The 57671-nt window shown below is 61.0% G+C and carries 54 protein-coding genes and 1 pseudogene (2 of these 55 cut by a window edge); 25 read left to right on the plus strand and 30 right to left on the minus strand.

All coding sequences use genetic code 11. The annotated features are described in order from the left end of the window. From AC1DOG_RS12840 to hemE, 8 genes are all read right to left on the minus strand, one after another. Positions 1-720, minus strand: the 5' portion of a protein-coding gene (locus AC1DOG_RS12840; protein ID WP_018901110.1) for a ParB/RepB/Spo0J family partition protein. It extends 165 nt beyond the left edge of the window; only the first 720 of its 885 coding nucleotides appear in the window; the start codon lies at positions 718-720; its stop codon lies beyond the left edge, outside the window. Positions 721-751: 31 nt separating this feature from the next. Then, entirely contained in the window at positions 752-1546 is a 795-nt protein-coding gene (locus AC1DOG_RS12845) for a ParA family protein (RefSeq protein ID WP_018901111.1), read from the minus strand. A 19-nt stretch (positions 1547-1565) separates the two neighbouring features. Then, positions 1566-2183 carry a 16S rRNA (guanine(527)-N(7))-methyltransferase RsmG gene (gene rsmG, locus AC1DOG_RS12850; protein WP_477928459.1) on the minus strand — a complete coding sequence of 206 codons (618 nt, stop codon included), beginning with the start codon at positions 2181-2183 and terminating at the stop codon, positions 1566-1568. A gap of 31 nt (positions 2184-2214) precedes the next feature. Beyond that, complete coding sequence (gene mnmG / locus AC1DOG_RS12855; protein WP_477928461.1) at positions 2215-4077, minus strand: tRNA uridine-5-carboxymethylaminomethyl(34) synthesis enzyme MnmG; 1863 nt, start codon at positions 4075-4077, stop codon at positions 2215-2217. 105 nt (positions 4078-4182) lie between these two features. After that, positions 4183-5496 (minus strand): tRNA uridine-5-carboxymethylaminomethyl(34) synthesis GTPase MnmE, encoded by a 1314-nt coding sequence (mnmE, locus tag AC1DOG_RS12860; RefSeq protein ID WP_477928463.1) that lies wholly within the window; start codon positions 5494-5496, stop codon positions 4183-4185. Positions 5497-5643: 147 nt separating this feature from the next. Beyond that, a complete protein-coding gene (gene rho / locus AC1DOG_RS12865) occupies positions 5644-6909 on the minus strand; it encodes a transcription termination factor Rho (protein ID WP_018901115.1) in 1266 nt (421 codons plus the stop codon). 194 nt (positions 6910-7103) lie between these two features. Then, positions 7104-7640 carry a protoporphyrinogen oxidase HemJ gene (gene hemJ, locus AC1DOG_RS12870; protein ID WP_018901116.1) on the minus strand — a complete coding sequence of 179 codons (537 nt, stop codon included), beginning with the start codon at positions 7638-7640 and terminating at the stop codon, positions 7104-7106. Between the two features lie 2 nt (positions 7641-7642). Next, complete coding sequence (gene hemE / locus AC1DOG_RS12875) at positions 7643-8677, minus strand: uroporphyrinogen decarboxylase (RefSeq protein ID WP_477928465.1); 1035 nt, start codon at positions 8675-8677, stop codon at positions 7643-7645. Positions 8678-9079: 402 nt separating this feature from the next. Here hemE and AC1DOG_RS12880 point away from each other — a divergent pair, with 402 nt between their 5' ends. The 5 genes from AC1DOG_RS12880 to dnaQ are packed head-to-tail and all read left to right on the plus strand — an operon-like array spanning position 9080 to position 12702. Further along, entirely contained in the window at positions 9080-9901 is an 822-nt protein-coding gene (locus tag AC1DOG_RS12880) for a pyruvate, water dikinase regulatory protein (protein ID WP_477928467.1), read from the plus strand. Between the two features lie 34 nt (positions 9902-9935). After that, positions 9936-10535 carry a Maf-like protein gene (locus AC1DOG_RS12885; protein ID WP_477928469.1) on the plus strand — a complete coding sequence of 200 codons (600 nt, stop codon included), beginning with the start codon at positions 9936-9938 and terminating at the stop codon, positions 10533-10535. Further along, positions 10528-11385 (plus strand): shikimate dehydrogenase, encoded by an 858-nt coding sequence (locus tag AC1DOG_RS12890; RefSeq protein WP_477928470.1) that lies wholly within the window; start codon positions 10528-10530, stop codon positions 11383-11385. Before AC1DOG_RS12885 ends, AC1DOG_RS12890 begins: the two co-directional genes overlap by 8 nt. After that, positions 11385-11996, plus strand: coding sequence for a dephospho-CoA kinase (gene coaE, locus AC1DOG_RS12895; protein WP_477928540.1), 612 nt, complete (start codon positions 11385-11387; stop codon positions 11994-11996). Before AC1DOG_RS12890 ends, coaE begins: the two co-directional genes overlap by 1 nt. Beyond that, entirely contained in the window at positions 11989-12702 is a 714-nt protein-coding gene (dnaQ, locus tag AC1DOG_RS12900; protein WP_477928472.1) for a DNA polymerase III subunit epsilon, read from the plus strand. Before coaE ends, dnaQ begins: the two co-directional genes overlap by 8 nt. Before the next feature lie 47 nt (positions 12703-12749). On the opposite strand, the gene secB is transcribed toward dnaQ, so the two are convergent. Further along, positions 12750-13226 (minus strand): protein-export chaperone SecB, encoded by a 477-nt coding sequence (gene secB, locus AC1DOG_RS12905; RefSeq protein ID WP_018901123.1) that lies wholly within the window; start codon positions 13224-13226, stop codon positions 12750-12752. A gap of 95 nt (positions 13227-13321) precedes the next feature. After that, on the minus strand, positions 13322-13822 hold the full coding sequence (locus AC1DOG_RS12910) for an FxsA family protein (protein WP_112973941.1): 501 nt from the start codon (positions 13820-13822) through the stop codon (positions 13322-13324). Positions 13823-13948: 126 nt separating this feature from the next. Between AC1DOG_RS12910 and AC1DOG_RS12915 the strand changes: the two genes are divergently transcribed. From AC1DOG_RS12915 to gyrB, 5 genes are all read left to right on the plus strand, one after another. After that, positions 13949-14653, plus strand: coding sequence for a Tim44/TimA family putative adaptor protein (locus AC1DOG_RS12915; protein ID WP_018901125.1), 705 nt, complete (start codon positions 13949-13951; stop codon positions 14651-14653). Continuing rightward, positions 14646-15764 carry a murein transglycosylase A gene (mltA, locus tag AC1DOG_RS12920; protein WP_477928475.1) on the plus strand — a complete coding sequence of 373 codons (1119 nt, stop codon included), beginning with the start codon at positions 14646-14648 and terminating at the stop codon, positions 15762-15764. Before AC1DOG_RS12915 ends, mltA begins: the two co-directional genes overlap by 8 nt. Then, complete coding sequence (locus AC1DOG_RS12925; protein WP_477928477.1) at positions 15764-16342, plus strand: Smr/MutS family protein; 579 nt, start codon at positions 15764-15766, stop codon at positions 16340-16342. The genes mltA and AC1DOG_RS12925 overlap by 1 nt, the downstream gene beginning before the upstream one ends. After that, entirely contained in the window at positions 16339-16716 is a 378-nt protein-coding gene (locus AC1DOG_RS12930; protein ID WP_018901128.1) for a helix-turn-helix domain-containing protein, read from the plus strand. The genes AC1DOG_RS12925 and AC1DOG_RS12930 overlap by 4 nt, the downstream gene beginning before the upstream one ends. A gap of 133 nt (positions 16717-16849) precedes the next feature. Continuing rightward, a complete protein-coding gene (gene gyrB / locus AC1DOG_RS12935) occupies positions 16850-19285 on the plus strand; it encodes a DNA topoisomerase (ATP-hydrolyzing) subunit B (protein WP_477928479.1) in 2436 nt (811 codons plus the stop codon). A 66-nt stretch (positions 19286-19351) separates the two neighbouring features. Here the strand turns inward: gyrB and AC1DOG_RS12940 are convergent. Then, positions 19352-19943, minus strand: a pseudogene (locus AC1DOG_RS12940) (nitroreductase family protein). Between the two features lie 243 nt (positions 19944-20186). On the opposite strand from AC1DOG_RS12940, the gene AC1DOG_RS12945 reads away from it, so the two are divergent. From AC1DOG_RS12945 to AC1DOG_RS12985, 9 genes are all read left to right on the plus strand, one after another. Further along, a complete protein-coding gene (locus AC1DOG_RS12945) occupies positions 20187-21029 on the plus strand; it encodes a fumarylacetoacetate hydrolase family protein (RefSeq protein ID WP_477928481.1) in 843 nt (280 codons plus the stop codon). Between the two features lie 204 nt (positions 21030-21233). Then, the gene (locus AC1DOG_RS12950; RefSeq protein ID WP_477928542.1) at positions 21234-22511 is read left to right on the plus strand and encodes a polyhydroxyalkanoate depolymerase; all 1278 of its coding nucleotides are present in this window, start codon (positions 21234-21236) and stop codon (positions 22509-22511) included. Between the two features lie 145 nt (positions 22512-22656). After that, complete coding sequence (locus AC1DOG_RS12955) at positions 22657-23091, plus strand: DUF2852 domain-containing protein (protein ID WP_113011904.1); 435 nt, start codon at positions 22657-22659, stop codon at positions 23089-23091. Between the two features lie 88 nt (positions 23092-23179). Further along, on the plus strand, positions 23180-23941 hold the full coding sequence (locus AC1DOG_RS12960; protein ID WP_112942653.1) for a M48 family metallopeptidase: 762 nt from the start codon (positions 23180-23182) through the stop codon (positions 23939-23941). 88 nt (positions 23942-24029) lie between these two features. After that, positions 24030-24698 (plus strand): phosphoribosylanthranilate isomerase, encoded by a 669-nt coding sequence (locus AC1DOG_RS12965; protein ID WP_018901135.1) that lies wholly within the window; start codon positions 24030-24032, stop codon positions 24696-24698. 2 nt (positions 24699-24700) lie between these two features. Continuing rightward, complete coding sequence (gene trpB, locus AC1DOG_RS12970; RefSeq protein ID WP_477928484.1) at positions 24701-25921, plus strand: tryptophan synthase subunit beta; 1221 nt, start codon at positions 24701-24703, stop codon at positions 25919-25921. 3 nt (positions 25922-25924) lie between these two features. Further along, complete coding sequence (trpA, locus tag AC1DOG_RS12975; protein ID WP_477928486.1) at positions 25925-26764, plus strand: tryptophan synthase subunit alpha; 840 nt, start codon at positions 25925-25927, stop codon at positions 26762-26764. A 39-nt stretch (positions 26765-26803) separates the two neighbouring features. After that, positions 26804-27706, plus strand: coding sequence for an acetyl-CoA carboxylase, carboxyltransferase subunit beta (accD, locus tag AC1DOG_RS12980; RefSeq protein ID WP_112436382.1), 903 nt, complete (start codon positions 26804-26806; stop codon positions 27704-27706). A 27-nt stretch (positions 27707-27733) separates the two neighbouring features. After that, on the plus strand, positions 27734-29086 hold the full coding sequence (locus AC1DOG_RS12985; RefSeq protein WP_477928489.1) for a bifunctional folylpolyglutamate synthase/dihydrofolate synthase: 1353 nt from the start codon (positions 27734-27736) through the stop codon (positions 29084-29086). A 49-nt stretch (positions 29087-29135) separates the two neighbouring features. Here AC1DOG_RS12985 and trxA read toward each other — a convergent pair whose 3' ends face one another. The 12 genes from trxA to AC1DOG_RS13045 form a co-directional block, all read right to left on the minus strand. Next, positions 29136-29456, minus strand: coding sequence for a thioredoxin (gene trxA, locus AC1DOG_RS12990; RefSeq protein ID WP_018901140.1), 321 nt, complete (start codon positions 29454-29456; stop codon positions 29136-29138). Between the two features lie 74 nt (positions 29457-29530). After that, complete coding sequence (gene addA, locus AC1DOG_RS12995; RefSeq protein WP_477928491.1) at positions 29531-33082, minus strand: double-strand break repair helicase AddA; 3552 nt, start codon at positions 33080-33082, stop codon at positions 29531-29533. Continuing rightward, positions 33075-36254, minus strand: a complete 3180-nt coding sequence (gene addB / locus AC1DOG_RS13000) for a double-strand break repair protein AddB (RefSeq protein ID WP_477928493.1) — start codon at positions 36252-36254, stop codon at positions 33075-33077. The genes addA and addB overlap by 8 nt, the downstream gene beginning before the upstream one ends. 3 nt (positions 36255-36257) lie before the next feature. Then, positions 36258-36989 (minus strand): nucleotidyltransferase family protein, encoded by a 732-nt coding sequence (locus AC1DOG_RS13005; RefSeq protein ID WP_477928495.1) that lies wholly within the window; start codon positions 36987-36989, stop codon positions 36258-36260. A gap of 12 nt (positions 36990-37001) precedes the next feature. Beyond that, positions 37002-38519, minus strand: coding sequence for a tRNA (adenosine(37)-N6)-threonylcarbamoyltransferase complex ATPase subunit type 1 TsaE (gene tsaE, locus AC1DOG_RS13010; RefSeq protein WP_477928497.1), 1518 nt, complete (start codon positions 38517-38519; stop codon positions 37002-37004). Beyond that, the gene (locus AC1DOG_RS13015; protein ID WP_477928499.1) at positions 38516-40930 is read right to left on the minus strand and encodes a PAS domain-containing sensor histidine kinase; all 2415 of its coding nucleotides are present in this window, start codon (positions 40928-40930) and stop codon (positions 38516-38518) included. The genes tsaE and AC1DOG_RS13015 overlap by 4 nt, the downstream gene beginning before the upstream one ends. A 369-nt stretch (positions 40931-41299) precedes the next feature. Next, positions 41300-42700 (minus strand): adenosylhomocysteinase, encoded by a 1401-nt coding sequence (gene ahcY / locus AC1DOG_RS13020; protein WP_018901146.1) that lies wholly within the window; start codon positions 42698-42700, stop codon positions 41300-41302. Between the two features lie 166 nt (positions 42701-42866). After that, complete coding sequence (locus AC1DOG_RS13025) at positions 42867-43145, minus strand: HPr family phosphocarrier protein (RefSeq protein ID WP_018901147.1); 279 nt, start codon at positions 43143-43145, stop codon at positions 42867-42869. Positions 43146-43155: 10 nt separating this feature from the next. Beyond that, positions 43156-43557: a PTS sugar transporter subunit IIA gene (locus AC1DOG_RS13030; RefSeq protein WP_018901148.1), complete on the minus strand. Its 402-nt coding sequence runs from the start codon at positions 43555-43557 to the stop codon at positions 43156-43158. Positions 43558-43710: 153 nt separating this feature from the next. Continuing rightward, a complete protein-coding gene (locus tag AC1DOG_RS13035; RefSeq protein ID WP_477928502.1) occupies positions 43711-44163 on the minus strand; it encodes an HPr kinase/phosphorylase in 453 nt (150 codons plus the stop codon). Further along, on the minus strand, positions 44160-45947 hold the full coding sequence (locus AC1DOG_RS13040) for a sensor histidine kinase (RefSeq protein ID WP_111562782.1): 1788 nt from the start codon (positions 45945-45947) through the stop codon (positions 44160-44162). The genes AC1DOG_RS13035 and AC1DOG_RS13040 overlap by 4 nt, the downstream gene beginning before the upstream one ends. A gap of 76 nt (positions 45948-46023) precedes the next feature. Further along, complete coding sequence (locus AC1DOG_RS13045; RefSeq protein WP_196809369.1) at positions 46024-46755, minus strand: response regulator transcription factor; 732 nt, start codon at positions 46753-46755, stop codon at positions 46024-46026. 342 nt (positions 46756-47097) lie between these two features. Between AC1DOG_RS13045 and AC1DOG_RS13050 the strand changes: the two genes are divergently transcribed. The 3 genes from AC1DOG_RS13050 to AC1DOG_RS13060 all read left to right on the plus strand — a co-directional run bounded on the left by AC1DOG_RS13050 (position 47098) and on the right by AC1DOG_RS13060 (position 49880). Next, entirely contained in the window at positions 47098-48708 is a 1611-nt protein-coding gene (locus AC1DOG_RS13050) for a phosphoenolpyruvate carboxykinase (RefSeq protein WP_477928505.1), read from the plus strand. Between the two features lie 109 nt (positions 48709-48817). Next, a complete protein-coding gene (gene arfB / locus AC1DOG_RS13055; protein ID WP_018901153.1) occupies positions 48818-49252 on the plus strand; it encodes an alternative ribosome rescue aminoacyl-tRNA hydrolase ArfB in 435 nt (144 codons plus the stop codon). 16 nt (positions 49253-49268) lie between these two features. Beyond that, positions 49269-49880: an alpha-ketoglutarate-dependent dioxygenase AlkB family protein gene (locus AC1DOG_RS13060; protein ID WP_477928507.1), complete on the plus strand. Its 612-nt coding sequence runs from the start codon at positions 49269-49271 to the stop codon at positions 49878-49880. Here AC1DOG_RS13060 and coaA read toward each other — a convergent pair. From coaA to hisB, 7 genes are read right to left on the minus strand one after another with little or no spacing between them, the layout of a single operon-like run. After that, the gene (coaA, locus tag AC1DOG_RS13065; RefSeq protein WP_112533133.1) at positions 49877-50872 is read right to left on the minus strand and encodes a type I pantothenate kinase; all 996 of its coding nucleotides are present in this window, start codon (positions 50870-50872) and stop codon (positions 49877-49879) included. The two genes, AC1DOG_RS13060 and coaA, sit on opposite strands and share 4 nt — an antisense overlap. Beyond that, positions 50872-51192, minus strand: a complete 321-nt coding sequence (locus AC1DOG_RS13070) for a phosphoribosyl-ATP diphosphatase (protein ID WP_477928509.1) — start codon at positions 51190-51192, stop codon at positions 50872-50874. Before AC1DOG_RS13070 ends, coaA begins: the two co-directional genes overlap by 1 nt. A 16-nt stretch (positions 51193-51208) precedes the next feature. Further along, positions 51209-51991, minus strand: a complete 783-nt coding sequence (gene hisF, locus AC1DOG_RS13075) for an imidazole glycerol phosphate synthase subunit HisF (protein WP_477928511.1) — start codon at positions 51989-51991, stop codon at positions 51209-51211. Then, a complete protein-coding gene (gene hisA / locus AC1DOG_RS13080; protein ID WP_477928513.1) occupies positions 51988-52737 on the minus strand; it encodes a 1-(5-phosphoribosyl)-5-[(5-phosphoribosylamino)methylideneamino]imidazole-4-carboxamide isomerase in 750 nt (249 codons plus the stop codon). The genes hisF and hisA overlap by 4 nt, the downstream gene beginning before the upstream one ends. Before the next feature lie 26 nt (positions 52738-52763). Further along, positions 52764-53414, minus strand: a complete 651-nt coding sequence (gene hisH / locus AC1DOG_RS13085; protein ID WP_113199376.1) for an imidazole glycerol phosphate synthase subunit HisH — start codon at positions 53412-53414, stop codon at positions 52764-52766. After that, the gene (locus tag AC1DOG_RS13090) at positions 53414-53896 is read right to left on the minus strand and encodes a DUF2628 domain-containing protein (RefSeq protein ID WP_477928516.1); all 483 of its coding nucleotides are present in this window, start codon (positions 53894-53896) and stop codon (positions 53414-53416) included. Before AC1DOG_RS13090 ends, hisH begins: the two co-directional genes overlap by 1 nt. A gap of 23 nt (positions 53897-53919) precedes the next feature. Next, positions 53920-54528 (minus strand): imidazoleglycerol-phosphate dehydratase HisB, encoded by a 609-nt coding sequence (gene hisB, locus AC1DOG_RS13095; protein WP_018901161.1) that lies wholly within the window; start codon positions 54526-54528, stop codon positions 53920-53922. 177 nt (positions 54529-54705) lie between these two features. On the opposite strand from hisB, the gene hslV reads away from it, so the two are divergent. From hslV to AC1DOG_RS13110, 3 genes are all read left to right on the plus strand, one after another. Further along, positions 54706-55230: an ATP-dependent protease subunit HslV gene (gene hslV, locus AC1DOG_RS13100; protein WP_018901162.1), complete on the plus strand. Its 525-nt coding sequence runs from the start codon at positions 54706-54708 to the stop codon at positions 55228-55230. 75 nt (positions 55231-55305) lie between these two features. After that, positions 55306-56616, plus strand: a complete 1311-nt coding sequence (gene hslU / locus AC1DOG_RS13105) for an ATP-dependent protease ATPase subunit HslU (RefSeq protein ID WP_047509255.1) — start codon at positions 55306-55308, stop codon at positions 56614-56616. A 218-nt stretch (positions 56617-56834) separates the two neighbouring features. Beyond that, positions 56835-57671, plus strand: the 5' portion of a protein-coding gene (locus AC1DOG_RS13110) for a DUF1402 family protein (protein ID WP_113199385.1). 111 nt of this gene lie beyond the right edge of the window; 837 of the gene's 948 nt are visible here — the first part of the coding sequence; the start codon lies at positions 56835-56837; the stop codon falls past the right edge of the window.

The following is a 57671-nucleotide window of genomic DNA, read 5'->3' on the forward strand; positions in this document are numbered from 1 at the left end:
CGGATTAACCGCTGGCTTCGGCTCCGACTGCGCCTTGATATCATTCTGCGCAAGCCGCTCGGCGTCGCGCACAGACATACCCTTGGAAACGATCGTGCGCGCTAGGACGGTCGGGTCAGACGTAGACACGAGCGCACGCGCGTGGCCTGCCGATAGGCTACCGGCGGCAAGCAAGTCACGAACAGGCTCCGGCAACTTCAGGAGCCGCAGCGAGTTAGCGACATGGCTACGGCTCTTGCCGATGATCTCGCCGAGATCGTTCTGTGTGTAGCCGTAATCCGCGATCAGCTGCTCGTAGCCGAGCGCTTCTTCCAATGCGTTCAGATCGGATCGCTGAACGTTCTCTACGATCGCAATCTCGAGCGCGGTCTTGTCATCGACATCGCGAACAATGACAGGAATCTCAACTAGGCCCGCCAACTGCGCTGCGCGCCAACGTCTTTCGCCGGCTATGATTTCGTACTGGCTGGTCGAAAGTGTGCGCACGACAACTGGCTGAACGATACCATGCTGGCGGATCGAGCTTGCGAGATCATGAAGCTCGCCATCATCGAAGAAGCGGCGAGGGTTGCGAGGGTTGCGCGTGATGAACTCGATTGGCACCAAACGATCGGCGCTGACCGCGCGCTGACTTGCGTCAACAGGCGCCGGCTGATCCATTTCGCCAATCAGCGCCGCGAGGCCGCGGCCCAGTCTTCTCTTCGAGACATCATCGTTCATGTCGGTACTCACCACTTATTCAAGAGCTTATTCAGGCAGCCAGACGCTGGCGTTCGCGCTGAATGACTTCGGAAGCCAACTGCAGATAAGCCTGGCTTCCAGCACATTTGAGATCGTAGAGAATGGCAGGCTTGCCGTACGAAGGCGCTTCAGACACACGCACATTGCGCGGGATTAACGTATGGTAAACCTTTTCCCCGAGATGTGTGCGTACGTCGTTCACGACCTGCTGTGCCAGATTGTTTCGAGAATCGAACATTGTGAGCACGATACCCTGGATGTCGAGCTGCGGGTTTACGCTCCTGCGAACCTGATCGACGGTCTCCAGCAACTGGCTCAAACCCTCAAGGGCGAAGAATTCGCACTGAAGAGGAACCAGCACCGAGTGCGCGGCCGCCATTGCATTCATGGTCAAGAGATTGAATGACGGGGGGCAATCGACAAGAATATAGGAAAATTGGAATGCGTCGCGCTCGGCAAGCGCTTTCTTGAGCTTGAAGACGCGATCGCTCTGCTGCGCAATCTCCATCTCAATGCCCAGGAGGTCCATGGTGGAGGGGACGATGAAGAGGTTCGGTACAGCGGTTTCTTGAACAACTTCAAGAATACCATGGTCACCGATCAAGAGGTCGTAGGATGACCGGCTGCGGTTCTTGCGATCGATACCCAAGCCGGTGCTTGCGTTACCCTGAGGATCAAGATCTACGATAAGAACGCGCTCGCCGATCGCCGCTAGCGCAGTTGCCAGATTGATGGCCGTCGTCGTCTTGCCGACGCCACCTTTCTGATTTGCGATCGTGATAATCCGATTCCGTCCAGCAACCATTGTCGCAACGCCCGATTTGTTAGACCAAATGCCGTAAATTGGAAATTTCGAGAACAACTGAATCCATCTCGACGGCACTTTTGTGTTCTACCAGATCAAATGCCCAGCGACCATGCGCATTTGCCACTTCTGATCGGTAATCCCGGCCTTTATGGAAATACGCGCGGATTTTCTCGCTACGGTTCGCGAATGGATCGACGAATTCCAGAAGTTTATCCAGATCCGCAAGCGCCCTAGCCGACACGAAATCGCAGGCTGGGAGGTCTGCGACCGCATCCTCGATCCGAACCGGATGCACGGAGCCACGGGCGCCCGTTTCCCTCAACGCCGTGCGCAAGAAGGCGGCCTTCTTGTTGTTGCTCTCAACCAGGTGCACCCAGCCGTCATTGAGTTCAGCGAGAAAGATCGCTGTCACCACGCCGGGAAAGCCGCCGCCGCTACCGAGATCGACCCAGTTGCCCACATTTGGCTGAAGCTGGAAGATCTGAGCGCTATCAGCGATATGTCGATCCCAAGCGTCCTTGAGAGTGGAGGGCGCGGAGAGATTGATAGCCTTGCTCCACTTCTGAAAAAGACCAACGAAATGCTCAAGTCGTTCCTGTGTTTCACGTGAAACACGCCGGCCGTTCAATTCCATGCGAGGACTCTCAAATAGTGTAGGTTGCAATCTATGCGGCGACGTCGCCGCGACGCAAGTGCACGAGCAGGAGCGAAATAGCTGCCGGCGTCATTCCGTCAATTCGCGAAGCCTGCGCAATGTCGTAGGGACGGACTTTCGCCAACTTCTGCTTGAGCTCGTTCGACAGGCCGGACAAGCGATCAAAGTCAAAATCCGTAGGGATAAGGCGTTCTTCATCCCGCTTGATATGAGCGACGTCAGCCTGCTGCCGGTCCATATAGACCGCATAGTTTGCCTCGATCTCCAGCGCAGCACCCGCCTTCGAATCGACTGCGCTCAACTCTGGCCACACCGGCCGAAGTGTTTCAAGATTGAAGTCAGGGAACGCCAGCAACTCATAAGCGGTACGGCGCTGACCATCGAGGTTGAGCTTAAGTCCGAACCGCCGTGCCTCGGTTGGTGTTACCGAGAGGGACGTCAAGAGCACGCGGCCAGCCTCAATCGCCGATGCATATTGCTCATAGCGATCGGTACGGGCGCGAGAAGCGATTCCCAATGAGACCGCAAGTGGTGTAAGACGAACATCCGCATTGTCAGCCCGCAGCGAGAGGCGGTATTCCGCGCGCGACGTGAACATCCGGTAGGGTTCGGCAACCCCACGCGACGTCAGATCATCGATCATCACGCCAATGTAGGAATCCGTGCGGCTGAATCGCACGGCGTCTTGCTGCCCGGCCAGACGCGCGGCATTGAGCCCAGCAACCAAACCCTGTGCTGCCGCCTCTTCATATCCCGTCGTGCCATTGATTTGCCCAGCCAGGAACAAGCCGGGCTGTTTCTTCACCTCGAGCGAAGGTTTGAGCTCCCGCGGATCGACGTGGTCATATTCAATCGCATAGCCTGGCTGCAGAATGGAGACGTTCTCAAGGCCCGGTATCGTACGAATAAACGCGTCTTGAACCTCGGCTGGAAGTGATGTCGATATGCCGTTGGGATAGACGGTGTCATCATCGAGACCTTCAGGCTCCAGAAACACCTGGTGGCCATCTCTCTCGCCGAACTTGACCAGCTTATCCTCGATCGAGGGGCAATAGCGCGGGCCGACGCCTTCAATCTGGCCGGAATACATTGCCGACCGCTTCAGATTATCGACGATGATGCGGTGTGTCGCTTCCGTCGTGCGCGTAACGCCGCAGTCGATCTGCGAGTTCACGATACGATCGGTCATGAAAGAGAAAGGGACGGCATCGTCATCCGCACCCTGCCGACCTACGCCTTCCCAGTCGATGGTCTTTCCGTTCAGTCGGGCAGGGGTGCCGGTCTTCAAGCGACCGAGCTGTAAGCCCATACCCAACAAGGTCTTCGACAGACCCATCGACGGCTCTTCACCAACGCGGCCGGCCGGAATCTTCTTGTCGCCGATATGGATGAGGCCGCGCAGGAAGGTCCCCGTCGTCAACACCACCGCACCGGCATCGAGAATCCGGCTATCTTTCATAACAACGCCAGAGACGCGGCCATCCTTAATCGACAGATCGAAGGCATCGCCCTCGATAATCGTCAGGTTAGGGATAGCGGAAATCTCGGCATGCATCGCCTGGCGGTAGAGCTTTCGATCTGCCTGCGTGCGCGGGCCGCGTACTGCCGGGCCCTTTTTCCGATTGAGCATACGGAACTGGATACCGCCGGCATCAGCCACGCGACCCATAAGGCCATCCAGCGCGTCGATCTCGCGAACCAGATGACCCTTGCCAAGGCCGCCGATTGCGGGATTGCACGACATGACGCCGATCGTCTCGCGCTTATGCGTCACGAGCGCGGTCTTCGCGCCAGCACGCGCCGCCGCGGAAGCGGCTTCGCATCCAGCGTGCCCGCCACCAATGACGATGACATCGAACCGTGAGGTATTCATAACAATGCTCCTGAGATCGCACGGTGATGCGGCAAGCCGCCCCGGGAGTCAAGGCGTTTCACGTGAAACCACGCTTTTCAGGAACGTGGCAGTGTTTCACGTGAATCATTTGCCGATGCAAAACTCTCCAAAGATGACGTCGAGCAAATTCTCGACATCGACCCTGCCAGTGATGCGGCCAAGCGCCGAGCCGGCCATCCGTAAATCTTCCGCTCTGAGATCCAGATCGGCGCGATCGTTAGCGATCGCTCGCTCCATTGCCTCAATACATTCCGCTAACGAATCGTTGTGTCGCGTCCGAGTGGGAATGGCCAGTGAATGTGGCGGGACCATCTCGCGCAACCGGTCTCCGATGGCTTGTCGTAGCTGATCCAAGCCAGCACCCGTCTCTACCGAGATCTTCACATCGTATTTACTCGGAGAGATGGCCGGCAAATCCGCCTTCGTTCCGACGCGAAGGGCGGATGATGGAACGTCGCTGTCCTCCGTCGGAACCGACATGTCCTCTATATAAATGACCAGGTCGGCGGCTTCCATCGCGGTGCGCGCGCGACGAATACCTTCACGCTCGACAACCTCCTCGGTCTCTCGCAGGCCGGCGGTATCGTAGAGCTTGACAAGAAACCCATCAATGTCGAGATCCGTCGAAAGCACATCGCGCGTCGTTCCGGCGATATCCGTTACGATCGCAATATCGCGCCTCACAAGCGCGTTCATCAGGCTTGATTTGCCAGCGTTGGGCAAACCGGCAATAACGACCTTGAACCCGTCTCTGATAATCTCGCCCGTCTTAGCCATTCCAAGATGCCGCCGGATCTCGGTGACGAGCTCGCTCATATCCGACCAGACCTGCTCCGACACCGATCCCGGGACATCGTCCTCATCAGGGAAATCCAGTTCCGCCTCGATCAACGCGCGGCCGCGCGTCAGTCGCTGCGCCCAGGCTTCGTAGATCGCCGAAAGCCCGCCGGAGCTTTGCTCGAGAGCAAGACGGCGCTGCATCTCCGTCTCTGCGGAAATCAGATCCGCAAGACCTTCGATCTCCAGCAGGTCAAGCTTCCCGTTTTCGAACGCGCGTCGGGAAAACTCGCCGGCCAGGGCCTGTCGCAACCCATCGAACGAACTCAGCTCTCTATAAACAGCACTTACGACAGCGCGGCCGCCATGCAGGTGAAATTCGACGACGTCTTCACCGGTGAAGGAGTTCGGTCCCTGGAAGAACAGCACGAGGCCATTGTCCAGCACCTCACCGTTACGGGTTCGAATCGTTCGGAACGCGGTGGTGCGGGCAGGGACAGAGCCTGAGACCATGCTGTCCATTACATTGCGAGCACTTGTCCCGCTTATGCGGATCACGGCCAAGCCAGCGGGAACCGCGCCGCTGGAGAGCGCGTAGATCGTCTCAGTGAATTCCACCACGGGCACACTCCAATTGATACGATACCGAATCGATCGGTCCGTCCGCCTAATGAAGGGTTATAGGTCTACTTCAACCAGACGTTAGAAACAGAAAAGCCGGCCATGATAACGGCCGGCTTTAGTTGATAGAATCCGGCTAAGGATAAATCAGGTGTTCATCGATTCGAAGAAATCGGAGTTGCTCTTCGTCTGCTTCAGCTTGTCGATGAGGAACTCGATCGCATCGGTTGTGCCCATCGGGGCGAGGATACGGCGGAGAACAAAAATCTTCTGCAGATCCTGGCGTGGAACAAGCAGGTCTTCCTTACGCGTACCGGACTTGAGAATGTCCATAGACGGGAAGATGCGCTTGTCGGCTACCTTGCGGTCGAGGACGATTTCCGAGTTACCGGTACCCTTGAATTCTTCGAAGATGACTTCGTCCATACGGCTGCCCGTATCGATCAGCGCGGTCGCGATAATGGTCAGCGAACCGCCTTCTTCGATGTTACGCGCCGCACCGAAGAAGCGCTTCGGGCGCTGCAGCGCGTTGGCGTCGACACCACCGGTCAGAACCTTACCGGAAGAGGGAACGACCGTGTTGTAGGCGCGGCCGAGACGGGTGATCGAATCGAGAAGGATCACGACGTCTCGACCATGTTCCACGAGGCGCTTTGCCTTCTCGATCACCATCTCGGCGACCTGCACGTGGCGGGTTGCCGGCTCGTCGAAGGTCGAGGAAACGACTTCACCCTTCACCGAACGCTGCATGTCCGTCACTTCTTCCGGACGCTCGTCGATCAGGAGAACGATAAGATAGCATTCCGGGTGATTAGCAGTGATCGAATGCGCGATATTCTGCAGGAGAACCGTCTTACCCGTGCGCGGCGGCGCGACGATGAGACCACGCTGGCCCTTGCCGAGCGGCGCGACCAGATCGATGACGCGCGACGAAAGATCCTTGTTCGTCGGGATCTCAAGTTCCATCTTGAAGCGCTCGTTCGGATAAAGCGGCGTCAGGTTGTCGAAGTGAACCTTGTGACGGATCTTTTCCGGATCGTCGAAGTTGATCGTGTTGACCTTCAGCAGCGCGAAATAGCGCTCGCCTTCCTTCGGTCCGCGGATGGGACCTTCAACCGTATCACCAGTCTTCAGCGAGAAGCGGCGGATCTGCGAGGGGGAGATGTAGATATCGTCAGGACCGGGGAGGTAGTTGGCGTTGGCGGACCGCAGGAAGCCGAAGCCGTCCTGCAGAACTTCGACCACGCCTTCGCCGATAATTTCGACGTCCTGGCTGGCAAGAACCTTGAGTATTGCGAACATCAGCTCCTGCTTTCGCATCGTGCTGGCATTCTCGACCTCGAGCGATTCGGCGAATGCCAGAAGATCGGTCGGGGATTTACTCTTAAGTTCCTGAAGCTTCATTTCAGACATGAAGTGTCCATTACTCTATAATTTTGAGGGGAAAGGCGATGTCGAGACAGTAACCGGTCCTGCGAGGAGCCCGCAGACGATCGAACTTTACATACATGCCACAAGGATGAGGTGGACGGAAAATAGCGAGTCAGCTTCGCCGCCGCAAGGGGGCTGCTTAAAATGAAGCAAATTTAACCCGTCAGCCGGCTGCGTCAAAATGGCTTGACGACGACAAGGATGACGATCGCGATCATCAAAACGGTCGGCGCCTCGTTCATGAAGCGCCAGTAGCGCGCCGAACGCCGGTTCTCGTCACGCTCGAATGCCTTCGCCGCGCGGCTGAAAAACACGTGCACGCCAGTCAAGAGAACGACGAGCCCGATCTTTGCGTGCAGCCATCCGCCCTGGAAGCCATAGACCGACCACGAGAGATACAACCCGAAGATCCAGGTCAGCATCATCGCCGGGTTCATGATCACCTTCAGCAGACGGCGTTCCATCACCTTGAAGGTTTCCGACTGCACCGAGCCGGGCTCGGCGTCTGTGTGGTAGATGAACAATCGCGGCATGTAGAACAGCCCGGCCATCCACGAGATCACGGCGATGATGTGAAGCGCCTTGATCCAGAGGTAGAGCGTATCGGGATTCCAGACGAAGAGACCCACCGCCAACGCCACAAAGAACGCGATAGCGATAAAAGCGCGCCGGCGCGCATAGGAACCGGGTCTCTCGTCGATCTGGCGTTCCATGGTCAAACCCTTCCGCCGCGAACACGCTCGACAAGCAGACGAACATTTTCGGGATCGGCCTGGGGCGTAATTCCATGCCCGAGGTTGAAGATCAGGGGACCATTCCCCAATCGCTGCAGGATATCGTCGATACCCTCTTTAAGTGCCACCCCGCCGGCAACCATTCGCATCGGATCGAGGTTGCCCTGCACCGGCCCATCCTTCTGCAGCTCGGCCGCGAAGTCGAGCGGGACGGACCAATCAAGGCCGATCGCATCAGCCTTCGTCTTCTGGCGATAGGTCTTCAGCAGATAGCCAGCGCCTTTGGCAAAGGCGATGATCTTCGCATTCGGGCGGCGCGCCTTGATCGAGGCAATCATTCGCGCCACCGGCTTCACGGCAAACGCCTCGAATTCACGCTCGCCGAGCACGCCTGCCCAGGAATCGAAAATCTGCACGGCATCAGCGCCGGCATCGATCTGCGCGACGAGATAATCTGCCGAAACATCCGCCAGCAACATCAGCAGCTTTTCGAAAGCCTTCGGATGCCGATAGGCAAACAGACGGGCAGGGGCCTGATCGGGTGTGCCATGGCCGGCGATCATATAGGTCGCAACGGTCCAGGGAGCGCCACAGAAGCCAAGCAGGGTGGTTTCCGTTGGCAGATCACGCCGAAGACGTCGAACGGTCTCCAGCACCGGTTCCAGATGCTGCATTACGCTGCTGCCATCCAGACCATCGATACCATCAACGTCGATCGGATCCATCTCCGGTCCGTGCCCCTCGGTGAAACGAACATTGCGCTTCATCGCATCGGGAATGACGAGGATGTCGGAGAAGAGAATGGCAGCATCAAAGCCATAGCGCCGTATCGGCTGCAGCGTGACCTCGACTGCGTGATCCGGGCTGTAACAGAGATCGAGGAAGCTTCCAGCCTTGGCTCGTACCTCTCGATACTCCGGCAGGTATCGGCCAGCCTGCCTCATCAGCCAGATGGGGGGAGGGCTCAATGCTTCCCCGTCCAGAACCCGCATGATCTTCCGGCGCATTTCACTCAAGCGCTTCTTCCCTATAAAAAATCAAAGATATTTATAAGGTTTCTATTTCTTAGAGTCGGTGACTATCAAGGATTAAAATCCATCCACGTCCGATACCAATTGTCACTGTTTCGCTGGCCGCTCGGGAAGAAAATCGCGTAATTCGATGTCAGAAACAGGACAGGCGAGAAATTCGATACAATTTCAATGAGATATAGCCTCCACGGAAATTCCCCAAGCTGTGGACAAGCTGTGGCTATCTTACGAAGAGCCGCAAACTTTCCACAAAACTAACAGGCCATCTTGTCCGGCCTCCAAAGAATCCGAAATGTGGAAAACTAGGCATGTTTTCCCTTGCCTAACCCCCGGCGCGTCTCGTAGCTCTCCGTCATCCAGTGTTTTCAACAGGCAGCGGAAAATAGCGTGGAGAACCGTACGAACTTCTTCCATCTGCATCTCATTTCTGACTCGACGGGCGAAACGCTGATTTCGGCCGGTCGGGCGGCATCGGCGCAATTCAAGTCGGCGCAGCCGATCGAGCATGTCTATCCGCTGATCCGCAATCGCAAGCAGCTGCTGACGGTCCTGCAGGCGATCGACGGCGAACCGGGCATCGTGCTCTACACGATTGTGGATCGCGAGCTCGCCACGCTGATCGACGAGCGTTGCCTCGAAATGGGCGTCGCCTCGGTCAATGTGCTCGAGCCTGTTCTCAATGCGTTTCAGATCTACCTCGGCGCACCGTCGCGCCGCCGGGTCGGCGCCCAGCATGTCATGAACGCCGGATACTTCGCGCGCATCGAAGCGCTGAACTTCACGATGGATCATGACGACGGCCAGATGCCGGATGATTATAATGACGCCGACGTCGTCATCATCGGTATCAGCCGCACATCGAAGACACCGACCAGCATCTATCTCGCCAACCGCGGCATCAAGACCGCCAATTTCCCGATTGTCTATGGCGTGCCCCTGCCGGAAAGCCTCTTCGAAGCGACCAAGCCGCTCATCGTCTGCCTCATCGCCACTACCGATCGCATCTCCCAGGTCCGCGAAAATCGCGACCTTGGCGCGACACCCGGCTTTGATCGCGGCGACTACACGGATCGCGCCGCCATATCGGAAGAGCTCAAATATGCCCGCTCGCTTTGCGCCCGCCACAACTGGCCGCTCATCGACGTGACGCGCCGTTCCATCGAGGAGACGGCGGCAGCAATCGTTGCTCTGCGTCCCAAGCTGCGCTAATCGCTGCCCCTAGCCAACCGCGCCGAGAGCACAGATGATACCGAAACTCATACTCGCTTCCTCCAGCCCCTTCCGTCGCATGCTGATGGAAAATGCCGGCCTGTCCTTTGAGGCTCATCCCGCGAAGGTCGATGAGCGCGCCATCGAAGCGCCGCTCGAACGAGATGGCGCAACGCCTGACGCGATCGCGCTGGTTCTCGCCAAGGCCAAAGCCAGGGAGGTGAGTGATCGCTCGCCGGGCGCAATCGTGATCGGTTCAGATCAAACCATGTCGCTGGGGCAGCGCACATTTCACAAGCCGAAGAGCATGGAAGATGCGGTCGATCATCTCACTGCGCTGTCCGCACAGACCCATCGGCTGAACAGCGCGGTCGCGCTCGCCTATAACGGCGACATCATCTGGGAGCATGTCTCGCGTGCCGAACTGACGATGCGTCCGCTCACCGATGATTTCATCAAACGGCACCTGAAGCGGGTCGGCGAGCGCGCCTTGAGCAGCGTCGGCGCCTATCAGCTTGAAGGGGAGGGACTGCAGCTTTTCTCGAAAATCGATGGCGACTACTTCACTATATTGGGGCTGCCGATGCTGCCGCTCCTGGAAAAACTGAGAGAATTGGGTGCCATCGATGGATGATTCACGTGAAACAATCGGCCCGCGCGCCTTCGTCACCGGCTTTCCCGTCAAGCATTCGCGCTCGCCGATCATCCATGGATATTGGCTGAAGTCGCTGTCGCTCGACGGAAGCTACCGTACCCATGAAGTCGCGCCGGACGATTTTCCGGCTTTCATCGAATCCCTGAAGTCGGGCGCCTCAGGTTTTGTCGGCGGCAACGTGACAATCCCACACAAGGAGATGGCGTTCAAGCTGGCTGACGAGCCGGATGATCTCTCGCGCGAGCTTGGTGCGTCCAACACGCTCTGGCTTGAGGACGGCAAGCTGAAGGCCACGAACACCGATGGCCGTGGCTTCACCGCAAATCTGGATGAGCGCCATCCCGGCTGGGACAAAGTGCGGTCGGCGGTCATTCTCGGCGCCGGCGGCGCCAGCCGTGCCGTCATCCAGGCCGTTCGCGATCGCGGCATCAAGGAGATCCACCTCGTCAACCGTACCGTTGCCCGCGCGGTCGAGCTCGCGGATCGTTTTGGAGAAGCAGTGCATCCGCATCCGATGACGGCTCTTTCCGAAGTGATGAAAGGCGCAGGCCTCTTCATCAATACCACGTCGCTGGGGATGGAAGGGGAGATCGCGCCCGATATCGATTTCTCTCCGTTGCAGTCAGACGCCGTTGTCACCGACATCGTCTACGTACCGCTGAAGACGCCCATTCTCGCGCAGGCTGAGGAACAGGGTTTCGCGACCGTCGATGGTCTGGGTATGCTGCTGCACCAGGCGGTACCCGGTTTCGAGAAATGGTTCGGCAAGCGGCCGGTCGTCGATGAGACACTTCGCGCCTTGATCATCGCGGATATGGAAAAGCATTGATGCTGAAAATCGGACTGACCGGCTCGATCGGGATGGGCAAATCGACCACGGCAAAGCTGTTTGCCGATGCCGGCCTGCCAGTCAATGATGCCGACGCCGTCGTCCATGATCTTTATGCCGGTGCAGCGGCACCGCTCATCGAGGCGGCTTTTCCAGGCTCGGTGAAAAACGGCAAGGTCGATCGCCAGGAGTTGGGCCGGCAGCTTGCGTTGCGTCCTGAAGGTTTCAAGCAGCTGGAGCAGATCGTTCATCCTCTTGTCCGCGATCGCGAGGCGATGTTTCTCGACGAGCAGCGGGGGCAGGGCACACCGATGGTGATTCTCGACATACCGCTGCTTTTCGAGAGCGGCGGCGCCGATCGCGTCGATGTCATCGTCGTCGTCAGCTGTGATCCACAGATTCAGCGTGAGCGGGTACTTGCGCGTCCGAACATGACGGAAGAGAAATTCAATATGATTCTCTCGCGCCAGACCCCGGACGCCGAAAAACGCCAGCGCGCTGATTATGTAATCGATACCGGCCATGGCATCGATGAGGCGAGGGCGCGGGTCGGCGCCATTATCGCGGACCTGAAACAGCGGATAGCGAACGGAGATTTCCCGAATGCGTGAAATCATTTTCGATACGGAAACCACCGGGCTTGATAACCGCACCGATCGCATCATCGAAATCGGCGGCATCGAACTCTTCAATCACTTTCCGACGGGAAAGACGCTGCACATCTATATCAATCCGGGTGACCAGAAGGTCCATCCGGACGCGCTCGCCGTCCATGGGATCACCGATGAGTTCCTGAAGGACAAGCAGCCTTTCGCGGCCGTGGTGCAGGAAATTCTCGATTTCTTCGGCGAAGGCAAGTGGATCGCCCACAATGCCACCTTCGACATGGGCTTCATCAATGCCGAGTTGGCGCGGCTATCGCTGCCGCCGATCTCTCCCGAAAATGTGATCGACACGCTGTCGATGGCCCGGCGCAAGAATCCGATGGGCCCGAACTCGCTCGATGCGCTCTGCCGTCGCTACGGGATCGATAACTCTCATCGCGCCAAGCACGGGGCCTTGCTCGACTCCGAACTGCTCGCCGAAGTCTATATCGAGATGATCGGCGGTCGTCAGACGGCGCTTGGTCTCGGCGTCGCGCAGAACAACGGCGGATCAGAACGCAATGACAGCGATAACGATATTGTCCTGGTCGCGCTGGAGCGGCCGCGGCCGCTTGCACCGCGCCTCAGCGAAACCGAAGCCGAGCAGCATGATGCGCTGATTGCCAAGCTCGGCCAGAAGAGCATCTGGGCTAAATACGATCGCCCAAACTAAATGCCCGGGCGCTGGCCCGGGCATCTCGGTCGTCATGTGATCAGGAATTAGTTCGCCTGCACCTTTGCGCGGGCCTGCTCTTCGGCAACGCGCTGGGCAAACATCTGCGAGAAATCGATCGGGTCGATCATCAGCGGCGGGAAGCCACCGTTGCGGGTCACGTCAGCGATGATCTGGCGCGCGAACGGGAAGAGCATGCGCGGGCACTCGATGAAGAGAACCGGCAGCATGTGTTCCTGCGGGAAGCCGGCGATCCGGAAAACGCCGCCGTAGACCAGCTCCGTGTGGAATACCGTCTTGTCGCCTTCCTTGGCTTCGGCGTTCAACGAGAGAACGACGTCGAAGTCCGTGTCGGAAAGCGGGTTGGCGTTGACGTTGACATTGATGTTGATGGCAGGTGCCTTGTCGCGGGCCTGCAGCGAACGCGGTGCACCAGGATTCTCGAAGGAAAGGTCCTTGGTGTACTGTGCTAGAATGGTAAGGCTCGGGCTCGTTGCGCCGTTATTGCTGTTTTCGCTGTCCATTGGCTTTTCCTCGAGGGCATTGGATTTCGCCGCATCTATCATTTCGACGATGTGGTTACAACCCTAGGCCAGCCGGCGCCAATCTAGCAAGAGCCTCATTCGCCTAGGCTTTTGCCGGACCATGGCGACTTGCCGTTCGGGTCGCGCTGATAATCGTCTGCATCCAGATCGACAACCGTTGCGTTGTTATCCCGATAAGGGGAGTGCGCCGATGTGCGGGACGGTCCGGATGCACCCACCACCACGAAACGACGGCTTACATAATTCCACGCAAGATCGCGGACCGCCGGGATGAAAATGAGCAGCGCTACGATATCGCTGATGAAGCCGGGAATGATCAGGAGCAGTGCGGCGATCACGAACATTGCCGGCCGCAGCAGCTCGCGGCCGGGCACAGCGCCGGCGCGTCCTTCCATCGACATGCGCTGCAGGATGCCGATACCCTGCCGGCGCAACAGCATCATGCCGGCCACGAAACTCAGCATGACCAGTCCGAGCGTTGCCCAAAGACCGATCGCCTTGCCGACAATCACGAAGCCCGCAATCTCGGCCAAAGGCATGAGCAGCAGAAAACCAGGCAGCATTGTAAGGCGCATTATTTCTCTCCGGCTCGCACCGGTCTCCATTGAAATCGGCCCAACGTACCGGACCCATTTGAATCATCTGTATATGCAGACTATATGGGTATACAAACTCTAGATGTTAACAGATTGCGGCGGGATATGGGTTCAAACGACTTCATCACTTTGTTTTTTCTCGTGGCGGCGGTGCTGATATTTTTGCAGCTACGCAATGTCCTTGGTCGACGCACGGGAAATGAGAAGCCGCCACGCGATCTCTACACGCCGCGCGATGCCGCCGGTCCCGAGACGCCGGATGCCGGAAAGGTCGTAACCCTGCCGCGCCGCGATGCGGCAGGCGAGGAAGAGGACCGCTTCGCGGCAATCGACGCCTTCGCGCCAGCCGGCACGCCCCTCAATGAATCGCTGCGGGAGATGAACAAGGCCGATCCTTCCTTCAACCCGAAGGAATTCGTGAACGGCGCCCGCATGGCTTATGAAATGATCGTGATGGCCTTTGCCGATGGCGATCGCAAGACGCTCAAGAATTTGCTGTCCAAGGAGGTCTACGAAGGCTTCGATGCGGCGATCGCTGATCGTGAGAGCAAGGGCGAGAAGGTCAAATCCACCTTCGTCGGCATCGACAAGGCCGAAATCAAGAATGTCGAGGTCAATGGTAGCGAAGCGCAGATCACCTTGCGCATCATCAGCCAGATGATTTCCGCCACCTACGACAAGGCCGATGTCCTCGTTGACGGTGACGCGGAAACCGTTGCCGAGATCAACGACCTCTGGACATTCGCACGCGACACCCGCTCGCGCGATCCGAACTGGAAACTCGTGGCCACCGAATCGGAACATGAGTGATGATGAACGAGGCTTTGCCCTCGAGGCGATAGGCTTTGACGATCTGGAAGGCTGGCGGGATGATGATCCCTCCAGCCTTTTCGAGGCTATGGAAGCCTGTCGTCAGCATATCGAGCAGACCAAGCCCTACCGCACAGGATCGTTGGGCCTGACAAGCGCCGATCTCCTGGACCTGTTGCAGGCCGCGCGCGATGCACGACCAACATCGGCGAGCGAGGCGCGAGCCTTCTTCGAAGCGCACTGTCGGCCCTACAGGATCAGGCGGACCGACGGCCAGCCCGGCTTCGTCACTGCCTTCTACGAGCCCGAGATAACCGTCTCAGCCAGTCCCGACGACGAATACCGCTTCCCATTCTACCGCCGCCCCGACGACCTGATCGACCTCGACGATCGGAACCGTCCCGCCTCGATGGATCCGTACTACATGTTCGGCCGCCTGCGTGAGGGAACGATCGAGCCCTATCTCGACCGCGCCGCCATCGACAAAGGGGCGCTGGAAGGGCAGGGGCTGGAAATTTGCTGGGCAAGATCCAAGGTCGACGTCTTCTTCGTGCATGTCCAGGGTGCCGCACGCCTGCGTTACCCCGATGGGCGCACGGGGCGCATTACCTATGCGGCCAAGGCCGGTCATCCGTTTTCGGCGATCGGCAAACTGCTGATCGACCTCGGCGAGATCGATCGGGCGAACATCTCCATTCAATCGATCCGGCATTGGCTGGCGATCAACCCCGACCGTGTCGATGATATTCTTGCCCACAACCGCTCCTACATTTTCTTCCGTGAGGTCGAGATCGACAACGAGGCCGCCGGCCCGATCGCGGCCGCCAAGGTGCCGCTCATCGCAGGACGGTCGCTTGCCGTCGATCGCCTGATCCACACCTTCGGCTTTCCATTTTATATTCATTCGCAAGGCCTGCTGCACCTGCAGGATGGAAAGCCCTTCCAACGCCTGATGCTGGCGCTCGACACCGGCTCGGCCATCGTTGGTCCGGCGCGGGGTGATATCTTCACCGGCTCCGGCGACGCGGCCGGCGAGCTTGCCGGCACCGTGCGCCACGATGCCGATTTCGCCATCCTGATCCCGAACAAAGTCGCCGCGAGGTTCGCGTGATGGCGAAGGATCGCAAGCTCAGTTCCGATGAACGCATCCTTTGGGGCAAGGTCGCGCGCAGCACGCGCCCCATGCCCGGCAACGCCGGCGCAATGAACGAGCTCGACGCCTTCCTGGTGGAGGCCGAAAAGGAAGCGGACGCCGCCAACCTGAAAGCCGCCGTCGCACCAAAATCGGTCGCAGGCGCTAGCGGGCATCCTGAACCGTCAGCGGCGCCGAAGCCCACGGGTGGCATCCATCATCCGCTGGAGCGCCCGGTCAAGCGCAAGATCGCCAAGGGCCGCCTCGCGCTCGAGGCCCGCATCGATCTTCATGGCCTCGTTCAAAGCGAAGCGCACATCATGCTGCTCGAGTTCCTGATGCGTGCGCACGATCGCGGCATGCGCCATGTCCTCGTGATCACCGGCAAGGGTAGCTCGCTCGGCAGCGATGGCGCGTTGAAGCGCGCCGTGCCGATGTGGTTCTCCAAGCCCGAATTTCGCTATCTCATCTCGTCTTATGAGGCGGCGGCGCAGCATCACGGCGGCGAGGGCGCGCTCTACATCCGCTTGTCTCGTCGCGTGGGCGATCGGCTATGACGCCGTTCGGGGAGGCGATCCGCAAGCTCAGAGAGCGCAAGGGCGTGTCGCAGAAGCAGATGGCAGAGGCTTTGAACGTCTCTCCCGCCTATCTCTCGGCACTCGAGCATGGAAAGCGCGGCGTCCCGACGTTCGATCTTCTGCAGCGCATCGCCGGCTATTTCAACATCATCTGGGATGAGGCCGACGATCTGTTCCTGATCGCGCGCTTTTCCGATCCGCGAATTGTCATCGATACCTCGGGTTTGGCGGCCGAATACACGACCTTCGCCAACCGTTTGGCGGGGTCTATTCGACATCTGGATGAGGCGACCCTGGCAAAACTGTCGGAGGTTCTCGAAAATGCGGAAAACGCCGACGGAAAACGGTCATAATCCCCTGTTTTATGCGCTCTTGGGGGCCGCTGGCATTGGGAACTTCATGCAAAAACCCTATATTCAACGTGATTAAGGCCGGTGATTCGCCCGCGTGTCACCCCGGCATCGACAACAGGGAATTCTCGACAATATGACCGATACACCCGCGACGGAAAACGGCGTTAGCACCGAGTATGGCGCAGACTCGATCAAGGTCCTGAAAGGTCTTGACGCCGTGCGCAAGCGCCCCGGCATGTATATCGGTGATACCGATGACGGCTCCGGCCTGCATCACATGGTCTACGAAGTCGTCGACAACGCCATCGACGAAGCCCTGGCCGGTCATGCCGACATCGTTACCGTCACGCTCAATGCTGATGGTTCCGTCACCGTCACCGACAACGGTCGCGGCATTCCGACGGATATTCACAGCGGCGAAGGCATTTCGGCTGCCGAAGTCATCATGACCCAGCTGCATGCCGGCGGTAAGTTCGACCAGAATTCCTACAAGGTCTCCGGCGGTCTGCACGGCGTCGGCGTTTCCGTCGTCAACGCGCTGTCGGTGTGGCTGAAGCTGAAGATCCGCCGCCAGGGCAAGATCCACGAGATGAGCTTTACGCACGGCGTGTCTGATGCCCCGCTCAAGGAAACCGGTGATTCCGGCGGCCTGACCGGCACCGAAGTCAGCTTCATGCCGAGCTCCGAAACCTTCACGATGATCGAGTTCGATTTCAACACGCTCGAACACCGCCTGCGCGAACTTGCCTTCCTCAATTCCGGCGTCCGCATCCTCCTGACCGACAAGCGCCATTCCGACGTGCGCCAGGAAGAGCTGCTCTATGATGGAGGTCTCGAAGCCTTCGTCTCCTACCTCGATCGCGCCAAGAAGCCGCTGGTCGAGCGGCCGGTCGCCATTCGTGGCGACAAGGATGGGATCACCGTTGAAGTCGCGATGTGGTGGAACGACAGCTACCACGAGAACGTGCTCTGCTTCACCAACAACATCCCGCAGCGTGACGGCGGCACCCACATGGCCGGCTTCCGCGCCGCTCTGACCCGTCAGATCACCTCCTATGCCGATACATCTGGCATCACCAAGAAGGAGAAGGTTTCTCTGACGGGCGACGATTGCCGCGAAGGCCTGACAGCTGTTCTGTCGGTCAAGGTACCGGATCCGAAGTTCTCGTCGCAGACCAAGGACAAGCTCGTTTCGTCGGAAGTTCGTCCGGTCGTCGAAAATCTCGTCAGCGAGGCGCTGAGCACTTGGCTGGAAGAACATCCAGCTGACGCCAAGATCCTCGTCGGCAAGGTGGTCGAAGCCGCCGCCGCGCGCGAAGCCGCTCGCAAGGCGCGCGAACTGACGCGCCGCAAGGGTGCGCTCGATATCGCCTCGCTTCCCGGCAAGCTCGCCGATTGCTCCGAGCGCGATCCGTCCAAGTCCGAAGTCTTCCTCGTCGAGGGTGACTCCGCAGGCGGTTCGGCCAAGCAGGGCCGGTCGCGTGAAAATCAGGCCATCCTGCCGCTGCGCGGTAAGATCTTGAACGTCGAGCGCGCGCGCTTCGACAAGATGCTGTCGAGCCAGGAAATCGGCACGCTGATCACCGCGCTCGGCGCCGGTATCGGCAAGGACGAATTCAACGCCGACAAGCTGCGCTATCACAAGATCATCATCATGACGGACGCTGACGTCGACGGCGCCCACATCAGAACGCTGCTCTTGACCTTCTTCTTCCGCCAGATGCCGGAACTGATCGAGCGCGGTCACATCTACATCGCCCAGCCGCCGCTCTATAAGGTGTCGCGCGGCAAGTCGATCCAGTATCTGAAGGACGAAAAGGCGCTTGAGGAATATCTCATCGCCCAGGGCCTCGACGATGCTGCGCTGACGCTCGGCAGCGGCGAAGTCCGCGTCGGACAGGATTTGCGCGAAGTCATCGTCGATGCGCTGCGCCTGCGCGCGCTGCTCGACAATCTGCATTCGCGATACAATCGCGCGGTCGTCGAGCAGGCGGCCATTGCCGGCGCGCTGAACGCCGAAGCGATCAGCGATGGCGCCCGCGCCGAGGAATTGGTGGCCGAAGTCGCGCGTCGCCTCGACGTTATCGCTGAGGAAACAGAGCGTGGCTGGGAAGGCGGCCTGACGAGCGAAGGCGGCCTGCGTCTCGAGCGCATGGTTCGCGGCGTCAAGGAAGTCGTGGTTCTCGACATGGCGCTTATCGGTTCGCAGGATGCACGCCTGATCGACCAGATGTCGGCTCGTCTGAAGGAAATCTACCAGACGCCGCCGAAGCTGACGCGTCGCGACGGTAATCTGGAACTGTCAGGTGCGCGCGAACTGCTGGAAGCCGTTTTCGCAAGCGGCCGCAAGGGCTTGACCATGCAGCGCTACAAGGGCCTTGGCGAAATGAACGCCGAGCAGCTTTGGGAAACCACGCTCGATCCGAACGTCCGCTCTCTGTTGCAGGTGCGCGTCAGCGACGCCACGGATGCCGATGGTCTCTTCGCCCGCCTCATGGGTGATGAGGTCGAGCCACGCCGCGAATTCATTCAGGAAAACGCGCTCAACGTGGCCAACCTCGACATCTGATCGCTTGCATTTATCGACAAACGGCCCTGCGGCTCACCAGCCGCGGGGCCGTTTTTTATTTCACCATTATCCGGCTACGAATTTGTCCTTGAAAGCGACTTCGGCGAGCGGCTTGCGCTGGCTGGGGAACTCGCGTTCCTGGTTGCGTTCAGAAAGCACGGACTTATCGGCAAGGCGCCCAAACGCAATTCCCGCTTCCACACGGTACCCCTCTGGGATAGCGAATGTATCGCGGATCTCGTCATGTTTGATGCCGCCCATCCCGTGGGCATAGAAGCCGGAGAGCTTGGCCTGCAGCGCGAGATAGCCCCAGGCGGTGCCGGCATCGAAGGAGTGCGTGTAGCTCTTGCGTCCCTCGGAAAAGTCGCCGCTGAAACCCTTGGACACAACGAAGATCAGCGCGGACGCATTCTTCGCCCATTCCTGATTGGACTCGACCAGCAGCGATACGAATTTATCCCAGTCGTCGGAGCCCTTCAGCGTGTAGATGAAGCGCCACGGCTGCTGGTTGGCGGAAGAGGGCGCCCAATGCGCGGCGTCCAGCACGGTCATGGTCAGCTTCATCGATGATCTCGCCGGTAAAGGCGCGGGGCGACCAGCGGTCGAGAAAGATCGGCTCGATCGGGTATTGGGATTCGCGGCTGTTGCTCTTTGTCATGATCTTTCCGATGGTTGGTGGCGCGGTGCAGGGGTTTGATCTCCTCGGCAAACGCAGTCTTGTCACTCTTATGCGTCCGTCAAGATATGTGGGCACCCCGCGCGGGAAAGACAGTGGCCCCTTGCCCGGATTTTTGCAGGACTTTTAAACGAGCGTACCGCTCGCGCGAAAAGCCGTAATGACACCCGTGAATAATTCGTTCATAGGTGATGGAAACATGGCTCACGCTGAGGAGGATATTCGATGAAGCTCATGCGCGTTGGAGAGATCGGCCAGGAAAAGCCGGCAATGCTGGATGCTGGCGGCAAGATCAGGGATCTGTCCGGTCATGTATCCGATATCGCGGGCGCGTCGATCTCGCCTGAGGGCTTGGCCAAGCTGGCGGCGATCGACCCGAAAACCCTTCCCGAACTCCAGCCAGGCCGCATCGGCGCCTGCGTTGCCGGCACCGGCAAGTTCATCTGCATCGGCCTCAACTTCTCCGACCACGCCGCCGAGACCGGCGCCGCTGTGCCGCCCGAACCCGTCATCTTCATGAAGGCCACTTCGGCCATCGTCGGCCCGAACGACAACGTTCTGATCCCGCGCGGCTCCGAAAAGACCGATTGGGAAGTCGAGCTTGGCGTCGTCATCGGCAAGACCGCGAAATATGTCAGCGAAGCCGACGCGCTCGACTATGTGGCGGGCTATTGCGTCTCGCATGACGTCTCCGAGCGCGCCTTCCAGACGGAGCGCGCCGGGCAGTGGACGAAGGGTAAGTCCTGCGACACTTTCGGCCCGATCGGCCCATGGCTGGTGACCAAGGACGAGATCCCCGATCCGCAGAACCTCGGCATGTGGCTGAAGGTCAATGGGGAGACGATGCAGGACGGCTCGTCGAAGACCATGGTCTATGGCGTCGCCTTCGTCGTTTCCTATCTCAGCCAGTTCATGTCGCTGCATCCCGGCGACGTCATCTCGACCGGCACCCCTCCTGGCGTCGGCATGGGCATGAAGCCGCAGCGCTTCCTGCGCGCCGGCGACGTTGTCGAGCTCGGCATCGAAGGTCTCGGTACGCAGAAGCAGACGTTTCAGGCCGATCTCTAGGCGTTTGACGTGTGTTAAGCATTTGAGCGCAGCATCATGCCGGGGAGAGAATCCCCGGCATTTCTTTATTGCGGTGCGGATCGCTCATGTTGCTGTGCAACAAAAACCTGTTACTGTGCGTTAAGATGCCAGCACATCGTTGGAAAGAGTTCGATGCCTTTCAGCAGGCGTCATCTTCCAGATGAAAGAAAGGTGATGCATCTCATGTTTTACCAGCTTTATGAAATGAATCATGCCGCGATGGCGCCTTACCGCGCCGTGGCAGACATCATGCGGCTTGCCTATGCCAACCCGCTCAATCCGCTGTCCCAAACCCCGTGGGGCCGGACAATGGCCGCAGCACTCGAAATGTTCGAGCGCACGACGCGTCGCTATGGCAAGCCGTCCTTCGATCTGCCCGAGACCGTCATTGGCGACAAGAAGGTAGCGGTTCGAGAAGAGGTCGTCTGGGCACGACCCTTCTGCAATCTGCTGCATTTCTCGCGCAACCTGCCGGCCGCTCACGCTCCCGACCCGCGCATCCTGATCGTCGCCCCCATGTCCGGGCACTACGCGACGCTTTTGCGCGGCACGGTTGAGGCACTGCTGCCGAGCGCGGATATCTACATCACCGATTGGATCGACGCCCGCATGGTGCCGATGACCGACGGGACCTTCGATTTCAACGACTATGTCGATTACGTCATCGAGATCCTGCACTTCCTCGGGCCGGACACGCATGTAGTCGCGGTCTGTCAGCCCTCCGTGCCAGTGCTCGCTGCCGCTGCCGTCATGGAAGAGGCCAACGATCCGCTTGCGCCGGCGTCGATCACGCTGATGGGCGGCCCGATCGACACCCGCATCAATCCGACCGCCGTCAACCAGCTGGCCAAGGACAAGCCGCTGGAATGGTTCGCCGAAAACGTGATCATGAACGTCCCTTGGCCGCAGCCGGGCTTCATGCGGCCGGTCTATCCGGGCTTCCTGCAGCTCTCCGGCTTCATGTCGATGAACCTCGACAGGCATCTCGTCGCCCACAAGGAGTTCTTCATGCACCTGGTGAAGAACGACGGCGAGCCGGCCGAGAAGCATCGCGACTTCTACGACGAATATCTGGCCGTCATGGATCTGACTGCCGAGTTCTATCTGCAGACCGTCGATCAGGTCTTCATCAGGCACGCGCTTCCGAAGGGCGAACTCGAGCATCGCGGCAAGCTGGTCGACCCCACGGCAATCCGCAACGTGGCGCTTCTGACCGTCGAAGGCGAGAACGACGACATCTCGGGTGTCGGCCAGACCAAGGCCGCACAGACCATTTGCACCAACATCCCCGACCACATGCGCATGCACTACCTGCAGCCGGATGTCGGTCACTACGGTGTCTTCAACGGCTCGCGTTTCCGCCGCGAGATCGCGCCCCGCATCATCAATTTCGTCCGCGAGCATGGACGCGTCGGAAAGCCTGCGGTCAAGCGCGTGATCAAGGGCGGCAAATCAACCTGATTTAGCATCGTCTGAATTAGCTTTGTGCTTTCAAGGCCTTGTCCGATTTGAGCGGAAATCGTCTTGAAGCGGTGTCAAACGGTAACCACATCGATTTCCAGCGTTCGGCATTTCGCCGGGCGCGAAAATGCGAGGATACCGCACGATGAACCAGTCAGCATTGCTTCGCCCGGATTGGACTCCGGCTACCATTGCCCTGATGATCCTCGGCTTCGTGGTTTTCTGGCCTCTGGGTCTCGCCATGCTCGCCTACATCATCTTCGGGGAGCGTCTGCGCGGCTTCAAGCGCGACGCCAATAGTGCCGCCGATGGATTCTTCGCCGGCTGCCGACGTTCGCATGGCCGCTATCGCCCGCAATTCTCAACGGGCAATGTCGCCTTCGACGATTGGCGCAAGGCCGAGCTCGACAGGCTCGAGGAAGAACGCCGCAAGCTTGATGAAATGCGCGAGGACTTCGAAACCTATGTGCGCGAGCTCCGCCGCGCCAAGGATCAGGACGAGTTCGACCGCTATATGCGCGATCGCAAGAACACCAGGCGCGATGATAACGGCCCGGTTGCCGAATATCAGGCGCCGTAACTGCGATCGGCATCAAAACATCAGCCGGCACCATCAGGTGCCGGTTTTTCTTTGACCGGAATTGCGACGAATCATATAGAAAATACCGATGTTCCCGCTCTTGTCCAAGCCACGACGCAGTGTCCGCAAACCGGCTCCGCCGGAGACGCGCACGCTCGACGTTGCCGGACGGCTGATGCCGCTGACGATCAAGCAGCACGAGCGCGCAACCCGTATCACGCTGCGCATCGAACCCGGTGGCCGCGCCCTGAAGATGACGATCCCGAGCGGCTTGGCGCGACGCGACGTCGACGCCTTCCTCGACCGACACCAGGGCTGGCTCATGACCAAGCTGGCGAAATTCTCGACCGATACCGGCCTTCACGATGGCGGCACGATCCTTTTTCGCGGCGTATCCCATCGCATTCAGCACACGGGCAGCCTGCGCGGACTGACCGAGGCGACCGTCATCGATGGCAAGCCGGTGCTGCGGGTGAGCGGCATGCCGGAGCATCTCGGCCGCCGCATCGCGACATTCCTGAAGAAGGAAGCACGCGCCGATCTGGAGCGCCTGGCAAAATTTCATGCACATTCGATCCGGGCGCCGATCAAGTCGATCTCGATGAAGGACACCCGCAGCCGCTGGGGCTCCTGTTCGGCCGAGGGAAACCTCAGCTTCTCCTGGCGCATCATCATGGCGCCGCCATCAGTCGTTGACTATCTCGCCGCCCACGAAGTTGCCCATCTCAAGGAGATGAACCACGGTCCCCACTTCTGGGCGCTGTGCAAGAAGCTCTGCCCTGGCATGGAGGATGCGAAATCCTGGCTGAAGCGGCACGGCAGCCTGCTGCACGCGATCGACTTCGACTGATAAGCCCTCGCCTATAAACCACCGTCCAAAATATCGCAGCACTCGGAATTGGCTCGACTCACGGCCTTTTTCGTGTCACTTCGCTGCCATGAAACCGGATATCAAAATCTGCGGCCTGAAAACGGCCGAAGCGATCGATCGCGCGGTGACGCGCGGCGCCACCCATATCGGCTTCATCTTCTTCGAAAAGAGCCCGCGCTATATCGAGCCCGACGATGCCGCCAAGCTGGCCGACCGGGTGCGTGGCCGCGCCAAGATCGTTGCCGTGGTGGTCAATCCGACGAATGATGATCTCGATGAGATTGTTGCCACCTTGAGGCCAGATATTCTCCAGCTTCACGGTGACGAAAGCCCCGAGCGCGTTTTGACCATAAAGGCCGTGTACGCTTTGCCTGTTATGAAGGCGTTTTCGATCCGCACGGCCGATGATCTGAAGCGCGTCGAGGCCTATATTGGTATCGCCGATCGTTTCCTCTTCGACGCGAAGCCGCCGAAGGGGTCCGAATTGCCCGGCGGCAATGGCGTGTCCTTCGATTGGACGCTGCTCAGCTGGCTTGACGGCACGGTGGATTACATGCTTTCCGGTGGCCTGAACAAGGACAACATCGCCGAAGCCCTTGCCATCACCAAGGCGCCGGGGCTCGATGCGTCCTCGGGCCTGGAAAGCGCGCCCGGCGTGAAAAGCGTCGCACTGATTGATGAGTTTTTCGATGCGGTCGAGCAGGCTTGCCGGCCTGAAATGGCCTCAGGGAGTTGATAGTGAACGAGACGCCAAAACCCAATTCATTCCGCTCCGGTCCCGATGAGGATGGCCGCTTCGGCATTTACGGCGGCCGCTTTGTCGCCGAAACGCTGATGCCGCTGATCCTGGAACTGCAGGACGAGTGGGACAAGGCGAAGACCGATCCGGAATTCCAGGCGGAGTTGAAGCATCTCGGCACGCATTATATCGGCCGCCCGAGCCCGCTCTATTTCGCCGAGCGCCTGACCGCCGAACTCGGCGGCGCCAAGATCTACTTCAAGCGTGAAGAGCTGAACCACACCGGTTCGCACAAGATCAATAACTGCATCGGCCAGATCCTGCTTGCCAAGCGCATGGGCAAGACCCGCATCATCGCCGAAACAGGCGCCGGTCAGCACGGCGTTGCCTCGGCGACTGTTGCCGCCCGTTTCGGTCTCCCCTGCGTCGTCTACATGGGCGCGACCGATGTCGAGCGCCAGGCGCCGAACGTGTTCCGCATGAAGCTCCTGGGCGCCGAAGTGAAGCCGGTTACCGCCGGCCATGGCACGCTCAAGGACGCCATGAACGAGGCGCTGCGTGACTGGGTGACCAATGTCGACGACACCTATTACCTGATCGGCACGGCCGCCGGCCCGCATCCCTATCCCGAGATGGTCCGCGATTTCCAGGCCGTCATCGGCGCGGAAGCCAAGGAGCAGATGCTCGAAGCCGAAGGCCGCCTTCCTGATCTCGTCGTTGCAGCCGTCGGCGGCGGCTCGAATGCGATCGGCATCTTCCATTCGTTCCTCGATGACGCCAGCGTCAAGATCGTCGGCGTCGAAGCCGGCGGCAAGGGCCTGCAGGGCGATGAGCATTGCGCCTCGATCACCGCGGGCTCGCCCGGCGTTCTTCATGGCAACCGCACCTATCTGCTGCAGGATGGCGACGGCCAGATCAAGGAAGGCCACTCGATTTCGGCCGGCCTCGATTATCCCGGCATCGGCCCCGAGCACTCCTATCTGAACGATATCGGCCGCGTCGAATACGTGCCGATCATGGACCACGAAGCGCTCGAAGCCTTCCAGACGCTGACGCGCCTTGAGGGCATCATCCCGGCGCTCGAGCCCTCGCATGCGCTGGCCGAAGTCATCAAGCGTGCGCCGAAGATGGGCAAGGACGAGATCATCCTGATGAACCTGTCCGGTCGCGGCGACAAGGACATCTTCACCGTCGGCAAGATTCTGGGAATGGGTGCATAAGTCATGACCGCACGTATAGACAAACGCTTTGCCGCTCTGAAGGCAGAAGGCCGCCCGGCGCTGGTCACCTATTTCATGGGTGGTGATCCCGATTACGACACCTCGCTCGGCATCATGAAGGCGCTGCCGGAAGCGGGCTCCGATATCATCGAGCTCGGCATGCCCTTCTCAGATCCGATGGCCGATGGCCCGGCGATCCAGATGGCCGGCCAGCGTGCGCTGAAGGCCGGACAGACGTTGAAGAAGACGCTGCAGCTCGCAGCCGACTTCCGCAAGACCGACAACGACACGCCGATCGTCCTGATGGGTTACTACAATCCGATCTACGTCCATGGCGTCGAGCAGTTTCTCGACGACGCGCTGGAAGCTGGCATCGATGGCCTGATCGTCGTCRACCTGCCGCCGGAGATGGACGATGAGCTCTGCATCCCGGCACTGCGCAAGGGTATCAATTTCATCCGGCTGGCCACCCCGACCACCGATGAAAAGCGCCTGCCGGTCGTTCTGAAGAACACCTCGGGCTTCGTCTATTATGTCTCGATGAACGGCATCACCGGCTCGGCGCTGCCGGATCCGACGCTGGTCGCCGGCGCCGTCAAGCGCATCAAGAACCACACCGATCTGCCTGTCTGCGTCGGCTTCGGCGTTAAGACGGCCGATCATGCGAAGGTCATCGGCGCGTCTGCCGATGGCGTCGTCGTCGGTACGGCAATCGTCAATCAGGTAGCCCTCAGCCTGACCAAGGACGGGAAGGCGACAGCCGATACCGTACAGGCTGTCGCAACGCTCGTTCGCGGGCTGTCATCGGGAACACGTTCGGCGCGCCTTGTTGCTGCCGAATAGTTTTCCCACATTGGCAAGAGTTAATCAGGAGTTTTCGACTTGAACTGGATCACCAACTACGTTCGCCCCCGCATCAATTCCATGCTGGGCCGCCGCGAAGTGCCGGAGAACCTCTGGATCAAGTGCCCAGAAACGGGCGAAATGGTCTTCCATAAGGATCTCGAAGACAACAAGTGGGTCATCCCTGCTTCCGGCTATCACATGAAGATGCCGGCCAAGGCCCGTCTCACCGATCTCTTCGACGACGGCGCCTATGAAGCGCTGATCCAGCCGAAGGTCGCCCAGGATCCGCTGAAGTTCCGCGATTCCAAGAAGTATACGGATCGCCTGCGCGATAGCCGCATCAAGACCGACCAGGAAGACACGATCGTTGCCGGCGTCGGCAAGGTTCGCGGTCTGAAGCTCGTCGCCGTCGTGCACGAGTTCAACTTCATGGGCGGCTCGCTCGGCATCGCCGCCGGCGAGGCGATCGTCAAGGCCTTCGAGCGCGCCATCGCAGAGAAGTGCCCGCTGGTCATGTTCCCGGCATCGGGCGGCGCCCGCATGCAGGAAGGCATCCTGTCGCTGATGCAGCTGCCGCGCACCACCGTTGCTGTCGACATGCTGAAGGAAGCCGGCCAGCCCTACATCGTCGTGCTGACAAACCCGACGACGGGCGGCGTCACCGCCTCCTACGCCATGCTCGGCGATATCCACATGGCCGAGCCCGGTGCCGAAATCTGCTTTGCGGGCAAGCGCGTTATCGAGCAGACCATCCGCGAAAAGCTGCCGGAAGGCTTCCAGACGTCGGAATACCTGCTTGAGCACGGCATGGTCGACATGGTCGTCAAGCGTCATGACATTCCCGATACGCTCGCGCGTGTCCTGAAGATCCTGACGAAGAAGCCGGCTGCCGTCGCCAACGAAAACAACGGCACGCTTGCGATCGCCGCAAGCGCCTGACCGCAAACATCACAGGCGGGTTGAGCGATGATACCCAGAGGTCAGACCGCGGTGAGCGAAGCAGCACAGGAAATCGACAAGCTCATGGGGTTGCACCCCAAGGGCTTCGATCTGTCGCTGGATCGCATTACCCGCCTGCTTGCCGTTCTCGGCGATCCGCAAAAGAAGTTGCCGCCGGTCATCCATGTGGCAGGCACCAATGGCAAGGGCTCCGTCACCGCCTTCTGCCGCGCGCTTCTCGAAGCGGGCGGCTATAGCGCCCACGTCCACACCTCGCCGCACCTCGTCAACTGGCACGAGCGCTATCGCATCGGCGTCGAGGGCGGGCGCGGTAAGCTCGTTGATGACGCGGTCTTTGCCGATGCGCTGCGCCGTGTCGCTGCCGCCAATGCGGGCCAGAAGATCACCGTCTTCGAAATCCTGACGGCGGTCACCTTCATTCTGTTTTCCGAGCATCCGGCCGACGCGGCCATCATCGAAGTCGGCCTTGGCGGCCGTTTCGATGCCACCAACGTCATTTCAGATCCGGCCGTATCGGTCATCATGCCGATCTCGCTCGATCACCAGCCTTATCTCGGCGACAGCGTCGAATTGATCGCCGCCGAAAAGGCCGGCATCATGAAGCGCAAGCGGCCTGTCGTCATCGGCAAGCAGGAATATGATGCGGCGCTCGACGTGCTGATCTCCACCGCCGAGCGTCTCGGTTGCCCGACCGCCGCCTTCGGCCAGGATTTCATGGCGCATGAGGAATACGGCCGGCTTGTCTATCAGGACGAATTCGGCCTCGCCGACCTGCCGCTGCCCCGGCTTCCCGGCCGCCACCAATATGCCAATGCCGCCGCCGCCATCCGCGCCGTCAAGGCCGCGGGCTTCACTGTCACCGAAGCGATGATGGAGAAGGCGATGGCCTCGGTCGAATGGCCGGGCCGTTTGCAGAAGCTGAGCGATGGTAACCTGATGGCGAGCGCCCCCTCGGGTGCGGAAATCTGGGTCGATGGCGGCCATAATCCCGGTGCCGGCGAAGTCATCGCCGAAGCCATGGCCAATTTCGAGGAAAAGCAGCCGCGCCCGCTCTTCCTCATTATCGGCATGATCAACACCAAGGACCCGATCGGCTATTTCAACGCCTTCAAGGGTCTTGCGGAAAAGGTCTACTGCGTGCCGATCCGCGGCAGCGACGCGATGATCGATCCCGTCATCCTCGCCAACGCCGCCTATGACGCTGGCCTCGTCGCCGAGCCCATGTCTACGGTCGGCGAAGCGCTGGAAGCGATCCGGGACACCGCCTTCGAGCGGGAACAGCCGCCGCGCATCTTGATCGGCGGGTCGCTCTATCTTGTTGGCGACGTGCTTACCGACAACGGCACACCCCCAAAATGAAAAAAGCCCGGCATCGACCGGGCTTTTTTCATTCTATTGTCCTGAAAAATCAGGCCGCGCTGGAGATCCAGCTCGAAAGAGCGGTCTTCGGAGCAGCGCCAACCTTGATGTCGGCAACTTCGCCGGCCTTGAACATGGCAAGCGTCGGGATCGAGCGGACGCCGAACTGGGCGGCCAGCTCAGGATTTTCGTCGATGTTGAGCTTGGCGACCTTCACCTTACCCTGGAACTCGACAGCGAGTTCTTCGAGGCTCGGAGCGATCATCTTGCACGGGCCGCACCATTCAGCCCAGAAATCGACAACGACGGGTTCTGCAGATTCCAGAACTTCAGCCTGGAAATTATTGATATCGACTTTCACGGTAGCCATAAGGCCGCTCCTTTAAAGGATTCCTGTTGAAGCACATGTGATGGTGCGCCGGCGGGATTTCAATGACCGGTATTTCACTTTGTTTTGAGCTGTGCAAGCGCCAATGCCATGGCCTCAGGCGTCAGCGTGTGCACGGAGCCGTTCTCGGTGTAGACGAGCACGCAGTCGATCCGCTTGCCGGGATAGAGCGGCGCCATGATCGTCTGGTAGATGGCAAGCTGGGCCCGATGCGCGAAGGGAATGGCCGCCGCCGTCTCCGGCGGCACGCGATTGGTCTTGTAATCGAGGATGACCACACGGTCGTCGAGCACCGCCAGCCGGTCGACACGGCCCGAGACTGCGTAATCGCGCCCGTCGAGCGTAAGCGTCCCCATGATCGACACCTCGGCTTGAGCGTGGGCCTCGAATACCGGCTGCAAATCCGGCACGTCCAATAGTTTCAGAACCGAATCGATCAGTCTTTCGCGCTCGTCCTGCGGCCAGAAGCGGGCCGCACGCTCGGCATAGCGCCTTGCCGCCTCCGCGCGCTCCGCCAGCGGTATCTCGGGCAAGGTCTGCAGCATCCGGTGTAGCAGCCGGCCTTTCTGCAGCGCCCGGTCGGATTTCGGCTTGTCGGTAAACAGCGGCGAGGTCACGAGAAGATTGTCTGCCTCCTCGTCAATGATCGTTCCGGCCCCGGAAGGGCTGAGGGGTCGAGGGAGCTTCTTTTGCGGCGGCAGCGGGCGATTGAGGTCGAAGGGCAGGGCATCACGGGCGGCGGTCTGCTCGACATGGTCGGCGCGCTCGAACATCCGCTCCATCGTCGGCACGCGCCATTCGACGCCCTGCCAGTCCCCATCCGGCCCGGAGAAGGTGGCGGCTTCGACATGCGGATGGCTGTCGTCCATCGCAGCCGTTATCATCGCATGCCAGGTGTCGGTGTTAAGCCGCACACCCCTATAGCCGCAGACGATCAACTGATCGGCCGCGCGCGTCATCGCCACGTAGAGAAGCCGGCGATATTCCTCTTCCGCCAGCACCTGGATACGAGCGGCATCGGCCTGCGTCAGCGAATTGCTGAGATCGCCGAGCGGCACCCAGACCGGCAGCGGCGGCCGCTCGCCACTCTGCTCCAGCAGTCGCAGCTTCGGCATATGCGAATGCGTGAACGCCTTGGAGCCGCCATCGACCAGAAACACGATCGGCGCCTCAAGCCCCTTAGAGGCGTGCACGGTCATGATCCGGACCTCGTTGCGCCCCTTGTCCTGCTCGCGCTTGACGACGGGGGCCTCAAGCTCGAGCGTCGAGATGAAGGACTGCAGGCCGGGGAGGGCGGCCGTCTCGTGGTCGAGCGTGAAGGTCAGGAACTCGTCGAGAATATCGCTCGCCTCGGTCCCGAGCCGCGCCAGAAACTGCCGCCGCCCGCCATGAACACCAAGCACCCGGGCGTAGAAATCGTGAACCGGAAGGCTCTTCGATTCCTCAAGAAACAGCTGGAGCCGAGTAACGACAGCGCCAAGACGCTCATTGCCATCCGCCGCATAGGCCTGCAGATGCGCCCACACGCTTTGGCCATCGCCGCGCAGCGCCGCCACCGCGAAGATGTCGTCTTCGTTGAGATCGAAGAGCGGGCTCTTCATAACGGCGGCCAGCGAAAGGTCGTCTTCCGGCAAGAGCAGGAAGCGGCCGAGCGCGACCAGATCCTGGATCGCGATATGGCTGGTGAGCCGCAACCGGTCGGCCCCGGCAACCGGAATATTACCGCGGCGCTTCAAAGCACGCGTGAGTGCGTTGACGAAGGCATCGCGCTTGCGCACGAGGACCAGAATGTCGCCGGCCTCGATCAGCCGCTCCTTGCCCTTCTCGATGATCGTCTTCTTGCCGACCATCATGTCGATCGTATGCGCCATGCGCCGCGCCAGAATGGCGGCCGGCGCGCTCTCCGGCGTCGCGTCGAACGGCGCCGTCCAGTCCTCGTCCTTGATAGCGACCTCAGGCGCGATCATCTCCCATAGGTCGACGGCGCCAGGATGACCGATACGATTGGAGCGATGCACCACCGGCTCGCCACCAGCGCTCAAGCCGCGCGCATTGTCAGGCGGCGTGAAGATATGGTCGACGGCGGCAAGCACGTCGGAGGTCGATCGGAAGGAGAGCGGCAATCGAACCGAGGAAAAATCCCGGCCGCTCTGCGAAACCCGCTGCCGCGTGCGTCGGCTTTCTTCCGAAAAGCGTTCGGGCCGCGCGCCCTGAAACGAATAGATCGACTGCTTCTCGTCACCCACCGCAAACAGCGTCCGCACCACATCGCGCGCACTTTCGCCGGAGAAGAAATCCTCCGCCAGCGATTGGATCACGCTCCACTGGATCGGGCTGGTATCCTGCGCCTCGTCGACGAGAATGTGGTCGATACCCTGATCCAGCTTGTAGTGGATCCATGGCCCGACATCGCTCTTGTTCAGGAGATCGGCGGTGCGGGTGATCAGATCCTCGAAGTCGAGCTGGCTACGCTGCTTCTTGAGGTCGTCGTAGTCGCGATTGAGCCTGTCGGCGAGCACAAGGGCAGCGCGTGTGGCATCGAACATCCGCACGATCTTCAGCCGATCCCGGCAGGCGACCACATGCGCGCGCGCTGCGATAATGGCGTCGGCAAGCTCCGGCGCCTGCGCCAGCATCGCCTTCACGAAAAACTGCCCATCCGTCTTCGGTTCGCCCTTGGCGGTGAGAAAGATCTTTTCCAGTGTTGGAATCCGGCGAAGGATATCCGTTTCCCGCACAACACTCTTCAGCGCGGTAGCCACCTCCTGCGCCTTGGCGCCGCCCTTGCTGTCCGCAAGCTCCAGATAGAGGCTGAGCGTACCGCCGGCCAAACCGGGCAGCGGCCAGTATTGCCCGGCGATCGCAAGCTCGGTGTCGCCCTCTGAAAGACCGAGCTCCGCCCGCAAGACATTGTCGAGACCACCATTCTGATCAGCGGTCTGGGTGAATGCCTTGATCGCATTGCGGTTTGCAACGATCTCACCAAGCAACGTTTCTAGCCCGGATTCGTCGCCAAGATTGAGAACATAGGAGAAAGCATCCGCCAGCGCCTTGTCTTCCTCAGGCGTCGTCGCCGTCAGCAGTGAGCGCCGCGCGTCGGCAAGCAGTGTCGCAGCTGCCCGGTCGTCGAGCACCGAAAAGTGCCCGGCCACGTTCGCTTCCAGCGGAAACTGATGCAGCAGCGCTTCGCAGAAGGCGTGGATGGTCTGGATCTTCAGCCCGCCGGGCGTCTCCAGCGCCTTGGCGAAAAGCCTGCGCGCCTCCGCGAGCTTGAGAAAGTCAGGCGGCGTGCCCTCGATCTGGGCAATGCGCTTACGGAGCTCCTCATCGGAGAGAACAGCCCACTCGGCCAGCCGATCGAACACACGGTTGGACATTTCGGAGGCAGCCGCCTTCGTATAGGTCAGGCACAGGATCGCCGAGGGCCGGGCGCCTGATAGCAGCAGCCGGATGACGCGTTGCGTCAGGACGTGCGTCTTTCCCGATCCGGCATTGGCCGAAACCCAGGCCGATCGGCGCGGGTCGGATGCGATCGATTGCTGCACCGTCGTCCAGCTGGTCCAGTCGTGCGGGTCGTCGCCCTCAGGCAGTGCCGTTTCGTCACTCATCATTGCTGGCCTCATCGCTTTCGGCCGTCGACCATTCCGAGACGCGGGCAAGGTGATCGTAATCGCCGCCGAACTCGAATTGCTGGGCGGGAATAAGCCGCGAGGTGAAACCCTTCTCGCCGGATTGCAGCAGGGCTACGAATTTCACCAGCTGATCGATGGAATCGCCGGCAAGCTCGATCGCCGATTTCGCCTTGTCGCTGCGCGCCGAGAATTCGTTGTTGACGGTATCGACCTGGAACCGACTTCCCGGCCGCAGCCGCACATAGAGCAGATCCTGCGGCACCAGCTTGCCGGTATCCATGAAGCCGCCGGCTTTCAGCACCTCTGCCTCCAGCGCCAGCTGCGGATCGAGCAACGCGCGCGCCTGCGCGGGCGAGGGGTTGTAGCCCGTCTTGTAATCGATCAGATCGGCGGAGTGCGGCCCGGTGATGTCGATCCGGTCGGCGACGCCACTGAGCCGGATATCGACCTGCTCAAGCTGCATGGCGCCGCGCACTTCGGTGAGTGTCCGCTGAAGCCCTGGACGCCGTTCGGCTTCCCAGGCGAGAAACGAGCGCGCCACTTCGCGGAAACGCGGCCGCCAGACGGCATCGATATGCGCCGGCAGCTGCTCCATGTCGAACAGCTCGGTCAGTATCCGTTCCATCGCCGCCGTTCCATCGGGCGTGCCGGCGATGTTGCCCTCGCGAATGAACCGGTCGATGATCTTGTGATAGAGCGTCCCGCGCTCGGCAGCCCCGGGGTCGCGATTGAAGGCGTCGACGGCGTCGAGCTTCAAAACGCGGCGCGCATAGATCGCATAGGGGTCGCGCCGAAGCCGGCCGACCTCGCTGAACGAGTAGGATTTCGGCTGCACCTCACGCGGTGGCGTCGGGCTCGGTCGTTGCGCTGGCGCTTGGCGTTGACCCTCGTCGAGCAGCCCAGCCCAGTGCACGAACTGCTCTCCGCGATCCTTCAGCGTGGCTTCGAAACTCTTCCCGCAAAAAGCCATCAGCCGCTGCAGCCAGCGCGAGGCGACGGTGGGCGTCGAGCCTTTGCGGAGCGCGCGCGTATAGACCAGATGCCGCGTCCCGTTGGCCATCTCGAAGTCGTGCGCGAGCTGACCGATCCGGCGCTCCGGGGGCTCAAGGCCGATCTCTGTCTTCATCGATCGCGAGATGAAGGGATTGTTGGCGGTCTGGCCCGGCCACGACCCCTCGTTCAGGCCGCCGAGGATCAGCGTATCGACGCTCTGCAGGCGTGCTTCCAGCGTACCGAAAATGAACAGTCTCGGATGGCTGAGCGCCTGCGGCTTCACCGCCTGCCCGGCCGAAAGCGCCGCCATGATATCGATCCACTGTGCGCCGTCCGCCTCGATCTGGCCGTCGGTCCCGATCACCTCGCCAAGCAAGGTCGCCAGCGTGTCGCCCGCCTCTCCAGACCAAAGCCCGGAGAGATCGCCCTTCTCGTCGCGTGCGACCGCCTCGATGGCACGGCCGGTGCGATCGGCCCAGTCGGAGAGCGTGAAGCGTGTGGTCAGGCCGCGGCTCGCGGTGTCGTGGCGCACGAGCGCGGAAGCGAGCGGCTCGGTTGCTTCACCCACCCGGCGGGCGAGATCGCGCGCCAGATCGATCGCGTGGACGGGGAGCGCCTTGCGCCAATGCGGCGCATGCCGGTCGAGCGCCTGTTCCGAAAGCTGGTGTTCGAGCAGCGGCCCGAGCGCGCTGATATCGACCTCCGCCACGCCGCCACGCAAGGCCAGCAATTCAAGCGCGGCCACCGCTTCGGAAAGCGAGCTGCGCTCCAGCCCGAAGCGTGCCAAGGGGTGTTTGAGAAGGCTGACGATCGCCACCGGATCGCCCGGTCGCAGCGCCGCTTCGAGCAGCAACTGCAGTAGGGTTCCCTGTGGCATAGCTGCAAGCGGCGTACCGGCCGAATCGTCGGCAGTAATGCCGAAGCGCGACAGCTCCGCCATCACGCGGCGGGCGAGGTTGCGGTCCGGCGTAATCAGCGCAGCGCGGCTTTCGCCGTCCTTACCCGGCTGCTCCAATGCCAGCCGAAGCGCAATGGCGATTGCCGTCGCCTCTTCGCGCTCGTTGCCCGCTTCGATCAGCGATACGTCCGCGAAGGCGGCCGCGATATCGCTCTCCGGAAGCGTCGTCTTCCACCGGCTCCAATCGCTCGTCGCCTCGGATGGAGACAGCGCATGCGAGAGGATTTGCGCGCGCACCGCAAGCGCGTTCGGCGCATCCGCAAGTGTCGAAACATCGTCGCGCGTCAGGCTCAGGCGCTTCAGGAGCTGCGCCAGACCATATTGTGAATGGCTGCGGCTCGCAGCATCAGCCATATCGGGCGCGACCATTCGCCAGTGCTCGTCCGGCATGCCGACGTCGAGACCGGGTAGCACGATGACGCCCTCGCGCCGCGCCGCCACCGCCGCGATCAGATCGGCCGTTGCCGGCACCGAACCCGTCGATCCGGCGATGATGATCGGCCCGCTTTCCGGCATCGTCGCGATGCGGTTGGCTTCGGCTCTCAGGATCGCATTGCGATGCCGCGCCGGCGAGGATTTGCCAAGCTCGTTTAGGCGTTCCGGCCAAAAGGCGCTGGCGATCTGCAGGAACTCCGCTGTCAGCTGCCACCACAGCGCATGATCCCTCGCACTCAGCGTCGCAAGTTCGCTCCAGTCGCGATCCTCTGTCTCGATGGAATCGATCAGCTCGGCTAGGTTTCTGGCAAGCCAGATCGCGTCGGCCGGGCTGGCGGGCGCGACGAGCGGCGAATCGGAATGGATGCTGCGCACGATGTCAGGCAGCTTGTTGCGCCAGGCGAGGATCAGCCGCGCCAGTTCCAGGAGCCGCGCGGTGTTGGAAAGCGGCTGAGCAAGATCGAGCGTCGCCGGCAACGCTTCGTCGAAATAGCCGCTGTCATCATCCGTCTCGCCAAGCGGCCGGATGATAGGCAGGATCGCGGATCGCCCGCCTAGCAGATCGACGAACTCCGAGCGCAGCACGCGCACGGCGCGCCGCGTCGGCAGATAGATCGTCACCTTGGAGAGCGACAGCGGATCGGCGGGGTCGTGGCGAAACAGCGGCGTCAGCCGTCCGTCGCAGAGCGTCTCGGCCAGGCTCGCGAGAAAGGGCAGCCCTGCCGGTATTGTCAGAACCCTGGGCTGGTGCCGCTCGCTCATGGCCTATGCCAACGCCCGGTAACGCCGGATCGTCTCTTCCGCGTCGCCGATCGCCTCGGGCGTGCCGACGGTCAGCCAATGCCCCTCAAGCATCATGCCGTAAAGCCGACCGCGCGCGATCGCCTTGTCGAAATAGATGTTGAGGTTGAAGGCGTCGGCAGGCGCGTCGTCGAGAAACGCGGTCTGCATGGCAATCGCCCCGGCGTAGACCACCGGGTCGGGACCATCGGCGCGAAAACGGCTCAGCCGGCCTTCCTCATCGCGGTTGAAATCGTTCTTGCCGTTATGCCCGGTCGTGTCTTCGAGATTGACGCATAACATCGCCATGTCCATCCGGTCCGCATCGAAGAATCCGGCTAAGCGACGCAGATTGCTCGGCCGATCCGGCCGCTCGCCGATCCAGAAGAGATCAGCATTGGTAACGAAAACAAGACCGCGATCGAGCAGCTTCAAGCCCTTCGCCAGGCCGCCGCCATTGTTCATCAGCCCAGCGCGCTCGTCGGAAATGATGATCTCGAGCGCTTTGTAGCGGCTGAGATGGTCGAGCATCTGGTCGGCGTGATGGTGCACGTTGACCACCGCCTTCTCGACGCCTGCTTCGGCCAGCGAATCCAGCGCATAGTCGATCATCGCCTTGCCGTCGATTTTCACCAGCGGCTTGGGGATCGTATCGGTAATCGGGCGCATACGGGTGCCGAGACCGGCAGCCAGCACCATGGCTTGTTTGATGGTCATATCGTCCGAAACTTATGATTCGCTGGTGACTATTCCAGTCCTTACGCACCACTCGCGCAAGGGGGCAAGCGTTTCATGCTGAAGCGCCACGCTCAAATAAGAGAGCGTGCGCGGCATGTGCTTCATATAGCCAGGTTTTCCGTCGCGCCGCATCAGCCGAACCCATAGTCCGGCCAGCTTGCAATTGCGCTGCGCCGACATGATCGCCCAGCTTTTCAGGAAGCCCCCCTCGTCGAAGCCGCCCTGCGCGCGGCGCAGCGACAGGTAGTGCTCCATCAGCCGGTCGAAGAGATGAGGCTCGATGGTCACGCGCGCATCCTGGGCGATCGAGGCGAGATCGTAGGCCGTCGGCCCGATCATCGCATCCTGGAAATCGATCAGGCCGACCCGCTTTACGCCGATCTCGTCTTCCCGCCAGATGATGTTGGGTGAATGAAAATCGCGCAGCAGCAGGTTTTTCTCGGCCGCATCGAGCTGGTCGATCAGCGTGTCCCAGATCGCCAGGTATTCGTCGCGCTCAGCATCGGTGACTGGCGCCCCGTCGCGTTTCCACGGCAGATGCCAGTCGAGCACCAACCGCACTTCCATCTTCATGGCGGTACGGTCGAAATCCGGGATGTGATGCACATGCGCGTCGGTGACGCGGATATCCTGCGGGACCGCCTGCGCATGCAGGGCCGCCAGGCATGCGACGCTTTCGAGGTAGCGCTCGGCGATCGGCTTGCCGTTCTCGTCGAGAACCCCATCGCTGCCGAGATCTTCGATCAGCAGGATTCCCTGCTCGTAATCGACCTCATGGATCACCGGCGTCGCGAAGCCGCGCTCGCGCAAGACGTCGGCGATGGCGACGAACGGATAGGCGTTCTCGGCGATATGCGCCACCTTCGGATAGGGCTTGCCATTAAGCACTGGCGGGCCTTCCGGCAGCGGCGGCCAGTCCATCAGGATGCGGCGCACGCCGTCGTCTGGATAGATTGCCTCATAGGCTCTAAGCGACGCGTCGCCGGTGAGAAACCGGCGCTTGGCAAGCGGGTAGCCGGCCTCTGCCAGAAAGGCGCGAACGGCGAGCACGCGGTTGATCCGCGCAGCCTGCTTCTCGGGTGCTGCAATCGTCGCCCGGCGGCCTGCGCCCTCATGCGTCAGCGTCAGCACGATCCGGTCATCCGGCAGCTCGCTCTCGGCCATCTCCGGCCATTCCACCAGACAGATGCCACTCTGCAGCGCCTCATCGAAGCCGAGCTCGGTGAGTTCCGCGGCATCACCCAGCCGGTAGAGATCGAAATGTGCGACGGGAATGCGCAGGTCGTAGGATTGCACGAGTGTGAAGGTCGGGCTCGGTACTTCGAGCTCAGCGTCGTCGGCAATCGCGCGGATCAGCGCCCGCGACAGCGACGACTTGCCGGCGCCGAGATCACCCGACAGCGCCAGGCAATCGCCCGGCTTCAGCGCCAGCGCCAAATCTTCGCCGAGACGGTCGGTGGCTGCCTCGTCTTCCAGGAAAAGCGAGATGACAGGCGCGCTTGTCGTCATTCGGCGGCGGCGTAGGAGGGGAGGTTGGCCGAAGGAATCCGGCAAATGACCGTCGTTCCCTTGCCCGGCTGGCTGTCGATGACGACCTGGCCGTTATGAAGGTTGACGAAGCTGTCGACGATCGACAGGCCGAGGCCCGCACCACCACGCTTGCCGCTTTTCGCGCCCGTCGCGAAGCGGTCGAAGACGGTCGAGATCATCTCTTGCGAGATGCCCGGGCCCTGATCGGTCACGCTGAAGACGAAGTCCGTTCCCTCGCGCTGGCAGGTCAGCGATATCGAGGCGCCCTCCGGCGAGAAATTCGCGGCGTTGGAGAGAAGCTTGACCAGGATCTGCTTCAGGCGCTGCGGATCGGCGATAATCGATCCGAGCCGCGCCGGCGCGGTGATCTCCAGCGTCACGCCGCTTTCCTGCAGCCGGTCGGCAATCTGGATCGAGACGTCGTCGAGCAGGTCGCCGAGGTCGATCTCCGAATAGTTCAGCCGCATGATGCCGGCATCGACGGTCGCGAGATCGAGAATGTCGTTCACCAGCGTCAGCAGCACCGACGAGGAGGTGGAGATATGGTCGATATACTCCGCCTGCCGCTCGTTGAGATCGCCAAGTCCCGGCGTGCGCAACAGGTCGGTGAAGCCGATGATGTTGGTGAGCGGCGAGCGCAGCTCGTAGGAGACGTGCTGGACGAAATCGTTCTTCAGCTCATCGGCCTTGCGCAGCGCGTCGTTCTTTTCCGTAAGCGCGCGTTCGGCGCGAACGCTATCCGTCATGTTGACGAAAGTCAGCATCGTCTGCGCGTTCGGCAGCGGAATGACGGCGTAATCGAGCACGAGGCCGGAGAACAGCTCCAGCGTGCCCTGGCTCGAGCGACGCTCGTCGTCGAAGCTGGTGATCAGCTCGGCGAAGGTCTTCCAGCCATCGGGCTTGTCGTAGGAGGGCGCGCAGGCATCGCCCAGCGCACGGATATGCGTACCCGGCTTTGCTTCCGCTTCGGTAATGCCCCAGAGCGCCCGGAAGGCGGGGTTCGACAGCTGAATGCGCCCATCGGGGCCGAACACGGCGACGCCTTCGGAAAGATGGTCGATCGTTTCGCCCTGAACCTTCACCAGCGTGTTGTAGCGCGTCTCGAGATCGACCTGTTCGGTCAGATTCTCGAACACCCAGGTGGCGCCRCCCTGCGGATGCGCGGTGGCGAAGACGCGCAGCGTCTGGCCGTTCGGCAGGTGCCAGAGGTCGGATTGCGTATCGAGCGCCCGATAGACCGAAAGTGCGGTCTCTTTCCAGGTCTTCCAGTTCAGCTGGTCCGGCAGCTTCTTGGCGGCGCGCAGGCGCTCCAGAAGCTCGGCATTGTCAGGCTTGCTCTCGAGGAATGCGATATCGAGCTGCCACAGCGTGACGAAAGCCTGGTTATAGAACTGCAGCCGCTGGTCGCCGTCGAAGATCGCGACCGGGGTGGCCAGGTGGTCGAGCGTCTCGGCGTGGCTCTTCAGCGTCCGCTCCAGCTCGGCGCGAACGGTCTCGACACCGGAGACATCGACCGCGATACCGGCCGAACCGCTCGGAACCTTCACATCGACAACGTCGAGGAAGGTACGGTTGCCGTGGATGACGGTCGAGATTTTGTCGTGGAACGGCGATTCCGGTGTAGCAACGGCGCGGATGCGCTCGCGCGCGATGGTCGTCAGGATCTCACGGCCTTCGGAGATTGCCTCGTCGGGCGATGCGGCGTCGACGGCCGCGCCATAGGCGTGGTTCACCCAGGTCAGCCGGCCCTCGGTGTCGCGCTGCCATACCGGCAGATCGATGGAATCAAGCAACCCCTGAAACGCCGAGATCGACGACATCAGCCGGTCACGCTCGATCTTCAGTTCGGCGAGCTCAGCGCGCAGGTTATTCAGCGCAACGAAGCGAACGAAGGCGCGGCCGCCGGAAACCCGGCCCTGCGCTTCGAGAACCTCTTCGCGATGCGTCTCGACGACGATGTCGAAGCTCTTGGCCGATTGCCGCAGGCCGTCGATGGCGCGGTCGAGTTCCGATGCAGAGCGCGGCTTCAGCCAGAGGCCAAATGCCAGAAATTCATTGTCCTGCGGTGCGCCGGTCTCGGCCGGCAGCTGTCCCAGCAGTTCGGGACGCTCATCGCCGTCCCAGATCACGATGCGCCGGTTCTTGTCGGCGATCAGCGCCTGATACTGCGAAATGCGCTGCTGCGCATCCGATAGCGCGGAACGGATCTCGCGGCCTTCGCTCTCGAGATTGCCGCGCTGGCGCACGACCCAGAGCGTGGAAAGAAGGGCTGCCGAGATGACGCCGATCACGACGGAGAAACCGACGACCTGCGTGGAGGTGAAAAGATGCGGGGATGCGGCAGCCTCTGCCGCCGCCTGTGCGAAGACCGGCTGGGCGATCGACGCCATTGCAGTCCCCGCGGCAAATATCCTTGCCACCTGAGCCAACAAGCCTGATCGCTGCGTCGAAGCCTTGGGGGCATCGACCGGTTTTCCATTGCCCGGGTGACCAGTGCAGCAAGACGGGTAAACGCCGTCTTCTGCCTGTTTGACCAGGCGGTGCATCATTTCCGACATGCGCGGTATGTCTCCGTCCTTTTGTGCCGCATTACGACAAGACATCCCATTTTCGAAGCAAACGGACGCGTCCGTCTCCACGAATCGAGTGTTAAAACAATACTTCGGATAGGATTCGTCGGGAAGATGTGTGCCAAAAAATAAGGGTGCGGCATTTGTCAATGCCGCACCCTCTAGATGTTGTGGATATCAGATCCGCTATTAGTATCTGTAGTGGTCAGCCTTAAACGGACCCTGCGGCGTGACGCCGATGTAGGATGCCTGTTCTTCCGAAAGCTGCGTCAGCTTGACGCCGAGCTTGGCGAGATGCAGGCGCGCGACCTTCTCGTCGAGGTGCTTCGGCAGGATGTAGACCTGGTTCTGGTACTGGCCGGGCTTGGTGAAGAGCTCGATCTGCGCCAGCGTCTGGTTCGTGAACGAAGCCGACATGACGAAGGACGGATGGCCCGTCGCGTTGCCGAGGTTCAGCAGGCGGCCTTCCGAGAGCAGGATGATGCGGTTGCCCTTCGGGAATTCGATCAGGTCGACCTGCGGCTTGATGTTGGTCCACTTCAGGTTACGCAGCGCGGCGACTTCGATTTCGTTGTCGAAGTGGCCGATGTTGCCGACGATCGCCATGTCCTTCATCGCGCGCATGTGGTCGATGCGGATGACGTCCTTGTTGCCGGTCGTGGTGATGAAGATGTCGGCGGTGGAGACAACGTCTTCGAGCGTGACGACTTCGAAGCCGTCCATGGCAGCCTGCAGTGCGCAGATCGGGTCGACTTCGGTGACCTTGACGCGTGCGCCGGCGCCGAGCAGCGAAGCAGCCGAGCCCTTGCCGACGTCGCCATAACCGCAGACGACGGCAACCTTGCCGGCCATCATCACGTCGGTGCCGCGGCGGATGCCGTCAACCAGCGATTCCTTGCAGCCGTACTTGTTGTCGAACTTGGACTTGGTGACCGAGTCGTTGACGTTGATGGCAGGGAAGGGCAGCAAGCCCTTCTGGGAGAGCTGGTACAGGCGGTTGACACCCGTGGTGGTTTCTTCGGTGACACCCTTGATCGCGTCGCGCTGCTTGGTGAACCAGCCAGGCGTTGCCGCAAGGCGCTTCTTGATCTGTGCGAAGAGGATCTCTTCTTCTTCCGAATGCGGGTTCGACAGCACGTCTTCGCCGGCTTCGGCGCGGGCGCCGAGCAGGATGTACATGGTGGCGTCGCCGCCGTCATCGAGGATCATGTTGGAGAGGCCACCGTCAGCCCACTGGAAAATCTGGTCGGTGTAGACCCAGTAGTCATGCAACGACTCGCCCTTGACGGCGAAGACAGGAACGCCGGAAGCGGCGATCGCGGCGGCGGCGTGGTCCTGCGTCGAGAAGATGTTGCACGATGCCCAGCGCACTTCGGCGCCGAGAGCGACCAGCGTCTCGATGAGAACAGCCGTCTGGATCGTCATGTGCAGCGAGCCGGTGATGCGCGCGCCCTTGAGCGGCTTCGATGCGCCGAACTCTTCGCGGCACGACATCAGGCCCGGCATTTCGGTTTCAGCGATCGTGATTTCCTTGCGGCCGAAGTCTGCGAGGCCGATATCGGCGACGACGTAATCTTTTTCAGTGCTCATTGGGTTCTCCATGCTGAAAGCGTCTCAGATGCGAAGGCGCGAAACGAGGTCGCGCGACGAAAAGCTCCGCGCAGGCGCGGTCATGCCAGCCGTTTAGCAGGCTTCTATGACGAAGGCAATAATGATATAAAGAAGTCTTTATATGTTTATATGATCCGGCGGACCGTTACATATCTTCGCCGAACTTGTTCTGGATCAGCTGGTCCAGCGCGTCGAGCGCCTGTTCGGCCTGGTTGCCGCTGGCCGAGACCAAAACGCTGGAGCCCGGGCTTGCGGCCAGCATCATCAAACCCATGATCGAGTTGCCACCAACGGTCATCCCATCTTTCGAAACGGTGATCGAAGCGTCGAAGGTCTCGACCGTCTGCACGAATTTCGCGGAAGCGCGCGCATGCAGGCCACGCTTGTTGATGATGAGAATTTCGCGGGAGAGTTGGACGGTCATCTGGGGCTCGTTACTTGCCGCTCAAGACGCGGCTGGCGACATTGATGTATTTGCGGCCGGCTTCGGATGCCTCGGCGAGCGCCTTTTCCATATTGTCTTCGCCGCGCACGCCGGCGAGCTTGATCAACATTGGCAGGTTCATGCCGGCGATCACCTCGGTATGTCCGCTGCTCATCACGGAGATCGCCAGATTGGAAGGGGTACCACCGAACATGTCGGTCAGGATGACCACGCCATGGCCGTCATCGGCGTTTGCAACAGCGCCCAGAATGTCCTGGCGTCGCTGATCCATGTCGTCTTCGGGGCCGATACAGACCGTCTCGATGAATTTCTGAGGACCGACAACATGTTCGACCGCATGACGAAACTCTTCAGCCAGCTTGCCGTGAGTGACAAGCACAAGTCCGATCATGATACTACTGCTCCCAATGGCGTATGCAAACGGTAGGCCCAATATCGCAACGCAGCAATCGCGTCCACCGTGGGGGCACATCTTGGCTATGAAAAGCCGAATGGCAAGACAAAAATGCACGGTTTCGCGCGCCAGCTGCCGGTTTCGTGGGCATTAGCGCCCTATTTCGGGTGCTTTGGCCATCAATACCGCCAGTGGAAGCGGCACATTAGCCAGCAACCGAATGACGGGCAGCGTAATACCCTGCAAAACCACGGTCGTCTCACCCTCCGAAGGCACCCGATCTACTCCCGTAGCGTGCCCGGGAAGAACTGCATAATGCATGGGCGCTTCCTGGATGGAGGGGATGCGAACGATGCCGGTTCCGCGCAGCTCGATCATCCCTTGTATGGAGGACGGGCAGGCCGCGATGGCGATGCTATCCCGAACTGAGATCACCACCTGATCGTCTGCGACCAACGCAGCATCGATCCCGATCCGCCGCGCCTCGGTAAGGCACGCAAAGGCCAGCATAGACTTGCCCCAGCCCGATGGCCCCATGAAGAGAAGCCCGGTATTGCCAACGACGATCGCCGTCGCGTGAATATTGACCGGGGCCGTGGTCATGAATTGGGATCTGCTGGAAGCGCAAGCGTGAAGCGGGCGCCGACCACTTCTTCGGTCTCGGCGTCGATGATATTTTCGGCGCGCAACGAGCCGCCGTGCGCTTCGGCGATCTGCCGGCTGATGGAAAGGCCGAGGCCGGAATTCTGCCCAAAACCTTCGGATTCCGGCCTGTCGGTGTAGAAGCGCTCGAAGATGCGGTCGATATTCTCCGCCTGAATACCGGGACCGTTATCCTCGATATAGACGATGCAGCGCGAGCGTGTGCGCACCAGGCGAACGGTAATTTTTCCGTCTTGGTCGGAGACGAAGGAGCGCGCGTTCTCGATCAGGTTGGTGACGATCTGGCCGATGCGCAGGTCGTGGCCATTTACGAGGAAGCGTGTCTTCACGCCGGGCTTGCGCTCGATCGCGAATTCGATCTGCACTTCCTTCTTGCGGTTGCGGATTTGCCGCGAGATTTCCACGAGGTCACGAAGCAGAACTTCGAGATCCACCGATCCCGCATCGACGCGGGCAAGCTCGGCGTCGAGGCGCGAGGCATCGGAGATATCGCTGATCAGGCGGTCGAGACGGCGCACATCGTGCTGGATGACATCCATCAACCGTTTCTTGGAATCGTCCGATTTCGCCAGCGGCAGCGTCTCGACGGCGCTGCGCAGCGAGGTCAGCGGGTTCTTCAGTTCGTGACTGACATCGGCCGCGAAACTCTCGATCGCGTCGATCCGGTCATAAAGCGCGGTCGTCATGTCGCGCAGCGCGATCGAGAGGTTGCCGATCTCATCCTGGCGCACCGAGAAATCGGGGATCTCCTCACGCTCCTTGGAGCCTCGACGCACGCGGATCGCCGCGGCCGAGAGACGGCGCAGCGGATTGGCGATCGTCGATGACAGGACCAGCGACAAGAGGACGTTGACGAGTGTCGCCACGCCGAAGACGCGCATGATGCCAAGGCGCTCGGCATGAACGATATTGTCGATGTCGCCGGCCTGCGTCGATAGCAGCAGCACGCCGAGTACGGCGCGGAAACGCTGGATCGGCACGGCGACGGAAACGATCAGCTCGCCCTTTTCCGTGGTGCGGACGACAGCGCCGCGCACACCGGTCAGCGCGTTCATGACTTCAGGATAGATCGAGCCGTCGCCACCCGGCGCTTCCTTGTAGAGCGGCAGGTTGCCCGGCTGCAGAACCTTGTTGAAGATCGTCGTGAACCACTCGCCCCAGGTCTGCTCCTCATCGGCAACCGGCGGCAGGTCGAAGCGCAGCACCTGGCCGCGCGAATAGAGATGACGCGAATCGAGCAACAGGTTCGCATCGGCATCGAAGATGCGCGCGCGCGTGCGGGTCGGAGAGATCAGCCGGCGCAGAACCGGCGCGACCTTTTCCGGATCGATCGGGAACTCCAGGTCCTCGTCATTCGGAACCGGGGTGATGCTCTGGCCGGCCTGCAGCTCCAAGAGCTTTTCGGGATCGATGGTGATCGAGTTGGTATCGACCGAGGCCGAAGCCGAGACGGCGCCGGCGATGATCTCGCCCTGTGTCAAGAGGCTCTCGACGCGGGCGTCGATCAGCCCCTCGCGAAACTGGTTGAGATAGAGAATGCCGCCGACGAGAACAACGAGCGCTGCGAGATTGAAGAAGAGGATGCGGCGCGTCAGGCTGGAAAAGACGGCGTTGCCGAAGATACGGCGAATGATCGTGAAGGGATGCGACCAGCGTCGTCCCCTGACGCGTCGGCCTACGCCGTCTGCGTCATCCAGATCCTTCTCCTGCACCAACTGTGCCAACGACAGCCCTTTCGAAGAGCGGGCCGCGTCCGCGGCGCCGGCTCTCATATATTCTTATCCGCCGCGCCCTTGGGCGTCAGGCTGCTTCGCGGAAGCGGTATCCCACTCCGTAGAGCGTTTCAATCATATCAAAGTCGTTGTCGACCATCTTGAATTTCTTGCGCAGCCGCTTGATGTGGCTGTCGATGGTGCGGTCGTCGACATAGACCTGCTCGTCATAGGCCGCATCCATCAGTGCGTCACGGCTTTTCACGACGCCGGGGCGCTGCGCCAGCGAATGCAGGATCAGGAACTCGGTGACGGTCAGCGTCACCGGCTCGCTCTTCCAGGTGCAGGTGTGGCGCTCCTGGTCCATGACAAGCTGGCCGCGCTCGAGCGAACGCGCGAGCTGGGCGGCACCGGGCTTCGGTGCTGCACCCGTCGCGGCAGCTGCCGCGGCTTCACGGCCGGCGGCGCGGCGCAGGACGGCACGAACGCGCTCGACCAGCAGTCGCTGCGAGAACGGCTTGGTAATGAAGTCGTCGGCGCCCATCTTCAGCCCGAAGAGCTCGTCGATCTCTTCATCCTTGGAGGTGAGGAAAATCACCGGCATGTCGGATTTCTGGCGTAGACGGCGCAAGAGTTCCATTCCGTCCATGCGCGGCATCTTGATATCGAAGATCGCCAGATGCGGCGGGCGGGCGAGAAGACCGTCAAGGGCCGAGGCGCCATCCGTGTAGGTCTCGACCTTGTATCCTTCGGCCTCAAGCGCGATCGACACCGAGGTCAGGATGTTACGGTCGTCATCAACGAGCGCGATTGTCGGCATTGTATTCGTCTCCGTCATCTAATGCGCGTCTCCAGGTTTTTTAAAGGTCCCCAGGCGGCCATATGAACCGGATGCGCTTATGGGGATAAAGGTGGAACAAATTGTGGCAAAGATAAAGGGTGGGGCGATCGGTAATTTTTGAAGACAACCGAAAGTCGTGCGGTGAAATTGACTGCGCCAAGCCAGTTCAAACGATTTAAAATAAACGCCAGAAATGTAAATCGATTAAATAACTGATATCATTAAATAATATCGATTTATGCCACTTGCGTTTTAAAAATCCTGTCCGTAGGTTCGCGCTCAGTTCTTAACGGCGTTGAGCCCCAAGGGAAGGAAATGACCATGGAGCAGTTCGGTACACACAACCCAGCGATAGAGCTGGCGACGGCAGGTTTCGCAGGCGCGAAGAGCGTCCGCTATAACTTCACCGCCGCCTCCCTCTATGAAGAGTCGATTCGCCGGGGAGAAGCCGAACTCACCGCTCACGGCGCCTTGCGGGCATTGACCGGCCAGCACACCGGCCGCTCGCCCAAGGACAAGTTCGTCGTCCGCGATGCGAATACCGATGGCCAGATCTGGTGGGACAACAACAAGCCCATGTCGCCCGAGCATTTCGCGCTTCTGAAGCAGGACATGCTGGCGCACGCCGCCGGCAAGGAGCTCTTCGTGCAGGACCTTATCGGCGGTGCCGATAAGGCGAACGCACTGCCGACCCGCGTCGTCACTGAGCTTGCCTGGCACTCGCTGTTCATCCGCAACCTGCTGATCCGGCCGGAGCGTTCCACGCTGGACGGTTTCATGCCGAAGCTGACGATCATCGACCTGCCGACTTTCAAGGCCGATCCGGAGCGCTACGGCTGCCGCACTGAAACCGTCATCGCCTGCGACCTGACCAACGGCGAAATCCTGATCGCCGGCACCTTCTATGCCGGCGAAATGAAGAAGTCGGTCTTCACCGCGCTGAACTACCTGCTGCCCGCCAAGGGCGTCATGCCCATGCACTGCTCGGCCAATGTCGGCCCGGATGGCGATGCCGCTGTCTTCTTCGGCCTGTCGGGCACCGGCAAGACGACGCTTTCGGCCGATCCGGCCCGCACGCTGATCGGCGACGATGAGCATGGCTGGGGCGAAGACGGCATCTTCAATTTCGAAGGCGGCTGCTACGCCAAGACCATCCGCCTCTCGGCCGAAGCCGAGCCGGAAATCTACGCGACGACACAGCGTTTCGGCACCGTGCTTGAGAACGTCGTGCTCGATGAAAACCGTATTCCGGATTTCAACGACGGTTCGCTCACGGAAAACACCCGCTGCGCCTATCCGCTCGATTTCATCCCGAACGCCTCGGAAACCGGCCGCGCCGGCCATCCGACGACGATCATCATGCTGACTGCTGATGCTTTCGGCGTCATGCCGCCGATCGCCAAGCTGACGCCGGATCAAGCCATGTACCACTTCCTGTCCGGCTACACCGCCAAGGTCGCCGGCACGGAACGCGGCGTGACCGAGCCGGAAGCAACCTTCTCGACCTGCTTCGGCGCCCCGTTCATGCCCCGGCACCCGTCGGAATACGGCAATCTGTTGAAGGAGCTGATCGGCCGCCACGGCGTTGAATGCTGGCTCGTCAACACCGGCTGGACCGGCGGCGCCTATGGCACCGGCAAGCGCATGCCGATCAAGGCGACGCGCGCGCTGCTCGCAGCCGCCCTCTCGGGTGAGCTGAGCAAGGCAAACTTCCGCGCCGATCCGAACTTCGGTTTCGCCGTTCCGGTCGCGGTTGAAGGTGTCGAAAGCGGCATTCTCGATCCGCGCTCGACCTGGGCCGATGCTGCCGCCTACGACGCGCAGGCGAACAAGCTGGTGACCATGTTCATCGACAATTTCGCCAAGTTCGAAGGTCACGTCGACGGTGGAGTGCGCGATGCGGCCCCGGGTTTTCGGGTAGCCGCTGAGTAAATCAGCGACAACTGATTGATGATTCACGTGAAACCCGGCCCGGAAAGGTCGGGTTTTGCGCGTTTTGAAGCGCCTTTCCAAGCGGGAGACGATGTGAGATAGACATCACATGGCCAGCGACCCGCTCTATATCAACGACAGGATCACCATTTCAGGATGGGAACTGACGGAACAGTTCGTTCTGGCGGGCGGTCCCGGCGGGCAGAACGTCAACAAGGTCTCGACATCAGTCCAGCTGTTCTTCAACATCCAGAATTCCCCGGCGCTGAACGAGCGCGTGAAGATCAACGCCGTGAAACTGGCGGGCCGTCGCATGTCCAAGGAAGGCGTGCTGATGATCGAGGCCAGCCGCTTCCGCAGCCAGGAGCGCAACCGCGAGGATGCGCGTGAGCGGTTGAAGGAGTTGATCCTCGAGGCAGCTAAACCGCCGCCGCCGCCGCGCAAGAAGACCAAGCCGACCAAGGGCTCCGTGGAACGTCGGCTGAAGGCCAAATCCGGCCGCTCCGACGTCAAGAAGATGCGCAGCCGCCCGAGCGGCGAGTAAGCCAGAGGAGGGCGCGATGCTGCAGCTGCCGAACGGCATTCGCCACAGCCCTGATTATCTGAGCCGACCCCGCCAGGAAGCGCTGGTCGAAATCATCCGCTCTATCGTCACGCAGGCGCCGCTCTACACACCCGTCATGCCCGGCACCGGCAAACCCATGTCGGTGCGCATGACCAATTGCGGCGCGCTCGGCTGGGTCACCGATAAGGAGCGAGGCTATCGCTACCAGCCGACCCATCCGGCCACGGGAAATCCCTGGCCTCAAATCCCGGCCGAATTGCTCGATATCTGGAATGATGTGTCGGGCTACGAAAAGCCACCCGAGGCCTGTCTCATCAATTTCTACTCGGACGAAGCGAAGATGGGCCTGCATCAGGACAAGGACGAGCAGGATCTGTCAGCGCCCGTCGTGTCAATCTCTCTCGGCAACACCTGCCTGTTTCGCGTCGGCGGCCTCGAGCGCACGGACAAGACCATGTCCTTCAAGCTCTCAAGCGGCGATGTCGTCATTCTGGGCGGCGAGGGGCGCCTGTGTTTCCACGGCGTCGACCGCATTTACCCGTCGACATCTACGCTGCTGAAGAATGGCGGCCGCATCAACCTCACGCTTCGGCGTGTAACGCCTTAAAGCTTGCGCAGCGCCACCTGCTCGATCAGATGGTTCTGCCCCTTGCGCAGGATCAGGTCGGCGCGCGGACGCGTCGGCAGAATGTTTTCGCGCAGGTTCTTCAGGTTGATGTTCTGCCAGAGCCCCTCGGCGATCGACAGCGCTTCCTCCTCGCTGATCGAGGCGTAGCGGTGGAAGAACGAGTTCGGATCGCGAAACGCGGTCTCGCGCAGGCCCATGAAGCGGGTCACGTACCAGTCGTGAATCCGGCTTTCGTCCGCGTCGATATAGATCGAGAAGTCGAAGAAATCCGAGACCATCGGCACGATCTTTCCCCCCGCCGGCAGGTCGCGCGATTGCAGCACGTTGATCCCTTCGAAGATCAGGATATCAGGGCGGTCGATGATCTTGTATTCGTTCGGCAGCACGTCATAGACGAGGTGGGAGTAGGACGGCGCCTTGACATCCGGCTGCCCGGCCTTGATCGCCGCCAGAAACCGCAGGATCGCGCCGGTGTCGTAACTCTCGGGGAAACCCTTGCGCTGCATCAGGTTTTCCCGCTGCAGCACTGCGTTGGGATAGAGAAAGCCGTCTGTCGTAACGAGATCCACCTTTGGGCTCGAGGGCCAGCGGCGCAGAAGTTCTTTCAGGATACGCGCGGTGGTCGATTTGCCCACCGCCACAGAGCCGGCGATCCCTATCACGAACGGCGTCTTCGCCACGTTCGACAGGCTGAGGAACCGGTTGCGCTGCTTGAACAGGAGCAGCGACGATTCCACATGTGCCGAAAGCAGGCGCGATACCGAGAGATAGATGCGCCGAACTTCGTCGAGATCGATCGGGTCGCCCATCGAGCGCAGCCGCTTGACCTCGTCCGAGGTCAGCGTCATCGGCGTATCCGCCCTGAACTTCGCCCATTCCTCGGATGAAAAGAAGTGGTAGGGCGAATAGGCATTCGCCTGGAAATGATCGTGCGCTTCGGGCGCACCGGTGATCTGTCTTGCGATACCCATCAGCTTTGCCGACTGGCCTTCTCCCTGAGGCCGGATTGAGCGGTACGGCGCTCAAGTTCCGCCATGACATCTTGTAGCGGAATACCGGCGATCTTCAATACGACCAAGAGATGATAGAGCACGTCGGCCGCCTCGTAGGTGAGGTTTTCGCGATCGTCGGTGACGGCCGCCATCACGGCTTCGATCGCTTCCTCGCCAAGCTTCTTCGCCGCCTTCTGCTGGCCGGCCGCAACGAGCTTCGCCGTCCAGGATTCGTCGGGCGAAGCCTTCGACCGCGCGTCGACGATCGTTTCGAGGTCGCTGAGTGTGAATTCGCTCATCATATCGCTTTCAGTCTCAGTCGAGACGCATGTCGATGCCGCAGGAAGACATATAGCGCTTCGCTTCGCCGACGGAATAGGTGCCGAAGTGGAAGATCGAGGCGGCGAGAACCGCGGTCGCATGGCCTTCCTTGACGCCGGCCACGAGATCGTCGAGATCGCCCACACCGCCGGACGCGATGACGGGAACGCGCACCGCATCCGCGATCGCCCGCGTCAGCGCCAGATCGTAGCCGGCTTTCGTTCCGTCGCGGTCCATCGAGGTCACCAGCAATTCGCCGGCCCCGCGCTCGACCATTTTGCGCGCGAAATCCACCGCATCGATGCCCGTCGCGTTGCGACCGCCATGGGTGTAGATCTCCCAGGCGCTGGCCTCGCCATCAGCCGGCGTCTGCCGCCGCTTGGCGTCGATCGACACCACGATGCACTGGTCGCCGAACTTGTCGGCCGCTTCCGCCACGAAATCGGGATTGCTGACGGCGGCCGAATTGATCGACACCTTGTCGGCGCCGCAGAGCAGCAGCTTGCGAATGTCTGCGATCGTGCGAACACCGCCGCCGACGGTGACAGGCATGAAGCACTGGTCGGCCGTGCGCGACACCACGTCGAAGATTGTCTCGCGGTTGTCGGAAGAGGCGGTGATATCGAGGAAGCAGAGTTCGTCGGCGCCCGCTGCATCATAGGCCTTGGCGGCCTCGACGGGATCGCCGGCATCGACGAGGTTGAGGAAGTTAACGCCCTTGACGACACGGCCGTCCTTGACATCGAGGCAGGGGATGACGCGAGCCTTCAGGGTCATTGCGCGGTCTCCTTCGCGCGCGACGCTTTAATGAGCGCCAGCGCTTCCGTGGGGTCGATACGGCCATCATAGAGCGCGCGGCCGGAAATCGCGCCCTCAAGCTTGGCGGCATCCGGCTTCAGCATCCGCTTGATGTCGTCGATCGAGGCCAGTCCGCCCGATGCGATGACAGGGATCGATACGGCGTCGGCCAGTTCCAGCGTCGAATCCCAGTTGATCCCGGTCAGGATGCCGTCGCGGTCGATATCGGTATAGATGATCGCTGCCACACCGGCGCCCTCGAACTTTTTGGCGAGCTCGATGATGCCGAGCTCGGACGCTTCCGCCCAACCCTCGACAGCCACCTTGCCGCCCTTGGCATCGATGCCGACGGCCACATGGCCCGGAAATTTCTTGCAGGCCTCGATCACAAGCGCCGGATCGCGCACCGCAACGGTCCCGAGAATCACGCGCGAAAGCCCGCGCGACAGCCAGCTTTCGATGTGATCGAGCGTGCGGATACCGCCGCCCAGCTGCACCGGGTTCTTCGTGGCCTTCAGGATTGCATCGACGGCAGCCCCATTGACGCTCTCGCCGGCGAATGCGCCGTTGAGGTCGACCACGTGCAGCCATTCGAAACCCTGGTCCTCGAAGGCCTTGGCCTGCGCGCCGGGGTCGGGATTGTAGACGGTGGCCTGCTCCATATCGCCCAGCTTGAGGCGAACGCACTGGCCGTCCTTGAGGTCGATGGCGGGAAATAGGATCATTCTGTCAGTCCTTCAAAGGCGCGAGCTCAGGGCTTCCAGCGCAGGAAATTGGCAATCAGGGCAAGACCGAGCTTCTGGCTCTTCTCCGGATGAAACTGCGCGCCCGCCATGTTGTCGCGCCCGACAAAGGCCGTCAGCGGCCCGCCGTAGCCTGTGGTCGCGATCACATCCTCGGGGTTCTGCGCGGCCAGATGGTAGGAATGCACGAAATAGGCATGCAGCCCGTCGGCACCGGTCGCAATACCCTCGAACAGCGGGTGAGGGCGCTTGAGGTCCAGCGTGTTCCAGCCGATCTGCGGTATCTTCAGATTGGGATCATCAGGCGTCATTTCAACGACGTCGCCGGGAATCCAGCCGAGGCCCTCGGTCGTGGTCTTCTCCAGCCCGCGCGAGGACATCAGCTGCATGCCGACGCAGATGCCGAGGAACGGCCGCGCCTTCTTCTCGACCACGTCGATCAGCGCCTCGGTCATCCCGGGCACGGCGTCCAGTCCACGGCGGCAATCGGCATAGGCCCCGACACCAGGCAGCACGACGCGATCGGCGGCGGCAACGACCTCGGCCTTGTCGGTGAGGTCGATCACCGCGTCGACACCAGCCTCGCGAGCGGCCCGTTCAAAGGCCTTCGTCGCCGAACGCAGATTGCCGGAACCGTAATCGATAATTGCGACGCGCATCAGCGTCCTCCATCAAAGCCAAAGAGACCGAGGGATGTTGCGGTGCCGCGCTCAGTGCGGTTCCCGCCATCCCATTTGGGAGACGGCAAGGGAGTGCCGTCACCGAGATCGGTCTGAATTTCAGAAAAGTAGATTTCCTCGGCGACATCGAGCCGATCGGCCGAAATCAGCGTATCGTCCTGCCAGCCCTTGGAGGCAAGGTTGCGAACCCGTAGGTTCTGCCCCTCGAACCCGACAAGCAGGCTGGTGCCGAACGTCACGGCAAAGCCGACCAGCCACAGTCCGGGCTGATCCATCAGCGCGCCGCCGACGCTCTGCAAGAGAAAGGCGGCGACCGCGTAGAGCCAGAGCCGATGGACGGTGAGCCAGATCCAGGGAAAAAGGAAGCCGAGTACGGTGAAGCCATCGCGAATGAAGCGCGTCTTCTCGTGCTTGATATCGGCGCCGCCAGGGGCGGTCAGAACCAGATAGCTGGAAGTCATGTCGTCAAGCTCCCTGAAGGGGCTTAGACGAGCGTGCCCTTCGTCGAGGGTACACGGCCCGCCTGCCTAGGATCGATCTCTGTCGCCGTGCGCAGCGCGCGGGCGACGGCCTTGAAGCATGTCTCGGCAATATGGTGGTTGTTGGCACCATAATGGTTCAGGATATGCAAGGTGATCCCGGCGTTCTGGGCGAGTGCCTGAAAGAATTCGCGGACGAGTTCGGTGTCGAACGTGCCGATCTTCGGCGCGCTGAACGACACGTTCCAGACGAGGAAGGGACGGCCGGAGAGGTCGACGGCGGCCTTCGTCATCGTTTCGTCCATGGCCAGATCGATCGAGGCGTAGCGGGTGATGCCGCGACGGTCGCCGAGCGCCTTGGCGATGGCCTGGCCGATGGCGATGCCCGTGTCTTCCACCGCATGGTGGTCGTCGACGTGCAGATCGCCCTTGGTCTCGATCTCCATGTCGATCAGCGAATGTCGCGACAGTTGATCAAGCATATGGTCGAAGAAGCCGACGCCGGTCGAAATCGTCGATTTCCCGGTGCCGTCGAGATTGACGGAAACGGAAACCGAGGTCTCGTTGGTCTTGCGGGATACGGATCCCGTACGGCTTGCTGCGGTCTCGGCCATATGGCGCTCCCTCCGGAAATACGCGGGTTCCTTATCAGGCGTGCCGGGAAATATCCAGAAGCGCGGGTCGAGAAATCGAAGCCAATTGCAATCGGCATTCGCCAACTTACATAGGGCTCAACAGGGCCGATGTGCGGCCCGAGGTAAGGGCCCGCCTGACGGGCTAGGGTATATTCGATGACAACCATTATTACAGTTCGAAAGGGCGGCAAGGTCATCATGGCGGGCGACGGACAGGTCAGCCTCGGCCAGACCGTCATGAAGGGCAATGCCCGCAAGGTGCGCCGCATCGGCAAGGGCGATGTCATTGCCGGTTTCGCCGGTGCCACCGCCGATGCCTTCACGCTGCTGGAGCGGCTCGAGAAGAAGCTCGAGCAGTATCCCGGCCAGCTGATGCGCGCCGCAGTCGAGCTCGCCAAGGATTGGCGCACCGACAAGTACCTGCGCAACCTCGAAGCCATGATGCTGGTCGCCGACAAGTCGGTGACGCTGGCAATCACCGGCAACGGCGATGTGCTTGAGCCCGAGCATGGCGCCATCGCCATCGGCTCCGGCGGCAACTACGCATTCGCCGCCGCTCGCGCGCTGATGGACAGCGACAAGTCGGCCGAAGAAGTGGCCCGCCGGGCGCTCGATATCGCCGCCGATATCTGCGTCTACACCAACCACAATCTCGTGGTCGAAACGCTCGACGCCGAATAACGGCAATCGTTCACAATGGGTCCTGTGGGCCGGGCCGAGAACGGCCGGCCGGAGCAGGAAAGCCAAGAGGATACCATGACCAATTTTTCTCCCCGGGAAATCGTCTCCGAGCTGGACCGCCACATCATCGGCCAGCATGACGCCAAGCGCGCCGTCGCCATTGCGCTGCGCAACCGCTGGCGCCGCCAGCAGCTTGATGAGAGCCTGCGCGACGAAGTGATGCCCAAGAACATCCTGATGATCGGCCCGACCGGCGTCGGCAAGACGGAAATCTCCCGCCGCCTCGCCAAGCTCGCCGGCGCGCCCTTTATCAAGGTCGAAGCCACCAAGTTCACCGAAGTCGGCTATGTCGGCCGCGATGTCGAGCAGATCGTCCGCGATCTGGTCGAGGTCGGCATCGGCCTTGCGCGCGAAAAGAAGCGCGCCGAGGTCGAGGCCAAGGCCCATATGAGCGCCGAGGAACGCGTGCTCGACGCGCTGGTCGGATCGACCGCCTCGCCGGCCACCCGCGACAGTTTTCGCAAGAAGCTGCGTGCGGGTGAGCTCGACGACAAGGAAATCGACATCGAAGTGGCCGATACCAGCACCGGCATGGGCGGCTTCGATATCCCCGGCATGCCGGGCGGTGGCAATATCGGCATGATCAACCTGTCGGAAATGTTCGGCAAGGCCATGGGCGGCCGCACCAAGAAGGTGCGCACCACCGTCAAGGCCTCCTACACCGACCTGATCCGCGACGAATCCGACAAGCTGATTGACAATGAAGTCATCCAGCGCGAGGCCGTGCGCTCCGTCGAAAACGACGGCATCGTCTTCCTCGACGAGATCGACAAGATCGCCGCCCGCGATGGCGGCATGGGCGCGGGCGTCTCCCGCGAAGGCGTGCAGCGCGACCTGCTCCCATTGGTCGAAGGCACGACCGTGTCGACCAAGTACGGGCCGGTGAAGACCGACCACGTCCTGTTCATCGCATCGGGCGCCTTCCACGTGTCCAAGCCGTCGGACCTGCTGCCGGAATTGCAGGGTCGTTTGCCGATCCGCGTCGAGCTGCGCCCGCTGACCAAGGAAGACTTCCGCCGTATTCTTACGGAAACCGAAGCCAGCCTCATCCGCCAGTACAAGGCGCTGATGGAAACCGAAGGCCTGACGCTGGAATTCACTGATGACGGCATCGATGCGCTGGCAGACGTGGCCGTTCACCTGAACGCCTCGGTCGAAAACATCGGCGCGCGTCGCTTGCAGACGGTGATGGAGCGCGTGCTGGACGAGATCTCCTTCAACGCGCCGGATCGCGGCGGCACCGCTGTGACCATCGACGCCGAATATGTGCGCAAGCATGTCGGCGATCTCGCCCAGAACACCGACCTCTCGCGCTTCATTCTGTGATGCGCAAACACCGGTCTCAGGCTTTACTGGCATGATGCCGTAACTTTGACCGACTGAACTCTCGACAACGGGCCTTTTACTTTTTAGTGAAAGGCCCGTTTTGTTGTTGGCGCCAGCATTATTCGGCCAAGATTTTGGTACAGTCAGCGCGCCAGCCAAGCTGGAAATGCCGACCGATACCGGAAATGCCTCTATTGGAAATGATGGGAAAGCTGATCGTGCGACGCCTTCTGACGAGCCTTGTAATTGCCGCCACGGTCTTGACCGCCGCGCCCGCTTTTTCCATGCAGCTCGTGCCTCCGGGCAATCGCAACGTCGAGCAGCCGAACGTCCCCGGCGCATCGGTCCGACGCACCAAGGGCACCAAGACCACCTTCGATCGCAAGTACGACAAGGTCCATGAGCTCCTGGCGACGGACCACGAGCTGATGGGCAAGATCAAGAAGGTCTCGGCCGCCTATGGCATCGACCCGATTCACGTCATCGGCGCCATCGTCGGCGAGCACACCTATAATGTCGACGCCTACGACCGCCTGCAGTCTTACTACGTCAAGGCCGCGTCCTACGCCGGCCAGAGCTTCCGCTTCGCCTATGACGGCGAGGATGTGGACGATTTCATCAAGCGCCCGCAATTTGCCGAGTGCAACGGCAAGAGCGATTCCTACACGCTGTGGAGCTGCCGCGAGGATGTCTGGGAAAGCGATTTCCGCGGCAAGACCGTCGGCGGCAAGAGCTTCCCGAACAACCGCTTCAGCGCCGTCTTCTTCCAGCCCTTCTACGCCGGCCAGACCTTCGGCCTCGGCCAGATCAATCCGCTGACGGCCCTGATGCTTTCCGACCTCGTCAGCCGCGTTTCCGGTATCAACAAGCTCAACGAGAAGGATGCCGGCAGCGTCTACAAGGCGATCATGGACCCGGATATCTCGCTGGCCTTCGTCGCCGCCGCCGTGCGCCGCTCGATCGACGACTACAAGCAGATCGCCGGCATGGATATCTCGAAGAACCCGGGCCTGACGGCAACGCTCTACAATCTCGGCAATTCCCGCCAGCGCGCC

It is taken from the genome of Rhizobium sp. 01N48, assembly GCF_056399145.1.

Excerpts from the sequence above, each read along its gene's own strand:
- AC1DOG_RS12925 (WP_477928477.1), top strand. The coding sequence starts at position 15,764 with ATGGCGAAGGATCGCAAGCTCAGTTCCGATGAACGCATCCTTTGGGGC.
- coaE (WP_477928540.1), top strand. The coding sequence starts at position 11,385 with ATGCTGAAAATCGGACTGACCGGCTCGATCGGGATGGGCAAATCGACC.
- addA (WP_477928491.1), bottom strand. The coding sequence starts at position 33,082 with ATGAGTGACGAAACGGCACTGCCTGAGGGCGACGACCCGCACGACTGG.
- AC1DOG_RS12955 (WP_113011904.1), top strand. The coding sequence starts at position 22,657 with ATGAACCAGTCAGCATTGCTTCGCCCGGATTGGACTCCGGCTACCATT.
- AC1DOG_RS12910 (WP_112973941.1), bottom strand. The coding sequence starts at position 13,822 with ATGCGCCTTACAATGCTGCCTGGTTTTCTGCTGCTCATGCCTTTGGCC.
- dnaQ (WP_477928472.1), top strand. The coding sequence starts at position 11,989 with ATGCGTGAAATCATTTTCGATACGGAAACCACCGGGCTTGATAACCGC.
- tsaE (WP_477928497.1), bottom strand. The coding sequence starts at position 38,519 with ATGACGACAAGCGCGCCTGTCATCTCGCTTTTCCTGGAAGACGAGGCA.
- AC1DOG_RS12885 (WP_477928469.1), top strand. The coding sequence starts at position 9,936 with ATGATACCGAAACTCATACTCGCTTCCTCCAGCCCCTTCCGTCGCATG.
- gyrB (WP_477928479.1), top strand. The coding sequence starts at position 16,850 with ATGACCGATACACCCGCGACGGAAAACGGCGTTAGCACCGAGTATGGC.
- hisB (WP_018901161.1), bottom strand. The coding sequence starts at position 54,528 with ATGGCCGAGACCGCAGCAAGCCGTACGGGATCCGTATCCCGCAAGACC.
- hisA (WP_477928513.1), bottom strand. The coding sequence starts at position 52,737 with ATGATCCTATTTCCCGCCATCGACCTCAAGGACGGCCAGTGCGTTCGC.
- AC1DOG_RS12915 (WP_018901125.1), top strand. The coding sequence starts at position 13,949 with ATGGGTTCAAACGACTTCATCACTTTGTTTTTTCTCGTGGCGGCGGTG.
- hslV (WP_018901162.1), top strand. The coding sequence starts at position 54,706 with ATGACAACCATTATTACAGTTCGAAAGGGCGGCAAGGTCATCATGGCG.
- AC1DOG_RS13090 (WP_477928516.1), bottom strand. The coding sequence starts at position 53,896 with ATGACTTCCAGCTATCTGGTTCTGACCGCCCCTGGCGGCGCCGATATC.
- AC1DOG_RS13005 (WP_477928495.1), bottom strand. The coding sequence starts at position 36,989 with ATGACCATCAAACAAGCCATGGTGCTGGCTGCCGGTCTCGGCACCCGT.
- AC1DOG_RS12945 (WP_477928481.1), top strand. The coding sequence starts at position 20,187 with ATGAAGCTCATGCGCGTTGGAGAGATCGGCCAGGAAAAGCCGGCAATG.
- AC1DOG_RS13035 (WP_477928502.1), bottom strand. The coding sequence starts at position 44,163 with ATGACCACGGCCCCGGTCAATATTCACGCGACGGCGATCGTCGTTGGC.
- hisH (WP_113199376.1), bottom strand. The coding sequence starts at position 53,414 with ATGCGCGTCGCAATTATCGATTACGGTTCCGGCAATCTGCGTTCGGCG.
- hemJ (WP_018901116.1), bottom strand. The coding sequence starts at position 7,640 with ATGGAACGCCAGATCGACGAGAGACCCGGTTCCTATGCGCGCCGGCGC.
- secB (WP_018901123.1), bottom strand. The coding sequence starts at position 13,226 with ATGGACAGCGAAAACAGCAATAACGGCGCAACGAGCCCGAGCCTTACC.
- trxA (WP_018901140.1), bottom strand. The coding sequence starts at position 29,456 with ATGGCTACCGTGAAAGTCGATATCAATAATTTCCAGGCTGAAGTTCTG.
- mltA (WP_477928475.1), top strand. The coding sequence starts at position 14,646 with ATGAGTGATGATGAACGAGGCTTTGCCCTCGAGGCGATAGGCTTTGAC.
- addB (WP_477928493.1), bottom strand. The coding sequence starts at position 36,254 with ATGAGCGAGCGGCACCAGCCCAGGGTTCTGACAATACCGGCAGGGCTG.
- mnmG (WP_477928461.1), bottom strand. The coding sequence starts at position 4,077 with ATGAATACCTCACGGTTCGATGTCATCGTCATTGGTGGCGGGCACGCT.
- rsmG (WP_477928459.1), bottom strand. The coding sequence starts at position 2,183 with ATGGAATTGAACGGCCGGCGTGTTTCACGTGAAACACAGGAACGACTT.
- AC1DOG_RS12985 (WP_477928489.1), top strand. The coding sequence starts at position 27,734 with ATGATACCCAGAGGTCAGACCGCGGTGAGCGAAGCAGCACAGGAAATC.
- AC1DOG_RS13050 (WP_477928505.1), top strand. The coding sequence starts at position 47,098 with ATGGAGCAGTTCGGTACACACAACCCAGCGATAGAGCTGGCGACGGCA.
- AC1DOG_RS13025 (WP_018901147.1), bottom strand. The coding sequence starts at position 43,145 with ATGACCGTCCAACTCTCCCGCGAAATTCTCATCATCAACAAGCGTGGC.
- coaA (WP_112533133.1), bottom strand. The coding sequence starts at position 50,872 with ATGGGTATCGCAAGACAGATCACCGGTGCGCCCGAAGCGCACGATCAT.
- ahcY (WP_018901146.1), bottom strand. The coding sequence starts at position 42,700 with ATGAGCACTGAAAAAGATTACGTCGTCGCCGATATCGGCCTCGCAGAC.
- AC1DOG_RS13030 (WP_018901148.1), bottom strand. The coding sequence starts at position 43,557 with ATGATCGGACTTGTGCTTGTCACTCACGGCAAGCTGGCTGAAGAGTTT.
- arfB (WP_018901153.1), top strand. The coding sequence starts at position 48,818 with ATGGCCAGCGACCCGCTCTATATCAACGACAGGATCACCATTTCAGGA.
- AC1DOG_RS12965 (WP_018901135.1), top strand. The coding sequence starts at position 24,030 with ATGAAACCGGATATCAAAATCTGCGGCCTGAAAACGGCCGAAGCGATC.
- rho (WP_018901115.1), bottom strand. The coding sequence starts at position 6,909 with ATGTCTGAAATGAAGCTTCAGGAACTTAAGAGTAAATCCCCGACCGAT.
- AC1DOG_RS12960 (WP_112942653.1), top strand. The coding sequence starts at position 23,180 with ATGTTCCCGCTCTTGTCCAAGCCACGACGCAGTGTCCGCAAACCGGCT.
- AC1DOG_RS12890 (WP_477928470.1), top strand. The coding sequence starts at position 10,528 with ATGGATGATTCACGTGAAACAATCGGCCCGCGCGCCTTCGTCACCGGC.
- AC1DOG_RS13070 (WP_477928509.1), bottom strand. The coding sequence starts at position 51,192 with ATGAGCGAATTCACACTCAGCGACCTCGAAACGATCGTCGACGCGCGG.
- AC1DOG_RS12930 (WP_018901128.1), top strand. The coding sequence starts at position 16,339 with ATGACGCCGTTCGGGGAGGCGATCCGCAAGCTCAGAGAGCGCAAGGGC.
- AC1DOG_RS12845 (WP_018901111.1), bottom strand. The coding sequence starts at position 1,546 with ATGGTTGCTGGACGGAATCGGATTATCACGATCGCAAATCAGAAAGGT.
- hisF (WP_477928511.1), bottom strand. The coding sequence starts at position 51,991 with ATGACCCTGAAGGCTCGCGTCATCCCCTGCCTCGATGTCAAGGACGGC.
- hslU (WP_047509255.1), top strand. The coding sequence starts at position 55,306 with ATGACCAATTTTTCTCCCCGGGAAATCGTCTCCGAGCTGGACCGCCAC.
- AC1DOG_RS13045 (WP_196809369.1), bottom strand. The coding sequence starts at position 46,755 with ATGCCGACAATCGCGCTCGTTGATGACGACCGTAACATCCTGACCTCG.
- AC1DOG_RS13060 (WP_477928507.1), top strand. The coding sequence starts at position 49,269 with ATGCTGCAGCTGCCGAACGGCATTCGCCACAGCCCTGATTATCTGAGC.
- AC1DOG_RS12950 (WP_477928542.1), top strand. The coding sequence starts at position 21,234 with ATGTTTTACCAGCTTTATGAAATGAATCATGCCGCGATGGCGCCTTAC.